Here is a 56095-nt window from a genome sequence, read left to right on the forward strand (position 1 = left end):
CCTCATGCTCACAACGAGCGCCTACTCGTGCTACTCGAGCTGCCGGCAGTACCGAGAGGACATCGGCGTCGCGCTCACGGAGACCGGGCTGGCGGGGCGCCTCGAGGTCGACAAGGTGAGGCAGTACTTCGACCACCCGGGCTTCGTCGAGCCGTTCGTCGAGGGCACGACGGCGGGACTTGCCCAGGTGCGGGAAGCGCTGGATGCGGCGGACGGCTCGCGCGACGGGGAGATCCGGGTGCTCTTCGCAACCCACTCGATCCCCACGCGGGACGCCGAGGCCGCAGGCCGCTCGGGCAGCGAGCCGCGCGAGTTCGAGGGCGGATCCGCGTACGTGGCGCAGCACCTCGCGAATGCGAGGGCCGTCATGGCCGCGGTCGCCCCGGATGTGGCCTGGGATCTCGTGTACCAGTCGCGCTCTGGCGCGCCGCACATCCCGTGGCTCGAGCCGGACATCAACGATCACCTCGAGGCGATCGCTGGCGGCGAGGACGGCGCGCCCATCGTCAAGGGTGTCGTCATCGTTCCGCTGGGCTTCGTGAGCGACCACATGGAGGTCGCGTGGGACCTCGACACCGAGGCTCTCGAGACGTGCGAGAAGCTCGGCATCCAGGCCGTGCGCGTCCCCACGCCGGGCGTTCATGGCAAGTTCGTCGCCGGCCTCGTGGACCTCATCCGCGAGCGGACGTCCGATGACACCGTTGCCGACCGCCCGCACGTGACCGATCTCGGCCCGTGGTACGACGTGTGCCGGCCGGGGTGCTGCGAGAACTTCCGGGGGGCGAAGCCTGTTATCGCCGAGGCAGGAGTAGAACTCGCCGGGGCGTCCGCCGGGCAGGACGAGTCCTGACCATGTCCGTACGCATCGGGACCCGCGGAAGCGCGCTTGCCCTCACTCAGACACAGCAGACCGCCGACCTGCTGGCCGCCGTGGGCGGGTTCGAGACCGAACTCGTTCGCATCAAGACCGAAGGCGATGTCCGCACCGGTTCCCTCGCCCAGCTCGGCGGGACGGGCGTGTTCGTGGCGGCCCTGCGCGAGGCGCTCCTTGCCGACCGCTGCGACGTCGCGATCCACTCGCTCAAGGACCTTCCGACAGGCGGGACGCCAGGCCTCGCTCTTGGCGCGATCCCCGCGCGGGCCGACGTGCGGGACGTGCTGTGCGCACGGGACGGGCTCACTTTGGCCCAGCTGCCGGCGGGCGCCAAGGTCGGCACCGGCTCGCCCCGCCGTGCCGCCCAGCTTCGCGCCGCGCGGCCCGACCTCGAAGTCCTCGACATCCGGGGCAACGTCGACACCAGGCTCGGCCGTGTCCCGGGTCTGCCCGGGAATGCTCCTGAAGCCCCCGGCGACCTCGACGCCGTCGTCCTCGCCGCAGCCGGCCTGACGCGCTTGGGGCGCACCGACGTCGTGAGCGAGTACTTCGAACCCGACGTCATGCTCCCGGCCCCGGGCCAGGGGGCGCTCGCCGTGGAATGCCGCTTCGAGGACGCGCCCGTGCGTGAGAACGGCGTCCTCGTTCCGGACGCCGTGCAGGGAGTGCTCGCCCAGGCGCTGGCCGCGATCGACGACGCCGACACCCGCCTTGCCGTGAGCGCGGAGCGAGCGCTGCTCGCGAGGCTCGAGGCGGGCTGTGCCGCGCCCGTCGGTGCGCTGGCCCGCCGCAAGGGGAGCCTGCTGTACCTCGACGCCGTCGTGTGCTCACCCGATGGCAGGCAGAGCGTCCGGCTCAACAAGGCGAGCGATGGCCTGACCGACGTCGGCGCGCACCTGCTCGGCATCGAGCTCGCCGAGGAACTGCTGGAGCGCGGTGTCGCAGATTTCGCGGAGCTGGGCGCCTGAGCATGGCTCACGATTCATCGCGGGGTGCGGGCGAGCTCTGGGGAAGGCGTGTCCTCCTGACCCGCAGCCCCGATCGCGCGGGCGCCATGGAGTCGGCTCTGGCCGAGGCCGGTGCGGAACCGCTGCTGCTGCCGCTCATCGACTTTGAGCGCACTTCCGACGGCGACGCGCTCGCCGAGGCGTTGGGGCGGCTTAGGGCGGGGGAGTATGCGTGGCTCATCGTCAGCAGCATCACGACCGTGCGGGCCCTCAAGGACTACTCTGCGCAAGGGGGCTTCAGCCTGGCAGACCTCGTGCCGGAGGGCGTCCGCGTCGCGACGATCGGACCCTCTTCACGTCGGGTTCTCGAAGCAGAGGGGCTGGGGGTCGACCTCGCGCCCGAAGGCAGGCAGTCCGCCGAAGGACTCCTCGAGGAATGGGCCTATGCCGACGATGGCGGCGCGGCCGGATCAGATGGCGTAAGCGCGGTCCGGGTGCTGCTCCCGCAGAGCGACCTCGCCGCCTCCACGCTGGCGGATGGCCTCGCGGCGCGAGGCTGGGCCGTCGACACCGTGACGGCCTACTGCACCGTCGACTATCCCGCAGACCCGCAGCGCCGCCTCACCGCCGAGCTCGCCGTGGGCACCGAGCCGGCCAACGCCGTCGTCCTCACGCCCGCCGAAGCGTGCGCCCAGCTCGCTGAGGGCACCATCGACGCCGTTGTGGCCGCGTCGCCCAGTGCCGCGCGGCGCATCGAAGAGGTGCTGCGACCCCTCGAGGAAACGCGTCTCATCGCCATCGGGCAGCCGACGGCAGAGGAGCTGCGCTCGCTTGGCCTCGTGGTCGCCGCCACCGCCCCGAAGCCCACCCCCGCAGGGATCGTGGACGCGATCATCCACGCACTCTCCCAGCAGCCCCGGAAGGACAATTCATGAGTTTCCCCCATCACCGCCCCCGCCGACTGCGCCAGACCCCCGCACTGCGCCGGCTTGTCGCCGAAACCCGGGTCCACCCTGCTGAGCTCATCCTTCCCGCGTTCATCCGCGAGGGGATCACCGAACCGGCACCGCTGCAGTCCATGCCCGGCGTCGTCCAGCACTCGACCGATACGCTCAAGCGCGCTGCCGTCGAGGCCGCCGAACTCGGCCTGGGTGGCATCATGCTGTTCGGTGTGCCCGAAGTCCGGGATCCCTCTGGCTCGGCGTCCCTCGATCCGGAGGGAGTGCTGAACGCCGCCATCCGCAGCGTGCGTGCGGAGGTCGGCGACGATCTTGTGGTCATGAGCGACGTGTGCCTCGACGAGTTCACCGATCACGGGCACTGCGGAGTGCTCGACGACCAGGGACGTGTCGACAACGACGCGACCCTCGAGATCTACGCCCAGATGGCCGTGGCCCAAGCCGAAGCCGGTGCTCACGTGCTCGGGCCGAGCGGCATGATGGATGGGCAGGTCGCCGTCATCCGCCAGGCGCTCGACGCCGCGGGGCATCAGGACGTCTCGATCGTCGCCTACGCGGCGAAGTACGCCTCGGCTTTCTACGGACCCTTCCGCGAGGCTGTCGACTCTCAGCTGAAGGGCGATCGCCGCACGTACCAGATGGACTCAGCGAATCGCCGCGAGGCGATCCTCGAGGTGGAACTGGATCTCGAGGAGGGCGCGGACATGATCATGGTCAAGCCGGCCATGAGCTACCTCGACATCCTTCGGGACGTCGCGGACATGAGCCCGGTCCCCGTGGCGGCATACCAGATTTCGGGCGAGTACGCGATGATCGAGGCGGCTGCCGCGAACGGGTGGATCGACCGGAAGGCCGCGATCCTCGAGTCGGTGCTGGGGATCCGCCGCGCGGGGGCCAACATGGTGCTCACGTATTGGGCCCCCGAGATCGCCCGGTGGCTTCGCGAGGGCTAGCTTCGGGAATGCCGGAGGCGGGGAGGCGGTTTCAATGCGTATGCATGGAGCAAGCGAAGAGGTCCCCGTCCTTCTCGGCGTCAACACCTTCGGTGACGTAGGGCTCGGCCCGGACGGTGAGCCCAAGCCGCACGCCCAGGTGATCCGCGACGTCGTCGAGGAGGGGAAGCTCGCCGACCAAGTCGGGCTCCACGCCTTCGGCGTCGGTGAGCACCACCGAAAGGACTTCGCCGTCGCGGCGCCCGAGGTCCTCTTGGCCGCGGTCGCAGCCCAGACGCAGAACATCCGGCTCGCCTCGGCCGTCACGGTGCTCTCCTCCGACGACCCGGTGCGGGTGTTCCAACGCTTCTCGACGCTCGACGCGATCTCCCGCGGCCGCGCCGAAGTCATCCTTGGACGCGGCTCGTTCATCGAGTCCTTCCCGCTCTTCGGGTTCGACCTCGAGGACTACGAGGTGCTCTTCGAGGAGAAGCTCGAACTCTTCGACCGTGTGCGGTCACAGAAGCCCATCAACTGGGAGGGCCGCACGCGCCGACCCATCCGCGGGCTCACCGCCTATCCTCACCTCGAGGACGGACTCCTCGACACGTGGATCGGCGTCGGGGGAACTCCCCAGTCGGTCGTGCGGGCGGCGCACTACGGCTACCCCGTGAGTTTCGCGATCATCGGCGGCGAGCCCGCGCGATTCGCCCCTTTCGTCGACCTCTACAAGCGCTCCCTCGAGAAGTTCGGCAAGCCGTACACTCAGCTCGCGACCCATTCGCCTGGGCACGTCGCGGACACGGATGAACAGGCCCGAGAGGAGCTGTTCCCGCACTGGCTCGCGATGCGCAACCAGCTCGGTGTGGAACGTGGCTGGGGCCCGGGTAGCCGCACTGAATTCAACGCTCAGGCGTCGCGGTCGGGCGCGCTCTACGTGGGTTCGCCGGAGACGGTCGCACGGAAGATCGCCGAGACGCACCGTGTTCTGGGGACCGAGCGCTTCGACCTGAAGTACTCGAACGGAACCCTGCCCCACGGCGCGATGATGAAGAGCATCGAGCTCCTCGGAACGAAGGTCGCGCCGCTCGTTGCCGACATGCTCGCGTAGGGCTCGTCCCAGTTCGCGCTCCAGCCCCTTTCTTCGCAAGTCTGGGCCGTGTCGTCGCCGCCGCGCGCGGTTTCGGACCGATTGGGAAATCACAACCGGGCGAGAAGGGCGGGGCGCGGCAGCCTGACGGGTCGGATGGAAGAATGGAGCCCATGACCACCTCCGAGGACCTTTACAGCCGCGCCCGCTCGCTCATGCCCGGAGGGGTGAACTCGCCTGTCCGCGCCTTCGGTTCCGTGGGCGGAACACCGCGCTTCATCGTGTCCGCCAAGGGCGCCTACGTGACCGACGCCGACGGGCGGGAGTACGCGGACCTCGTATGCTCGTGGGGGCCCGCGCTGCTGGGCCACGCGGTGCCGGAGGTTCTCGCTGCGGTGCATGCCGCCGTCGATCGCGGTCTTTCCTTCGGTGCGTCGACGCCGGACGAGGCTGCGCTAGCCGAACTCGTCATCGGCCGAGTGCCCGCGGTCGAGAGGCTTCGCATGGTCTCGACCGGCACCGAGGCGACGATGACGGCAATCCGGCTCTCGAGAGGCTTCACGGGTCGGGACCTCGTCGTGAAGTTCGCTGGCTGCTATCACGGACACGTCGACGGCCTCCTCGCCTCGGCGGGCTCCGGCGTCGCCACGCTAGCCCTTCCGGGCTCGGCTGGGGTCACGGCCGCGACCGCTGCGGAGACCCTCGTGCTCCCGTACAACGACCTCGCCGCCGTCGAGGCCGCCTTCGCCGAGCACGGTCCGCGGATCGCCGCCGTCATCACCGAGTCCGCCCCCGCGAACATGGGCGTGGTGGCACCGGGGGAGGGCTTCAACGCCGGGCTTCGCCGGATCACCCAAGAGCACGGCGCTTTGTTCATCGTGGACGAGGTGCTCACGGGCTTCCGCGTCGGCCCGGCCGGCTACTGGGGAATCACCGGGCAGGCGGAGGGCTGGGCGCCGGATCTGTTCACTTTCGGCAAGGTGATCGGCGGCGGCATGCCGGTTGCTGCACTTGGCGGACGCGCGGAGGTGATGGACTACCTCGCGCCCCTCGGCCCGGTGTACCAGGCCGGTACGCTCTCTGGTAACCCTGTGGCCATGGCCGCTGGTGTCGCGACGCTCTCCCTCGCGACCGACGATGTCTACGCGCACATCGACGCCCGCTCGGCCGAACTCTCCTCGGCCCTCTCGGACGCACTCTTCGCCGAGGGCGTGGACCATTCCATCCAGCGCGCGGGGAACCTGTTCTCGGTCGCGTTCGGGACCTCGGAACGAGGCGTCCACAACTACGCAGACGCCCAAGCCCAGGAGGTGTTCCGCTACGGGCCGTTCTTCCACTCGATGCTCGAGTCCGGTGTGTACCTGCCGCCGAGCGTCTTCGAAGCGTGGTTCCTTTCCGCTGCGCACGACGACGCCGCAATGCAGCGGATCTTCGACGCTCTTCCGGCAGCCGCGAAGGCAGCTGCGGCCGCGACCCCGGTTACGGAGTCAGGGAGCGCCTCAGGGAGCGCCGCCGGTGGCGGCGAATCACCGGCGCAGTCGGACCCCTCGCTCACGGCCAACTGACCACTCCCTGAAGAAGATCTGCCCACTCGTCGCCCTCCGACGAGTGGCCAGAGCTCGCTCGACGAGTGGCCAGATCTCGCTCGACGAGTGGCCAGATCTCGCTCGACGAGTGGCCCGCTGTCACACCCCTCGTGTGAGAACGGGCACCTGTTCGACAAGCAGCGCAATGCCGATTCCGAGCATGATGACCCCGCTCGCCAGCGTCACGAGTTGGGCGCGGCGAGGTGCGGCGCGGAGCAGTCGTCGCGCGGCAACGGCCACCAGCGCATAGACGACGACGGTGATCACCACGTGGATGAGCCCGAGCATGGCGGTCTGGACCGGCACCGGCAGGGGGGAACCTGTCTGGACGAACTGCGGCATGACCGCCATGTAGAGCAGAAGGGCCTTGGGATTGATCCCGCTTGTGCCTGCGCCCCGGAGGAAGTCGCCAAAAGCCCCGCTCCGCCCCGGCAGGGCTGCGCCGTCGGCGTGGTAGCCGGCCCCTCGCCAGCCGCGCGCCGTCGTCATCCCGAGCCACAGGAGGTACAGCGCGCCGGCAATCGAGAGCCACGCGACGAGCGAGGGCCGGGCCGCGAGCAGTACCCCGAGACCTGTCGCGACGATCGCCGTGAGGCCCAGATACCCAGTGCACAGGCCTGCCACGGAGGGGGCAGGTGACCCTCCGCGGATCCCCGCCGCGATGGTGTAAGCCCAGTCCGCGCCAGGCGTGAGCGCAAGCGTGAGGGACACTGCGGCGAAGCCGAGGAACGGGGCGAAATTCATATCGCAAGACTAGGGACTTTGGGTTGAGAGGTGCTCACCTCTTCTCGCTGGACTCGACGAGCCAAGAGGTAGATTCTTCTCATGATTGACCGGATTGATCGAAATATCTTGCGCGTGCTTCAGGATGACGGACGGATGACCGCTACTGCCCTTGCTTCCGAAGTCGGGTTGACACTGGCGCCGTGCCACCGGCGGCTCAAGGACCTTGAGTCGAGCGGCGTCATCCGTGGATACCACGCCGAGGTCGACCCTGCGAAAGTGGGCCTCGGCTTCGGCACCATGGTGTTCGCGACGCTTCGAGAGACCTCCCGCGAGGCCATCCAGGCGTTTGAGGAGGCTGTCGTCTCAGAGCCGCAGGTGGTCGAGGCATACCGGCTGTTCGGCGACCCCGACTACCTCCTCAAGTGCGTTGCCGAGGACCTGCCCGGGTACCAGAGGCTCTATGACGAGCGGCTCGCGGCCCTCCCGGGCCTTGCAAAGCTCACGTCCACCATCGTCATGCGAGACCTGAAGGGCGCAGGGGGACTTCCGCTTTAGGCCGCCCGAGGCGACGTCCTGAAGGCACACGACGGCGACACTAGTGGTGAGTGCCGCCGTCGTCCTTTGAGAGGAAGCCGCCAAGGGGCGCGCTGACCCGTCGCCGCCCCAACAGGCGTTGCCATGAGGTCAGAGAACGTCGCTCAGGAAGCGCTGGAGCCTCTCCGTGCGGGGCGAGCCGAAGATCTGTTCCGGCGCGCCCGTCTCGACGACGACGCCGCCGTCCATGAAGGTGACAGTGTCGGAGACGTTCCGGGAGAAGCCCATCTCGTGGGTCACGACCACCATGGTCATGCCGCCCTTTGCGAGATCGGCCATGAGCGCGAGGACACCCTTCACGAGCTCCGGGTCGAGCGCGGAGGTGGCCTCGTCGAAGAACATGACCTCGGGCTTCATGGCGAGCGCGCGCGCAATCGCCACACGCTGCTGCTGGCCACCTGAAAGGTTGCCTGGGCGCGCGTCGGCCTTGTGCTTGAGGCCCACGAGGTCGAGCTGCGCGAGAGCCTCGGCCCTCGCCTGGTCCTTCGGCAGCTTGCGCAGCTTCCGAAGTGCGAACGAGACGTTCTCAGCCACCGTCTTGTGCGGGAACAGGTTGAACTGCTGGAAGACCATTCCGATCCGCCGGCGCAGCTGGTCCGGGTTGTCCTTGAGCACAGAATTGCCGTCGAGGAGGATGTCCCCTTCGTCCGGCTCGATGAGCCGGTTCATGACGCGGAGGAGCGTTGACTTCCCCGAGCCGGACGGACCGATCACCGAGGCGGTACGGCCCTTCTCGACCCGCAGATCGATGCCTCGCAGGACGTGGTTCGACCCGAACGAGAGGTGGATTCCCTTCGCCTCGAGGGAGCCGGATGCGAAATGCGACTCAGACATGTGCTGCCCCCTTGCCTATCGGCGCCGCAAGCTCGTCGGGCTCAGCCTTCTGGGGCTTTCCCGTCCGAAGCCGGCGATCGAACCAGTTCACGAAGTGCGTCAATGGGATGGTCATCGCGAGATAGAAGAGCGCAGCGGCCACGTACGGGGACAGGTTGCCCGTGTTGGCGGCCGTGTCCTGGCCGATCTGGAAGAGCTCGCGTTCGCCGGATGTCAGCCCGAGGGTGAAGACGAGCGACGAGTCCTTGATGAGCGCGATGAGCTGGTTCACGAGGGCGGGAAGCACGCGGCGGACGCCCTGCGGAACGACGATCATGCGCATGGAAGGGCCATAGCCGAACCCGAGGGCCCGCGAGGCCTCGAGCTGTCCCTTGTCGACACTCTGGATGCCCGAACGGAAAATCTCCCCAATGTAGGCGGAGGACATCAGGGACAACGCGGCGATGCCCATGGGGTAGGGACTCGTGATCCCCGTGAGCTGCCGGAAGATCGGGCCGAAGCCCAGTCCGATCGCGAGGATGGTGAGGACCGCCGGGAGTCCACGGAACACGTCCGTGTACACCCGGGCGGCCCACCGCGCCGCAGGATTGCGCGAGATGCCCATGAGCGCGAGCACCATGCCGATGAAGCAGCCGATGACCGCGGATACGACCGCGAGCACGAGCGTGTTCAGGAGGCCGACTGTGAACATCGTCGGGAGGACATCACCGATGACCTTCCAGTCGAAGAAGGTCTCGCCGAGCTTGCTCAGATCCATATGGCGCCCGTCCTCTACTTGGTTGCCGGAACCTGGACGGCCTTGCTGCCCGGCTTCCAGCCGTCAGGAGTCTGCTCCTTGATGGTCGGGCGGTCCGGGTACCACTGGGCCGTGAGCTTGGACCAGGTGCCGTCGGCGATCACGGCGTCGAGCGCGGAGTTCAGCGCATTCGTGAGGGCCGTGTTGTCCTTCGCGACCGCGTAGGCCGTGAAGTTCTGGGTGTTGACCTTCTTCTGGGCGATAGTCGTGCCGTCACCTGGCTTGACCGCACCCTCAGCCTGCTGGGACGGAGCCACCCAGGCATCGATCTGGCCGCTCTTCACGTTGGCGTAGACCGTGTTGTAGTCCGGGAAGCGGACCGGGTCGAGCTTGAGGGTGTTGGTCACGAAGTCGTCCTGGACCGTCCCCTGGACCACGCCGATGCGCACGCCCTGCTTGAGGTCGTCGAAGGACTTCACCGAAGCGCCCTGCTTGGTGACGATCGCCATGTACCCGAAGTCATAGCCATTCGTGAAGCCGACGGTCTGGCGGCGGGCGTCCGTGGTGGAGATCGAGGACGAGCCCATGTCGAACTGCTTGTTCGCGACCTGGGCGAGCAGGCTCTGGAACTTCGTCGAGGCGAATTCGACCTTGAGCCCGAGCTTTGCGGCCATGGCCTTGAGGAGCTCGTTGTCGTAGCCCGTGAAGTTGCCCTTGTTGTCGATGAAGATGTTCGGCGGCGCGTCCGAGAGGGTGCCGACCTTGATCACGCCGGGGGTGATGAGGCCGAGCTTCGACGTGTCGATCTTGTCGAGCGGCGTCACCGAGGCAGTGGTGTACTTGTCGGTGGACTGCTGGTCCGAACCCTTGAGGGCATCGGTGGGTGAGCTGGACGCGCTCGTCCCGCCGCCGCACGCGGCGAGCGTCAGGGCGAGAACTGCCGCCATCGGGGCGGCCGCGAGCCACTTGGGGGCCTTGAACTTCATGGGCCTTCGCTTTCGTTGGGGGAATGCAGGACGCGCGGGACGCCGTCTATAGCAGGGTCACGGGCGTGTCAGAGCTGCATACCATTATGTGCAGAGGCTGTGAAACATTCTTTTTCGGAACTTGTTCCGCAACATTCGCACTTTGAGCGAAGGATCTTCGAAAAATCCCGATGAGGAGGATTGACTGGTCCGGGGCTTTCCCCCACCTCCTGAACAGATGCAGGCTGCGTTGCTCCGTATGGGCCTGAAATAGGCTTGTGAGATCTGTCTCAGATGCCGGACAAAGCCCGTTCCGTCTGTCAGTTCCTCGGGCGCGACCGGAGGCTAGAAGCCGCCTCGCGTTGCATCTATCGGGGCTAGGACGGGCCAGTCGCCTTCGACGACGGCGGCGGGCTTGGTCCGCCGAAGGTAGGCCTGGAAATCTGCTGCTTGGGCGAGGGACCAGTCCACTTGGCTGAGGTGCAGAGCGGCTGCCGGCTTGTCGAGTTCGGGAAACCTGAGGGCCATCGCGTCCAGCAGTTGGACTGCGGCGAGGGCGTCTGCGGCCGAGGTGTGGGCGTCATCGAGCACGACTCCGTACTGTTCGCAGAGCGCTCCGAGCGTACGCTTGCCCTTCCGATAACGTTCGACCTGCTTGTTGATGACGTACGGATCGAGGACAGGAAAGCGCGTGAGCTGCGGCAAGCCGTGGCGTGCGCACTCGGCGGCCATGACTGTGAAGTCGTAGACCGCGTTGAATGCGACGACGGGCACCTCGTCGTCGAACAGCTTCTGGAGCACCCCGGAGATCTCCGGCACGACCTCGGCCGCCGGGCGGCCTTCAGCTCGAGCTCGTTCAGTCGTCACACCGTGCACCTGGGCAGCCTCGGCCGGGATCTCGACGCCCGGGTCGGCGAGCCACTCGTGCGCCGACTCGACGGCCCCATCCGGTCGGAGCACGACGATGCTGGCCGTGACGATGCGCGCCGCGCGGGCGTTGCGCCCCGTTGTCTCGAGGTCGAAAGCGGCACGTGATCTGCTCTTCCAGGTCATGCCCCACACGGTAACGGGAGGGCCCGACATTCCCGGTTGAGGCACGCCGAGCACCTAGGCTGGGGAGTATGCGGGACGAGTTTGTGGAGGCGGTGCTTGCCGTCGTCGAACTCGTTCCACCGGGCGCCGTGCTCGCCTATGGCGACGTTGCGGAGCTCTTGGGCGCGGGTGGTCCGCGCCAAGTGGGGAGCGTCCTGTCCCACTTCGGCGCTCAGGTCGCGTGGTGGCGTGTCATCAAGGCAAACGGAGGGCCGCCAGAAGGCCACGAGGTCGAAGCGCTCGCCCATTACATCGAGGAGTCCACACCGCTTCGAGGCACGTCAGGGCGCGGGAGCTGGCGCGTCGATATGCAGCAGGCGCGGTGGGCGCCGGACGACGGCGAGCTTGACTTGGTGGATTCAGTCGCCGAAGTGCTGTGGGAGCGTGTCCACGGGAAAGCGCCAGGAATGTCGGACCCGGATGATGGACTCCTTCCATGACGTTGCGACTTCTCCCGCCTCTGAGCCCGGCCGAGTCTCGCGCGTGGTCGCCTTCGCACGATCAGCAGGCTGTACTGGACGTGCGCCAGGGGTCGGGGCCTTTGCTCGTCTGGGGAGCTCCGGGGACCGGGAAGAGCCGGGTCCTCGTCGAGGCAGCCGCCCTGCGGGTCGAGAGGGACGGGGTCGATCCCGGTCAGGTTCTGCTTCTCGCGCCGTCGCGTGCTGCCTCCGCCCGTTTGCGTGACAGCTTTACGGCTCGACTCAACCGAAGCCTCAGTTCGCCCCCTGCCCGCACCTGGCAGTCCTACGCCTTCGACCTCATTCGGCGGGCCCGTGCTGAGGGTCGTCTCGACTGGCTGCCCAGGACGCCCAGGCTGCTATCCGGCGCCGAGCAGGACCTGATCGTCAAGGAGCTGCTCGAAGGCCACAGGTCCATGGGCAGCGGACCCCGGTGGCCGAGGTCGGTGCAGGGCGCACTTGCCACTCGGGGCTTTCGGCACGAGGTCCGCGAGCTGTTCGACAGGGTCACCGAGTACGGTACGACGGCGCGCGAGCTCGCCGAACTCGGGCGTCGCGTCGAGCGTCCCGAGTGGGAGGCTGCAGCGGAGCTCTACCGCGAGTACCGGGATGTACTGGAACTCCGTATGCCGGAGGCCTTCGATCCCGCGGGCATCATCACATCGGCGCGGCAGATCCTGCTTGATGACCCGGATCTGCTCGACGCCGAGCGCAAACGGCTTTCCCTGCTCGTCGTCGATGATGTCCAAGAGTCGAATCCCGCGGTGCTCGAGCTCCTTGCGGTGCTCGGCAGTGGGCGTGACGTCATCGCGGCGGCCGCCCCCGACGTCGTCGTCCAAGGTTTTCGCGGAGCCCGACCCGACCTCGTACCGAAGCTGCGCGACCTCCTGGGCAGCGTCGTGGAGGTAGCTCTCAGTACCTCGCATCGGCTCACTCCCACCGTCGCAGCGGCATGGCAGAACGTTGCAGGCCGAATCTCCGCGGTTCCTGGAGGACAAGCAGCGCGTCGCCTCGACCATGCAGCACTCATCGAACCAGCCAGCGGGGTCGAGGCGCACGTCATGCCCTCAGCGCTCCACGAGCTTCGCTACCTCGCCCACAGGATTCAGGAAGCCCGGCTGCTCGGCGGTGTGGGCTATGGGGAGATGGCGGTCATGGTGCGCTCCGGCGTAAAGCTGGCTCAAGTCCAGCGCTTCCTGGCCACGCAGGGCATTCCGGTGAAGGTGCCTGTGGCCGAAACGGCGGTGCGGGACGAAGCGGCAGTCCGCCCGCTGCTGACCGCCTACCGCGTAATCCTCGATCCGACCGAGCTCACGGCCGAAACAGCCGTCGAGCTCCTCGGATCCCGGATCGGCGGGGCGTCGGCCCTCGAGCTGCGCCGCCTGCGCCAATCGTTGCGCCAGCTTGAGCTTTCGTCCGGCGGCGGTCGCGCGAGCGACGCGCTCCTGGTCGAGGCGCTCGAGGCGCCGGGATCCCTTGCCGAGCTCGGAGTAGAGGGGCAGGCCGCGCGGCGCATCGCCCGGATGCTCGAGCGGGGACGAGCGGCAGCGTCTGAGGCAGGCGCGACAGCCGAGACGGTGCTCTGGGCATTGTGGGACGCGGCAGGGCTCTCGCAGCGCTGGTACACCGTTGCCCTCGGGGGTGGCCCCGTCGGTCTCCGAGCAGATCGGGATCTGGACGCCCTCATGGCGCTCTTCCACACGGCAGAGCGGTACGTCGACCGCCTTCCCGGCGCTTCGCCGGCACAGTTCCTCGACTATCTCGTCGAGCAGGAGATCCCCATGGACACTCTTGCGCCGAGAGCGCAGGCGGATGACGCCGTCGAGGTCCTCACCCCGGCGAGTGCTGCTGGTCGAGAGTGGCGCTTCGTAGTCGTCGCGGGTCTGCAGGACGGTGTGTGGCCCAACAACCGTCTGCGGGGGGAGCTGCTGGGAAGTGCCACCTTTACCGATTGCCTCGAGCTCGGGCCGCTGGATGCGATGCTCGTGACTCCGAGGACCCGCCTGCTCGACATCCGTTACGACGAGCTGCGGATGTTCTCAGCCGCGGTCTCGAGGGCCTCCGAACGGCTCGTCTGCACCGGAGTGCGGTCAGAGGACGAGATCCCCTCGCCGTTTCTCGACCTCATCGACCCCCTTTCGGACCGAGTCTCCCTGCGGCCGTACACTGACGTTCCCCGTACGCTCGGCCTGCGCCCGCTCGTGGCCGAGCTCCGGCAGACGGCGGAAGCCGGCAGCCGCGATGCTGGGCAAGCCGCTGAACTCCTGGCCCGACTCGCTCGTGCGGGCGTCACAGGTGCCCACCCAGAGGATTGGTACGGGCTGGCGCCGCTCACGAGCAGCGAGCCGGTCGTTCCCCAGGATCAACCCATCCGCGTCTCGCCATCCAAGGTAGAGATTGCGACGAAGAACCCGCTCGACTGGTTCGTTTCCGCCGCCGGTGGGGAGGCCGCAACCGATTTCGCGCGGAGTCTGGGTACTCTCGTGCACTCGATTGCCCAAGAGCGGCCGACCGGAACTGCGGAGGACTATGTGGCCGACCTTGAACGCCGCTGGCCCACCCTCGGCCAGCCCAACATGTGGGAAGGACGCCGAGAACACTCGCGGGCGACAGCGATGCTCAAGAAGCTCGCACAATACGTGAGGTCGAGCCAGCGTGGTCTCGTCGACGTCGAGGCCGACTTCGAGGCGCCGCTCGCGCGGCTCAGCAGCTCGCTTGTTGCAGAGCGCACCGTGATTCGGGGCCAAGTCGACAGACTCGAACGGGACGAGGAAGGCAGGCTCGTCGTCGTCGACCTCAAGACAGGTCGCAGCAAGCCGCGGGCGGCGGACGTTCCGCGGCACGCCCAGCTCGCGACCTATCAGGTCGCGATCGCGGCCGGCGCCTTCAGCGAGGGGAGTGAGAGCGGGACGGGCGGGGCAGAGCTCGTGCAACTGGGAGACACTGCCCAGAACGTCTCGATTCAACAGCAGCCTCCGATCGAGGAGCCGGGATGGGCCGTCGAGCTGATAGAGCGGGCGGCAGAGTCAATGTCCGGAGCAACGTTTGAAACACGCCACGAGCCAGGGGCCGGACGGGGCCACGGATGTAGGCTCCCAGAAATCTGCCCACTGTGCTCGCGGGGAAGGCAGGTGACGGAATGACGATCGGTGTCGATGACTTCCTCGCGGACGGCGCCGAGCCCGCCGCGGATTCAGCGAGCGCCGTTCCGCGGTTCTCGCCGGAAGAGCTTGCAGACTTGCTGGGCCAGCATCGGCCGACCGAGCAGCAGGCACAGATCATCTCGTCGCCACTGACCCCTCGGCTTGTGGTGGCTGGAGCCGGCTCCGGCAAGACCGCGACGATGGCGGACCGGGTCGTGTGGCTCGTCGCCAACGGACTTCTCCGGCCTGACGAGATCCTCGGCGTGACGTTCACGCGCAAGGCCGCAGGCGAACTGTCCGCGAGGGTTCGCGCGCACCTCGCCAAGCTGGCTCGCGCCGCACGTCAGCACGGCCTCGAGCTCGCGCCCGAGGCACTCGAGGCCGAGGCGATGGAACCGACTGTCTCGACCTACCATTCGTTTGCCAACACCGTTGTGCAGGACCATGGCCTGCGGATCGGGATCGAACGCGATGCTGTCCTGCTGGGGGCTGCCCAGTCCTGGCAGCTTGCCTCGGCGGTCGTCGAGGCATACGACGGCGAGATCTGGGACGGCTTCCCCGCCAAGAGCACTCTCGTCGGGGCCGTCATGAAGCTCGCGGCCGAATGCGCCGAGCACCTCCAAGAGCCCGAGGACGTGGAGGTGTGGCTCGCCAAGGAAGCTTCCCGGCTTGCGGCCCTCCCGCTCGCTTCCACAGGAGGGCGCGGGCCGGGCGCCGCGGCCGCGAAGCTGGTTTCGACTCTGCGGTCACGAGCGGCTGTGGCTGAGCTCGTCGTACGATTCGCCGAGGCGAAGCGACGCCGAGGGGCGCTCGACTACGGCGACCTGGTGGCCCTCGCGGCACGGATCGCGCGCGATGTCCCGGAGGCCGGGGGACTTCTGAGGGACCGTTTCCGGACAGTGCTCCTCGACGAGTTCCAAGACACTTCCCACGCCCAGACCGTGCTTTTCTCCAAGCTCTTCGGCAATGGGCACGCCGTCATGGCAGTCGGCGATCCGAACCAGTCGATCTACGGATTCCGTGGTGCATCAGCGGGCCAGCTCTCGGCCTTTCCCGAGACCTTCCCGGAAGTCTTGCCCGACGGGCAGCGGAAGCGAGCAGCGGTCAGTCACCTGACGACGGCATGGCGCAACAGCGTCTCGGTGCTCGCCACGGCGAACATCGCCGCGGAGCCACTTCGCAGCGCCGTTCCGTACGCGCCGAAGGCCGCCCGCGCTGAGGTGCGCAGTCTCGACCCGAGCCCCGTCGCAACGCCGGGACGCGTCGTGGTAGCGCGATTCCGCGACGAACTCGAGGAGGCGGCAGCTGTGGCCGATCAGCTTGCGAGGTTCGGGCGGCCGACCGAGGCTGATGGCCAATCTGGGAGGGGCCGGAGCCAGCCCACGATGGCGGTTCTGTGCAGGAAGAGAGCGCAGTTCGCCCCCATACAGCGTGAGTTGGAGCGCCGGGGGCTGCCCTATGAGGTGGTCGGACTGGGTGGCCTGCTCGACACCCCGGAGGTGATCGATGTGGTCAGCACGCTGCGCGTCATCGCCGATCCTGGCCGGTCGGACTCTCTGATGCGGCTCCTAGCCGGTGCCCGCTGGAGGATCGGCCCGGCGGATCTCATGGCCCTTGCCGACTGGTCCCGGCATCTCGCTGCACGACGTGCGCGCGCGGCACGAGTCCCAGACGAGGAACTCGACGCACCCGGCACCGTCGAGGAAGCGCTTGTCGAGGGGGACCTCGCGGATGCTGCCAGCCTCGTGGAGGCCATCGATCGTCTGCCCCGTGAGGACTGGGTTTCGGGAGCGGGTCGCTCCCTCAGCACAGTGGGACGCGGTCGCCTTGCACGTCTCCGGGACGAACTCGGGACCCTTCGGACTCTGAGCTCCGACGATCTGGGAACCCTGATCGCCCAGGTTGAGCGGTCCCTCCTGCTCGATATCGAACTCGCTGCGCGGCCCGGAGTTTCCCTCCATCAGGCGCGGCGCAATCTTGATGCCTTCCAGGAGGCCGCGGCCGCGTTCCTCGCTCAGTCGGCCTCCTCGGAACTGCTCGCCTTCCTCGCATGGCTCGATGCCGCCGCACAGGAAGAGTCCGGGCTCGATATGGCCCCGAGCGAGCCCGTTCCCGGTGCAATCCAGCTTCTTACCGTGCACGCGTCGAAGGGTCTCGAGTGGGACGCAGTCGTCGTGGCGGGCCTCAACCACGGTGCCTTCCCTAGTGGCGGGAATGATCGCTGGACTAGCGGCGCGGAAGCCCTCCCTTGGCCGTTACGAGGTGACCGGTACGAGCTTCCCCAATGGGACTCAGACCATCCGGATCTGAAAGGCTGCCTCGACGCAGAGAAGGCGTTCGCTGAGGACGCATGCCAGCACGCGGAGCGTGAGGAGCGAAGACTCGCGTACGTCGCCTTCACCCGCGCGAAGGAGCTTCTCGTCGTCACGGGCTCGGCGTGGTCGGCGAGCCGGACGAAGCCCGCTGGTCCGTCCGTCTTCCTGAGCGAACTGCGCGACGCCGCCGAAGACCATGGGTTCAACGTCCTCGCCTGGGCGGAGGACGGCGACCTACCCGATGAGAATCCGCTTCATGCTGAGCCCGAGGTGGCGGTGTGGCCGTACGATCCCCTCGAAGGCCCGCTCGACGCCGCAACAGGGATGCGGCGCAGCCTGGCCCCTGGGCGGCGGGCACCCCTCGAGCAGGCAGCGGCGGCCGTGCTTGCCGCGCTTCACAACGCCCCTCAAGCTGACGATGACGACGGCGGTGCTGCCGCCTTTACGCGGACACCGCGCGTGGCCCGATGGCTCCGGGAAGCAGACCTCCTCCTCGCCGAGAGGGAGAGGGAAGTCGACGACGACGGCGTCCGGCTTCCGGAGCATCTTTCGGCGTCCTCGCTCGTGGCGCTGGGCGAAGACCCGGATGCGGTCGTGCGGCAGCTTCGCCGACCCGTGCCACGGCGTCCGGGCATGGCGGCGCGCCGCGGGACGGCCTTCCACGCTTGGATTGAGGAGTACTTCGCGCAGAGCGCCATGCTCGACTTGGAGGGGCTCGACCACGCCGACGAGTTTGTCGACGAGGCATACGACCTGCAGTCGTTCGTGGACGTCTTCCGCCGCTCTGAGTGGGTCCATCGAAGCCCCGCGTTCGTCGAGGTGCCCATAGAGACGCGGGTGGGGCCCGTCGTCGTCCGCGGACGGGTCGATGCGGTCTTCCGTGACGCCGACGGCACCTGGGATTTGGTCGACTGGAAGACCGGCCGGGCCCCGAGCGGGAAGGAAGCCGATGCCCGCGCCGTGCAGCTAGCGATCTACCGTCTCGCCTGGTCCCGACTCCAGGGCGTTCCCCTCGAGCGCGTCACCGCTGCGTTCTTCTACCTCGCGGACGGCCGGGTCGTGAGGCCCGAGAAGCTCGCGAGCCAGGAGGAACTCGAGCGGCTCATCGCGTCCGCTCTGACCTGATCTCCCGCTCGGCGTCGGCTGCCTCGATGTCATCCGGCCGCTCGCCTGAGTCGTCGCCCGAGTCGTCCCCTGAGTGCACAAGAGGGATGGCATCGGTCGGCGGCTCGGGCTCGGTCTCCCGGTCGGAAGGCTCGACCGAAGGGCGGTCGGAAGGGGCCTGGATGATCGGTACGGCTGAGGTGACGGCTTCGGGATCCGCTGCAGGGAAGGTCGCCTTCGGTGCACCGGTCGGCACCGCGGCCTCCGACGCCGCATGGTCTTCGGCTTCCTGCTCCTCGATGTCGGCCGCCAACTGTCGGAGCATGTCCTCGCCGTCGGCAGCGGCGACAGCATCGTGGAGCGCGAGGGCCTTCACGAGGTACTGGGCGAGGGCAAACTCTGCCGCGAGCGCGGCGCGGCGCAGAAGGTGGGGGTCTACAGGTTCCTTGCGCGCCTCGTGGTAGGCGCCGACGACCGCATCCACGAATTCCGGCTCGTTCGAGGCGACGAGCCAAGCCAGATCGTCAGCCGGATCGCCCACGCGGAGGTCGGTCCAACCCGTCACCGCTGTGACCCGTCCGTCGTCGACAAGGAGGTTGTCCTCGTGGAGGTCACCGTGGACGACCGACGGATTGAACCTCCACATGCTCACGTCTTCGAGCGCGTTCTCCCAGCGTCTCAGGAGCACGGGCGGGATCTTTCCTGTGGTGGCGGCTTGGTCGAGCTCGTTGAGCCGACGTTGCCGGAACTCGTTGGCCGTGTAGGCCGGGAGATCGGCCCGGTCTACGAGCGCTGCAGGGAGCGCGTGGATAGCTGCGAGTGCGGCGCCGATGTCCTTCACGAGCCGCGGGCCCCCGGCCGCCAGCTCGCCGAGTTCGCGTACGGTCCCCGCAAGGTGGGTGTAGACGCACGTCATGAGTTCGCCCATCCGGACTGTTCCCGCCACGGCTGGCATCTGGAACGGCAGTTCTGCCCGCACGGCGGGACCGAAGGCCCGCAGGACGAGCATCTCGGTCTCGAGGCGGGCGCTCGCTTCGGTGCCCCGGGGGGAACGGACACGCCAACGTCGGCGGTCGGCGCCCTGGATGAGAGCCGAATCGAAGTCCGTTGCGTCATCGGGTGACGCGCCGACCGCCACGGGCTCGAGGCCGGGTACAGCAGCGGTCGCGAGGGCAGCCAGCTCCATGGGGGTACGTCTCACCCTGTTTACGGTAGCCCGCGGAAGGGGTCGGATCACGGCCCCTTGCGGCGTGTCCCGCGACGGGTTCGTCCACATGCGGCCATCCTCGGCATGCGACTGTCGGTGAGGCTCAGTACGGTAGGACTATGACCTCCGGCTCTGCCTCCTTCAATTCGAGCTCGAACACCAACCCGGGCTCCGCGTCTTCCGTGGATTCCACGCCGCGCCGACTCTACGGCAGGGGCGGGGTGAATGGGGAGGGCCCTCTCGCCGGAGCGCTCTCTCCGATGCTTCTGCCAGTTGTGCCCGCTGCCCTCGACCGCCGGAGCGAAGACCGGGCCAATTCGGCTTTCCTCGCTTCGGTCGTTCGAGAGCGGGGGACAGTCGCCTTGTTGCTCGCTCAGCACCGGGCGGCGATGGAGGGGGAGCGGCTGCTTCTCCTGCCCGCAGCTGAGCTACCTCAGGAATGGCTCGAGGGACTTGTCGTGTATCTCGGGCGCGTGCCCGAGGACGCGCGGTTGGCTGAGGATGGGGGGACGGCGCTCCAAGCCGGTTCCGACATCGTCCTCGTCGTCCTCCCAGAGCCCGTCGAACCGATTGCTGGCGTTATGTCCGAACCGGCAACTGCGGGTGCGGGGATGCTCCCACAGGATGCGCAATGGCTGGGCTTCCGGGAGGTCGGCGCCGCTATGCATCCCTTCGAGGCCGGTCTTCTGCTCGAGGCCAACGCAATCGCCAACTGGCACAGGACTCACCCGCGGTGTCCACGCTGCGGAGCACCGACCGACATTGTTTCGAGCGGCTGGGTGCGGGTCTGCAGCCAAGACGGCTCCGAGCACTTCCCGCGCACCGACCCAGCCATCATCGTCACTGTCGTCGGCCCCGACGGCCGGGTTCTGCTCGGCCGTGGAGCGCGGATGCACTCCACAATGTTCTCGACGCTCGCGGGGTTCGTCGAACCGGGGGAGTCCCTCGAGCAGGCCGTCATCCGCGAGATTGGCGAAGAAGTCGGAGTGCGGGTCTCTGCCTGCCAGTACCTCGGCTCGCAGCCGTGGCCATTCCCCGCTTCGCTCATGCTCGGTTTCACGGCGCGTACTGAGGACACGGTGGCGAGGCCGGATGGCGAGGAGGTAGTCAGGGCGCGCTGGTTCGAGCGGGAAGAGCTCCAAGATGCTGTTGCGAGCGGCGAAGTCACTCTCCCGACGCGCGCGTCCATTTCACGGGCCCTCATCGAGCACTGGTACGGAGGCCCGATTGAGGATCGTGCCCCCGAGCAGGCGCGAGCATGACGACGGAAGTCCAGTCGCTTGAGGACCGGCTCTTGGGCGGTCTCGACGACGAGCAGCGCACGGTCGCAACCACCCTCCAGGGCCCGCTCTGCGTCCTCGCGGGAGCGGGCACCGGCAAGACGCGGGCCATCACGCACAGGATCGCCTACGGTGTCCATGCCGGCGTGTACCAGCCGCAACGCCTGCTCGCCGTGACGTTCACGTCCAGGGCTGCTGCCGAGATGCGGAGCCGTCTGCGCGATCTCGGCGTCGGCGGGGTGCAGGCTCGGACGTTTCACGCTGCCGCGCTCCGGCAGCTCCAGTACTTCTGGCCGCAGGCGGTCGGTGGCCAGCTCCCGGGCCTGCTTGAGCACAAGGCGCAGGCCATTGCTGAGGCGGCCAGACGGCTCCGGCTGACCGTTGACCGTGCGGCGATTCGCGACCTTGCCTCCGAACTCGAATGGGCCAAGGTCTCGATGCTCACTCCCTCCACCTATCTCCAGGGAGCTGCTGGCCGTGGCGAGCCGGGAGGTCTCCAGCCCACGACCGTGGCCCGTCTCTTCCAGGCGTACGAGGACGTCAAGATCGACAGGAACCTGATCGATTTCGAAGACGTCCTCCTCATCACGGTCGGGATTCTGCAGGAGGATCCGAAGGTCGCGGCCGAGGTCCGCGAGCAGTACCGGCACTTCGTGGTCGACGAGTACCAGGACGTCTCGCCGCTCCAGCAGCGTCTGCTCGAGCTGTGGCTCGGAGGCCGCGAGGAACTCTGCGTCGTCGGGGACGCGAGCCAGACCATCTATTCCTTCACCGGGGCAACATCGGCCCACCTTCTCGAATTCGGTCAACGCTTTCCGGACGCGACCGTGGTGAAACTCGTGCGAGACTACCGCTCCACTCCCCAAGTAGTCGATCTCGCGAACCGTCTCCTGGGAGCACGCCGAAGCGGTGGACCGGCCGCAGATCGGCTGTGGGCCGAGCCACTCCAGCTCCTGGCCCAGAGGCCCGCAGGGCCGGCCCCCGAGTTCGCCGAGTGCTCCGATGACGAGGCCGAGGCGGCCGCTGTTGCCCAGCGAATCGGCCAGCTCGTGGCGACTGGCACCGAGCCGAAGGACATCGCCGTGCTGTTCCGCACCAACGGGCAGTCGGAGGCCTTCGAGCAAGCACTCACGGCCGCTGGCATCGGCTACCAGCTGCGCGGTGGCGAGCGGTTCTTCAACCGGCGGGAGGTCCGTGACGCCCTTCTCCAGCTCCGGGGGGCGGCGAGGACCCAGCCGACCGGCGTTCCACTCGGCCAAACCGTCCGAGACGTCCTCTCCTCGCTCGGCTACGCCGACACAGCGCCGTCTGGAAGCGGGGCCACGAGGGAACGCTGGGAGTCGCTCTCGGCACTCGTCGCGCTCGCAGACGAGCTCTCGGCCGGCCGGGGAGAATCCTTCGGCCTGCCGGAGTTCGTCATCGAGCTGCATGAGAGGTCAGCCGCCCAGCACGCCCCCGCCGTGCAGGGGGTCACGCTCGCCTCCCTGCACGCTGCCAAGGGTCTCGAGTGGGACGCTGTGTTCCTCGTTGGCCTGAGTGAGGGGCTCGTCCCGATTTCCTTCGCCGACACCCCGGCTACCGTCGACGAGGAGCGCCGCTTGCTCTACGTCGGGATCACGAGGGCCCGAGAGTTCCTCCACCTTTCGTGGTCACTCTCACGGACCCCCGGGGGCAGAGCGCACCGCCGCCCGTCACGCTTTCTTGACGGGCTGCGGCCAGGCAGCCTGCGTACGACGGCGTCCGCGACGGGAGGCGCTTCGGCTCGCCGGCGGCGGGAGTACCGGGGCCCGGCGGTGTGCCGAGTGTGCGGAGCCGTGCTCGAATCGGGTGCGGAACGCAAGGTCGGTCGCTGCGCCGCCTGCCCGCCGTCGTACGACGAAGCCACGTTCGAATCATTGCGGGCGTGGCGCCTTGAGCAGGCACGGGAGGCGGACGTCCCAGCGTTCGTCGTGTTCACCGATGCGACGCTCACGGCCATCGCCGAGGCGAAGCCCGAGAGTCTGGGCGATCTCGCCAAAGTCGCCGGCGTCGGCAAGGCGAAACTCGAACGGTATGGCGACGCCGTCCTGGAGCTGCTCCGTGGCGCCTGACAGCTCGCAGCCCAACGGCTCCCCGCCCGTCGAGGTGCGCCGTTCGGCCCGGCGCCGCAAGACGGTGAGCGCGTTCTGGGAGGGCGGAACCGCCATCGTCGCGATCCCCGCACGATTCACAAAGGTCGAGGAGAAACTCTGGGTTGAGCGGATGGTCGAGCGTCTCGAGCGGGACAGGTCTCGCCGGAGCGGCCCTCGCAGCGACCAGGAACTCATGGTGCGGGCTGCGGAGCTCTCGGGGAGGTTCTTGGAGGGTCGCGCACGGCCGGAGACCGTGCGGTGGGTCACGAACCAGTCGACTCGGTGGGGTTCGTGCACGCCGGGAGAGCGGAGTATCCGCCTGTCGCACCAGCTTCAAGGGATGCCGCAGTGGGTTGTTGACTACGTGCTCGTCCACGAGCTCGCGCATCTTCTCGTCGCGGGCCACACGCCCAGATTCTGGGCCCTCGTCGAGCGCTACCCGCGGATGGCGGAAGCAAAGGCGTTCCTCGCGGGCGTCTCCTTCGCTGCCTCGCGGGGCCTTACGCCGGAGGGCCCTCCGGCCTAGAATCTGGCCCATGAGCCAGCTTCCAGCCGGGTATGCGAAGTATCTCGAGGGCCGCAGCGCCGACTTCATCGAGACCGTCCGACCAGTGCTCCTGCAGTCCGCAGCGGACGGACTGTACGGGGTCAGGATCGTCGACAATGAGCCTCACGCGCTGCAGGCGCTCGTAGATGACCGGATCCCGTTCGGGACGATCGTGGAGGATGTCGACTAGACACGCCTCGGGCCACCTCCAGCCCTGGGCGGTCCGAAGGCTCTGGGCCGTCCGAAGGCCCTCGAACCGTCCGAAGGCGCCGGCGCCCCCGGCAGCCCCCAAGCAGGGCGAGCCTAGCCGACAGCTCGAGCCTCATTTGCCTGCGTGCGGCTCCCCGCCGTCCCCGCCGTCGTCTCCGCCGGGACGTCCGTCGCCGGTCGCGCCCTCAGGTCCGTCCTCTGATGGTTTCGCCTCCGGGGTCCCCGCCTCGTTCGCCTCGCTGGAGGCGGCGTCCTCGGCGTCTGCCCCGGACTCTTCGCCGCCTTCCGGGGTAGCGGCCTCGCTCGGGTGGTCAAATCCGCCCGCGAGCAGCTTCTCGAGTGCCGCGTCGACCTCGGTCTCCTGAGCCTCTGCGGCGGAGCGCCGCGAGCTGAAGCCGTTGGGATCGTCGAGATCCTCCGCGGTCGGGAGAAGATCCGGGTGCTTCCAGATGGCGTCCCGGCCCGTCACGCCGCGTTCCTGCTTGAGGGACGCCCACAGCTGGGCGGCGTCGCGCAGGCGCCGGGGGCGCAGCTCGAGGCCAACGAGCGACGCGAATGCGTGCTCTGCCGGGCCACCCGTGGCCCGCCGCCGCCGGACGGCCTCGCGGAGGGCGGGCGAGGAAGGCAGGACGTTCTCGGTCGCCGCTGCGGTGAGTTCGTCCACCCAGCCCTCGACGAGGGCCAATGCGGTTTCGAGCTTCGCGAGCGCCGCCTCCTGTCGCGGCGTCCGCTCGGGCGTGAAGACGCCGCCCTGAAGCGCTTCCTGGAGGGATTCCGGATTCCGCGGGTCGACTTCGCGGGCGACCTCTTCGATTCGGGAGACGTCAATGTGGATGCCTCGCGCGTAGTCTTCGACCGCGCCGAGCAGGTGGGCGCGGAGCCAGGGGACGTGCATGAAAAGCCGGGCGTGTGCCGCCTCGCGGACCGCGAGGTACAGCCGCACGTCGCCCTCCGGCAGCCCCAGGCCTTCGCCGAACTTCGCGACGTTCGCGGGAAGGAGTGCCATTTCGAGGTCGACGAGTGGGACCCCGATGTCGGAAGCGCTCACGACTTCGCCGGAGAGCGCGCCGATGGCCGCCCCGAGCTGCATGCCGAAGATCGCGCCGCCCATGTTCTGGAGCATCGAGGTCGCGCCCCCGAGCATGCCCTTCATCTCTTCGGGGAGCTGTTCGCTGATGGCGGTCGAGAGGGCTGTGGCGACGCTGTTGGCGACCGGCTCGGTCAGCCGACGCCAAGTGGCCATCGTCGCTTCAATCCATTCGGCACGCGACCAGCCGCGGCCGATTAGGCCCGTGGAGGGGAAATCCGTCACATTGTCGAGCCACAGCTCGGCGAGGCGCAGCGCCTCGTCGACGTCACGGTTCTGCAGAGCCGAGACCGAGGGGTCGGAGGTCGTCGCGGCGGTACGGCGCGCGTGCTCGTGCGCGAGCTGCCAGTTCACGGGTCCGTCCCCGGCCGAGGACATCATCATGGACTGGACCTGCTGGAACATCTGTTGGAGGACGGCGGGGTCGCTTGGGAGACCTGCCGCCTTGGCGATCTCGGCTGGGTCGACCCCTTCGAGGCCTTCCCCGCCCATGAGCTTGGCGAAGAGTTCGGCGAGGGGATCCTGGGGTTCCTCGCCGTTGCCCTGTGGCTTGTCCGGAGTGGTCATGATGCCGCCGATCACTTGGGAGGGAACGATCAACCTCACGGTACCGCGTGCGGACACGGCTGTCTCCGCGCACGAGTGCCTTTCGCTCTGGGCACAGCGTAGGGTCCCAGTGCGGCGTGGAGTCCCGATGCGGCGTGGCGTGCCGGGGCTCCCGCGCCCCCGGGGCGCACTACGCTGGAGGAAGCGAATCCCTGAGCACAAGCGGCGATCCCGCCGCGGAAAGGCGCCGCGTGAGCAGCAGCGTCCCCCCGACCGCCGGCATCCCAGCGGACGACGGCGGCGCGCGGCCTCCTGAGGACGGCTCGCCGGGGGAGCCCCACGGCGCCGTGCGGGACGGCTCAGGCGACGACGCCGTCGTCGGGCGTTCCCGGCGCACCGGACGGGGCCTCGTCGGGGCGGTCGCCGCGGTCGCGGCCCTCGTTCTCGGCGGCATCGTGTGGGCCGCGCCGGTCCCGTATGTGGTCGAGCTGCCCGGACCTGTCTACAACACGCTGGGGTCCGACAACGGCAAGGACATCATCGCGATCCAGGGCCGCCAGACGTACCCGGCGCAAGGCGCGCTCAACGTGACGACGGTGTATGTCGAAGGCGGCCCGAACTCGAACGTGAGCCTCCTGGGGCTCATCCGCTCCGCGCTGGACCCCTCGCAGTCGATCCTGCCGGTAGACGCCGTCTACCCTCCGGGCGTGACGAGCCAGACGGTCTCCCAGCAGAATGCCGCAGATATGCAGAATTCGCAGGACGACGCCGTCGCCGCCGCGCTCAAGACGCTCTCAATCCCGTTTCAACAGCAGCTCAAGATCGCCTCGCTCGTCCAGAACTCGGCTTCCGCCGGAAAGCTCCAGCCGCAGGACACGATTCTGAGTGTCGGCGGGCAGAAGGTCGCTTCTCTCACGGCCATCCAGCAGCTTGTGGCGTCTTCCAAGGGCAAGCCGCTCGACGTCGTCTTCCAACGCAACGGGACGCAGCACACCGTCTCGATCACGCCCCGCGATTCGGGAGGAGGCCATTACCTGCTCGGGTTCACGGTCGCCTACTCGTTCTCGTTCCCGTTCAGGGTGGACGTCGCGTTGGACAGGGTGGGCGGACCGAGCGCCGGCATGATGTTCGCACTCGGCATCATCGACAAGCTGACGCCCGGAAACCTCACGAATGGAAAGCAGATTGCCGGGACCGGAACGATCAGTCCCGACGGTTCCGTCGGAGAGATCGGCGGCATCGTCCAGAAGATGGAGGGCGCGCGGTCGCAGGGGGCCACCCTCTTCCTGGCGCCTGCGGGGAACTGCGGTGAGGTCGTGGGGCACATACCCAGTGGACTGTCCGTCGTGAAGGTCGGGACCCTCGATGCCGCGCGTCATGCGATCCAGGCGTATGCACAAGGGACGGACCCCGCGACGCTGCCGCAGTGCACGAAGTAGCTCCTAGGAAGCAATCCGTCCCATGAACCCCTCGCCCGTCTCCGAATCGTTACCGGTCACCACGGAGCGGGCGGGAACTACGTATCGGGGCAGGGCGTGCTTGACTTAGGCGAGGGTGCACTGCGCCCGGACGCTCGGCGCAGGCTGACTGTTGCGCCGTGATGAGACCGAGCATTTGATGAAGGGGTAAACGTGACAGCCCGTCCAGAAGGCACCACCCCGCGGCCCCTGAGGAAGAGGCGCGGACCCCTCATCCCCACGATCATCATCGCGGTGGTGCTCGTGGTCGGCTTCGTGCTCTTCACTCAGGTCTGGACTGATGTCCTGTGGTTCCAACAGCTCGGGTACCTCGGGGTGTTCATTACCGAGAACCTCTCGCGGACGCTCGTCTTCCTCGTCGGTGCGCTGGGCATGGGCCTGGGCGTCTACGCGGCGATCCGGCTCGCCTACCGCGCGCGTCCCGTCTACGCGCCCGACGGCGGACCGCAGGACAACATGAGCCGCTACCAAGCGCAGCTCGAGCCAGTGCGCCGCGTGGTCATGGTCGGCGTGCCGATCGTCTTTGCCCTCTTCGCGGGTGCAGCGGCTGGAAGCCAATGGCAGAAGGTCGTGCTGTTCTTCAACCAGGTGCCGTTCGGGCAGAAGGACCCCCAGTTCGGGCTGGACTTCAGCTTCTACCTCTTCACGCTTCCTTTCATCGGGACGCTCGTGGGTTACATCCTGAGCATCGTCATCATCGCGGGCATCGCAGGGCTCCTCACTCACTACCTCTACGGCTCTATCCGGATCAGCGACCGCGGTCTCTACACCTCGCGTGCGGCACAGCTGCACCTCGCGATCAGCGGAGGCCTCCTGCTGCTTCTCATCGCGATCAACTTCTGGATCGACCGTTACGGCACCCTGCAGAATGCCGGCACCCGGTGGGCTGGCGCGATGTACACGGACGTCAACGCGGTCATTCCGACCCAGGCCATACTCGCGATCGCTGCTGGCATCGTCGCGATCCTGTTCTTCATCGCCGCTGCGATTGGGCGCTGGAGGCTTCCGCTCATCGGGACGGCCATGCTTGTCATCACGGGCATCTTCGCCGGCGGGATCTACCCGTGGGTCATCCAGCAGTTCCAGGTGACGCCTTCGGAGAAGACGCTCGAGGGCCCCTACATTGAGCGGAACATCTCGCTGACGCGCGAAGCCTACGGCTTGGACAACGTTCAGGTCACTCCCTACAACGCGACCACCAATGCGGCGCCCGGCGCTCTCCAGCCCGACGCGCAGACCACTCAGAACATCCGGCTTCTCGATCCGACGCTTGTGTCGTCGACCTTCCAGCAGCTCGAACAGTACCGCCCGTACTATCAGTTCTCGCCGACGCTCAACGTCGACCGCTACAGCGTCAATGGCAGGAGCCAGGACACCGTGATCGCCGTCCGCGAGCTGAATCTGAACGGACTCAGCCCGGACCAGCAGTCGTGGTACAACACGCACGTCGTCTACACCCACGGCTATGGCGTGGTCGCGGCCTACGGCAACACGGCGACTTCTGACGGCAAGCCCGTCTTCCTCCAGTCGGGGATTCCGACGACGGGTGCGCTCGGCACCGAGAGCTCATACCAGCCGCGCATCTACTTCGGGCAGTATTCGCCCGATTACTCCGTTGTGGGAGGGCCTTCGGGCTCACAGCCCCGTGAGCAGGACAAGCCGCAGGGCAACTCTGGTGACACTCTCTACACGTACACGGGCAACGGCGGCCCCAACGTGGGCAACTGGTTCAACCGTCTCATCTACTCGGTGAAGTTCCAGAGCACGGACCTCCTGTTCTCGGACGCCGTCAACTCCCAGTCGCAGATCCTCTACAACCGAAATCCCCTCCAGCGAGTCCAGCAGGTCGCGCCTTATCTGACGCTCGACGGGACCGCGTATCCGGCAGTGGTCGACGGTCGTGTGAAGTGGATCGTGGACGGCTACACGACGAGCCAGTACTTCCCGTACTCACAACAGCAGCAGCTCCAGCAGGTGACGTCCGACTCGCAGACGGCCGCCGGCCGCAACGGTGCCCTCCCGCCGTCGAGCGTCAACTACATCCGCAACTCGGTCAAGGCAACCGTCGATGCCTTCGACGGTTCCGTCACGCTGTATGCGTGGGACGATCAGGATCCCATCCTCAGGACCTGGGAGAAGGTCTTCCCTTCCAGTGTGAAGCCGATCTCGGATATGTCGGGCTCGCTCATGAGCCACGTGCGGTACCCGGAGGACCTCTTCAAGGTCCAGCGAGAACTGCTGACCACCTATCACGTGACGGACCCGGCGAGCTTCTACCAGAACGACGACGTCTGGAGCGTTCCGGACGATCCGACGAGCGCGTCGCAGAACGGCGGCAAGCAGCCGCCCTATTACATGTCGCTGCAGATGCCGGGGCAGAAGGCACCCGCCTTCCAGTTGACCTCGAGCTTTATCCCTCAGACGGTACAGGCAGGCAAATCGCGCGATGTCATGTACGGCTTCCTTGCTGCCGACTCCGATGCGGGCAGCAAGGCAGGGGTCAAGGGGCCGGACTACGGGAAGCTGCAATTGCTGAGACTCCCGACCGATACGAATGTGCCGGGGCCGGGCCAGGTACAGTCGCGCTTCGACTCCGACCCCTCGGTATCGACTTCCCTCAATCTGCTCAGACAGGGAGCCTCGAAGGTCCAAAACGGCAATTTGCTCACTCTCCCGGTGGGAGGGGGTCTGCTGTACGTCGAACCGGTCTATGTCCAGTCGACGGGATCGACGTCCTATCCGACGCTCCAGCGAGTTCTCGTCGCGTTCGGCGACAAGGTCGGCTTCGCGCCGACGCTCGACGAAGCCCTCAAGAGCCTCTTTGGGGGGAACGCGGGAGCTTCAGCTGGGGACGCTGGGAACAATTCGAGCGCGCCACCGCAATCGCCCCCTAATTCGTCCACAGCGGCGAGCAGCGCGAATTCCCAGCTCAACCAGGCGCTTCAGGATGCAAAGAAGGCCTTGAGCGATAGCCAAACAGCCCTTCAGAACGGCAACTTCGCCGACTACGGTGCCGCACAGCAGAGGTTGAGCGATGCCGTCACCCGCGCGCTCGCGGCCGAGGCCAGCCTGCAGGCTGCCCAGGGGCAGGGCTCGTCGACCGCTCCTTCGACGTCTTCGCCGAGTCCCTCGTCCAGCTCATCGGCGAGTCCTTCGCCAAGCCCGAGCCGCTGATCGCAGCCACTCCCCGCCGATTTGGCGCTGGCGTTCACCGATTGGTAACGTAGGGACCGCGGCGCGGGGTGGAGCAGTTCGGTAGCTCGCTGGGCTCATAACCCAGAGGTCGCAGGTTCAAATCCTGTCCCCGCAACGAAGAAGGGCCGGAAACTTACGGGTTTCCGGCCCTTCCTGCGTAGGTGGAACTTGATACGGTCATCGTTTAGTCATCGGAAACCCCTCGTCCCCGGCACCAGCGGAGCGGGCCGCTGCCGCTGGCTCGGGTTGTTTCGGGGTGGTAGCGGATTCCGTGGTCTCGGCGGCGCACCTGTGCGGTATGAGCGCTGTATCCAAGCCGGTCCGGTCGGTCCCGGGGCTGGAGCCGATGATCGACGTGGTGACCCTCGCGGCCTATCTGGGGGTGCCGGTCTCGACGATCTACGACTGGCGTACGAACCGGAAGGGGCCGCCGGCCTACCGCTTCGGCAAGCACGTCATGTTCGCTGTCTCCGATGTGAAGGCGTGGGTGGAACAGCAGCGCGACCCGGCCGTGTCGGGCGGGAGCTGACCGGTCGTGGCTAGGCCGCGTCGGCCGATTGGCACCTTCGGCGAGTTCGGGTTCATCACTGCGGCCTCCGGCAGGGTGCGGGCGCGTACCCGGTTCCGGGACTGGGACGGCGCGACCCGCCTTGTGCAGGCTTCGGGGTGCACGCAGAGCGCTGCCGAGCGGGCGCTGAAGGAGAAGCTGTCCGCGCGCGCGGTCTACCAGTGCGGCAGCGGCGAGCTGAGTGCGGATAGCACCTTCAGGCAGCTCGCCGACTACTGGCTGGCCGACGTGGAGCTGAATCCGGATCTGGCCGGGGGCACCAAGGGGCTCTATCGGTGGAACATGACCCACCTCGTGCTCCCGCACTTCGCGGACCTGACGCTGCGGGAGATCGGCGTGGCCCGCTGCGATGCGTTCATCAAGCAGCAGCGGCGGATCAGCTACAGCCGCGCCAAGCAGGCCCGCAATGTGCTCCGCCAGGCATTCGGGCTCGCGGTGCGGCACGAGGTCCTGCCACGCAGCCCGATGGAGTCCATCGCCCGGCTGCGCCAACCCCGGCCCGACCCGAGCGCGCTGAGCGCGGCAGAGGTCGACGCGGTGCGGACCGCGATCCTGTGCTGGGAGAGGGGCCTGAGTCCCTGCGGCCCGAAACCCGACGGCCAGCTCGGCGCGATCGTCGAGATCATGCTGGGCACCTCCGCCCGGATCGGGGAGGTCCTGGCCATTCGCTGCCGCGATATCGACCTGACCTCGCCCGTGCCCTCGATCCGAATCGCCGGCACCCTCGTGACGCCGCGCGGCTCCGGGGGTCCGCCCACGCGGCAGGACCACCCGAAGACACACAAGTCGCGCCGCACGATCGCGCTGCCCTCGTTCACCGCGGAGGCCGTACGCACTCGCCTGGCCGCGGTGAAGGACCCTTCGCCTGACGGGCTGCTGTTCGCCAGCCGCAACGGGACCGCGCTGACGGCGGCCAACGTGCGCCGGCAGCTGCGGCATGTGCTCGAGCTGGCCGGCATCGAGGGAGTCACCCCGCATATGTTCCGGCGCACCGCGGCCACCGCCATCAGCGACAGCGCCGGTGTCGATCTCGCCGCTGAGCTGCTCGGGCACGTCGACCCCCGCATCACCGTCCAGCACTACATCCGCCGCAACGAGATGGTGAACCCCGCCACCGCGGCAATCCTCGACGCCACCTTCGCGAGGCAGGGCACACCGTGAGCGGGCCGGAGGCGGGGATGACGCGATCACGTCGGAGCGCACATCTGGTCCCTTCATGCCCGCACGGCGTAGCATGGTCGCGTCGCCGTCGCGCTCCGGGCTCCCCGAACGGGGCGGCACAGGACCCGGCTGCTGCAGACGCTTCCGGCGGTGCGGCCGCCGCGTCGGCTTTCCGGGTTGCGGGGCGTTTTCGCAGGTCACACGATGGGGCCACCGTGGCGCCACCGTCGCTTCCGCGGAGAGGAGGGGTGTGAGCGACGACCCCGAGCGGGAACACTTGAACTCCTCGGTGCCCCCCTCGCGCCCGAAACCACTGGTGCGCGTTGTGCCGCAGAAAATCAACGATCCTCGACACGTAAGCTGTCGATAACAACGTCGAGATGCCCCGACATCCACGACTCTTAGCGCCTGGGTTAGCACTTATGGCGGGACTGTCTGATCAAATCGTCGGTGTAACTGGGTTATTTGTTGGTCAGCGGCGGCCGATGGGGAGCCGGCGTCGAAGGCCGGATTTCGAAGGCGTTCAAGGCTCCCTTCCGCCGTTGGGTCCATCGGGGCCGGCCCTTTGCCCGTCGGGTCGAGGGCCATGACGGCGAGGTAGACGCACTTGAGCGCCGCCTGCTCGTTCGGGAAGTGGCCTCGGGCCTTCACCGCCTTGCGGATGCGAGCATTGACCGATGGCGTTCGGTGCACACCACACGGCGGATTTCGACGTCGAGCGGCGAACGGCGAGAGGACCGCGGCCGCCAGCGCCGCGATCGCGCGCTGGTACCCCAGGGTGGAGGAGTAGTCCACACCGGTCAGGCACATCCTCTGAGTCTTCCACCAGGGGGCCTCGCCGCCTCCCCGCCGGCAAGCCCATGCGGGCCCCGATGGGAGCGCGCCCGCTCGCGCAGGCCTTCCAGCACCATGACCCGAGCCCGCCGCGCGAGCATCCGGGCGTGGCGGGCCCGGGCGGGCGCCGGCGCTGACACCGCGGCCACAGGCATCGCCCCTCATGCCCAAGCATGCGACGGCAGACGCGCGCCGATGCCCAGCGCACGGGGAACGCGGCACGCGGTCGCCCCGGCAGGGAACCTCGACGGTCGGACCCCGCAGCTCCCCGCGACGGTGCCGCCGACCAGCAGGCATATCGGTGCCCCCGGCCGTGGGCAGCCGCGGGGTCGGCCGATTCCCCGAGGCAGGTGCCGTCCCGGTCCCCCGTCGGGGACCGAGTGTCTGACGAACGGTGTTTGAGTCCGGCGTTCTTCTAGTTGTCGGGCCGTTCGAGGCGGCCGTCAAAGGTGATCGCGAACGCGTTCAAGGGTGCTTTCCACCTGGCCACTCAGCGTGCCCTGCCGCGCCCGGTGGGGTCAAGGGACCGGGTGACCAGGTACAGGCACTCAGTGCCGCTGCGTCGTTGGGGAAGTGGCCTCGGGCCCTCACCGCGCGCCGGTAGCGGGCGTTGAGGGACTCGATCGTTATCTCCAGTCCTCCGAACCCTGTCCTCGACGTCTGTCAGGGGCGTTCTGGCTGTTTTGAGCGCCGTCGTGGACGTGGTTATCTCCGGTGTGTCCATCACGGAACAGGCTGGAGGGCCAATGTTGGTGCAGAGGGTGATCATGCCCGGGTAGGATGTGGCAGGATCAGGCGAAGCCCTCGGGGTCTTGGAGCCCGGCCTCGCGAGCCAGGCCGGCGAGCTGGTCCCGGGTCCGGGCGAGGTAGTCCATGCTCGCCCGGACCAGGGGGTGGTCTGGGCCCATCTCGATCAGCACGTGCAGGAACGAGCTGACCTCCGCGGTCCCGCGCCGGAACCAGTCCTCGAAGACGTCGAACACGGCCAGCAGGGCCGGGGCGTCCTCGCCGCGGTGCCGGGCGACGGCGGCCTCGATCGCCGCGCTGCGCTCCTCGTACCAGCGCCCCAGATACGCCAGGGCGAGGTCGTCCTTGGCGTGGAAGTGCTTGTAGAAGGTCGCCTTGGCCACGCCCGAGGCCTCCACGAGCTCGTCGACGCCGACGTCGCGGATGCCCCCGAGGGCGAACAGGCCGAAGGAGGCGTCCAGGATCCGCTGCCGGGCCGTGACGGCCTTCCCCCGGCCTGGCATCTCCGTCGCTTCCTCCATACCGACTCCCTACCCGCCCGAGGGCGTCCTGACCCAAAGTGGCCAACCAGTGGGTCCCCTGAGAGCACCCCGGCAGCCTTCCTCGGCGCAGTTCCCCCCACTTGGGGGAAGGGGAGGACCAAGGGGCATTCCGGCTCGAGTCGCGCCGCAGTGTTCGGCGGCCGCAGGGCGAGTGCTGTCGACGACGCCCGCCGGTGGCGCAAGGCATGTTCCGGCGACGGCCCTCCCCAGGCGCCCCTTGGGATCGCGGGCTGGCACCGTTCTCCGGCCGGGGATCATCGAGGTGGGTTCGGCCTCAGCCGCCCGGGCCGAGGGCCGACGCGGCGGCGTCGGAGCAGCCATCGTGCGATCCGGGATTGCGGTGGCCGGGTGGAGGAGACTGGGGCAGCGGTGGGACTGCATTGGGGGGAGGCGGCCCACCGCTGCCCGGCTTCCTCGGGCGCGACCTGTGCCCCGGCGTTGCCGGGCCCGGCTCCGCGGAGGCCGCCCCGCCGATTCTCCGCCTCGGCGGGCTGCATTAAGGTTAGGGCCTGTGCCCAGCGGCGGGCAACGGGGCCAGAGCCGGCTCGCGCGGGTCCCACCCGTGTGGCGGCGTGGCCGCCTCCTTTGGCCTGCCCGAACGCAGGTCCGGGATCGAGCAGCCCACGGCTGCCGTCTCCCGGCTGGGGGTGCCCGGGGGCCCTGGCAGGCCGGTCGGGCCCGGCGAACACTGCCGGGTGGTTCGTCGCAGCGGCCCGACGGCGGTTCCTGCGTGCCGGTGGACAGGCAGTTGAGCAAGCCAGCGCCCTGGGGTCGTGCCCCGGGACGGCTGCGGTCTCGGCTGCAGATCGCGCCGCGCGTGCGCGGAGGTTCGGGGGCTCAGTGCCCGGCGAGGTCGTCTGCCACGGGGTGCAGGTCCTGGGCCCAGCCGGAGGATCGGTTGGGCTGCGGGGAAGCGGCCTCGAAGTCCCGCAGTGCCTCTGCGATGTCCTCCAGGGCCGCGGAGAGGTTGGCCCTGGCCGTCGTGTAGGCCTCGTCCGAGAGGGGGTCCGCGGATGCGGAACGGAGCAATCTCGATTCCGGCCCTGATGACCAGCGGCGCTTCGAGCTCATCCATACACCGGGCCCCCGGTGCGCTGGGCGGGGCGCTCGTAGGGGGCGAGCCTGTAGCCGACGAACTCCTGGTCGAAGGTGACGATGCCGGAGTCCACCGCTTCGAGCTTGGCCCGGACCAGCGCAGCCAGCGCCCGCCAGCGCTGGCGCGCGCCCTCCTGGGCGCTCTTCGCGGGCTGCCCGGTGCTGGGCGGCCGCAGGGGCTCCTCCGAGGCGCGGGGCAGGGACAGGACGATCCGGTAGTGGCGGCTCCCCGAGGCGAACGCGATCGCGGCCCTTCCGTCCTCGCTGGCGCACCGGACGTCGGTAGCGCCGGAGCGGGCGAGCAGGTCCTGGATCTCGGCCTGGGACGCCGCGGCGGTGATGGAGGAGCCGCGGACGTAGTTGGTGCTCATTGGTTGCAGGGCTCCTGTCTGACCGGGACCCCGGTCCGGCTTCCGCACTCGTGGCCCGGAGGCCGGGCGAGTTCCAGCGGGCCTGGCCGGCAAGGGCTCCCGCGTCCGCGGCCCCGAGATGCGCGGCTGGCGCGTGCGGGGAGGCTGGGGAGTGGGAGGCTGGGGAGTGGGAGGCTGGGGAGTGGGATGACGGGGACGCCGTTCGAATCGGCTGCCGCGCCCGCGGGCGCGTCCAGCCTGCCGGAAGCCAGGGGCAAATCGCCGATCGCTTCCGACCACTCTACGCCCCGGCACCCCGGGCAAATTCGGAAGGGGCCCGGATGCCCCCGGCAATACCTGACGGGTCCAGTCGGCGAAGCCGGAATTTGATGCGATCGCGACGGAGGCCTTTTCCTCTCGCCCGGTCAGAACCTAGATCTGGAAGAGGAGCTCGGCGCCTCGGCGGTCGAGTTCCATGTAGCCGAGCTCGGCTACGTCCAGATCGATCCCCGCGGAGCCGAACTGCTGTTCCAGATCATCACCGAGCGCGAAGAACGGGCAAGCATCGGCATCGCGACCAACCTTCCCTTCAGCGAATGGGGGTCCGTCTTCCCCGACCCAAGGCTCGCCGCCATCGTCGACCGCGTCACCTTCAACGCCCACATCCTCGAAACCGGCACCGACTCCTACCGCCTCCGAACCAGCAGGACCTCGAGCCGACGCAAATCCACCCCAGCATCGGCCTCATCCTGATCACCGCCCTTCAAGCGGGGCCACAATTGGCGCCGACAGACGGGGCCAGATCACTTGACGAAACCCAGCGGTCCTTGCCCCGGCTGCGCTCGAGGCCACCGCGGCGGCCCTGCACGAGGCGGAAGCCGCCCACGCCGCATCGCTGCGGGTCTTCAGCCTCGCAGCCGAACGGGCCCGTTTCGAGCCCGACCGCGCCCGACGGCAATACGACGCGGTCGAGCCGGAGAACCGGCTGGTCGCCCGGACCCTCGAACGCGCACTGGAGGCCAAGCTCGCCGTGCAGCGCCAGGCGGAGCGCGACCTCACGGCCCAGCAGGCCCGCCGGCCGGTCGAGCTCACCGACCAGGAGATGGCCTGGCTGACCCACGCCGGCGCCGACGTCAGGGCGATCTTCGAAGCCCCCAGCACCGCTTCCGCGACCGCAAGCAGCTCCTGCGCGCTGTCCTGGCCGAGGTCGTGGTCACCGTCGACGACGCCAAGCGCACCGCAGCCCTGAGGATCACCTGGCAGGGCGGAGCGGTGACCGAGACGACGATGACGATGAACCACTCCGGCGGCCACGCACGGGCCACCGACGAGGACACCGTCGACCTGGTGCGCAGGCTGGCCGAGGGCTACGACGACACCACGATCGCCGGGATCCTCGCACGCCAGCGCAGGCTCACCTCGACAGGGCTGCCGTTCACACGGAGCAGGATCACATCGCTGCGGGCCGCTCGCGGCATTCCGGCGTCCGCCCGACCCAGAATGTCGGCCCCGCCGGTGAAGATGTGAAGGTGGCCACGATCACCGAAGCCGAGAAGATCCTCGGGGTCGGGAGGGCAACCCTCTACCGGGGGATCCGGGAGGGCTTCCTGATCGGCGAGCAGCTCACGCCCGGCGCACCTAGGCGGATCCGCATCGACAAGGCCGTCAGGGACCGGCTCTCGCCCGAAGTACCCGAGGGATGGCTCAAACTCGCCGACGCCGCCCGGGCGCTCGGAATCGCCAGCCAGACCGTGTTGCACAAGGTCCAACGCGGCGAGCTACAAGACGTCCACGTCGACCAAGGACGGCGAAAAGGCCTACGAATCAACGTCAAAGGCCACCAGATTGGAGTGTTTGATCAACCGTGAGAGAGGAATGCGCAGTATTCACCACATCCGGAGTCTCCTATGAGGCAGAGCGGGCCGCCGCGGCGGATCCATTCTCCTTGGGCGAGCGTGTGGACCGCGGCGGGCCATGTTGGAGTCCGGATGTGCGTTCTCGTACTGCGCCAGCACGGCCGAGCCCACGGCCGAGCCCTCCCGGGCGTCCTCGGCCGGCAAGTCTCCGACATGGACCGGGACGGCCACGCCGGACCTCTTCGCGAAAATAGTGAATGCGACCACGGTGATACCGCCCGCGCCAGCCGGTCCCAACCGAACCCGCCACTGCGACGTCCCGGCCGAGCAGCCCGATCGGTTCGGCCTCCCAAGGCGCGCGCCGACCCTTCTCACCGGGCGCCCGGACCATTCTCTCCTTTTGCAGTCGCGTACAGGGCCGCTTGGGTGCGGCGTTCGAAGCCGAGCTTGGACAGGAGGGAGGAGGCGTAGTTCTTCACGGTCTTCTCCGCCAGGAACATTTCCGTCCCGATCTGCCGGTTGGTCATGCCCTGCCCGATCAGTTCCAGCACCCGCCGCTCCTGGCGGCTCAGGCCCTCGAACCGGGGATCCGGCGCCTCCCCGACGGGCCCGTCCAGGGCCTTCTGCACCTCGCCGGGGGCGAAAAGGCTCTCCCCGGCCGCGACGCGGCGGATGAGGCCGGCGAGATCCAGGCTCCGGACCTGCTTGAGCACGTACCCCGAGGCCCCGGCCAGGACGGCCGCGCCCCGGGCCGGGCCGTCCTCGTACCCTGTGAGGATCAGACAGCGGATGCGCGGGTCAACCGAGCGCACGCCGCGGCAGACCTCGATCCCGTCCCCGTCCCCCAACCGGGCGTCCAGCACCGCCACGTGCGGGCGCAGGGCCGGGATCCTGCGGGTCGCCTCTGCCGCGGAGCCGCTCTCCCCCACCACGAGCATGCCCTCGTCCTCGAGCAGCTCCCGCAGGCCCCGCCTGACGAGCTCATGGTCATCCAGGACGTACACCCGGATCCCCCCGCCTTCTTCCACAGCGTCGCGCATCGCATCCGCCTCCCGCTAGCACCCCGACCACAGGGCGGCGGGGGCCGGACGCAGCAGCAGCGGCGCCGGGCGCGACGAGCACCGCGGGTGCGGTGCGGACTCGAAGGCTGTCCGTTCGGGGGTCTGACACAAAAGGGGGGAAGACGGTAATGGGAAAGTCTGCCGGGGTCCTCCCGATGGACCGCTTCTCGGCCCTGCCACAACAGTACGCAGGGTCCGCCCCGGGCGTCCACAGCCGCGCAGACGTTGTCCTCCGCCGAAGGGAACGCAGAGGCCGGCACCAGGACAGTCCTGGCGCGCCACGAACTACCCGAATTCGTTCGAGAGCGGAGGGGCAGGCCTGTGCGCCCGATCCCACAGGGGGCTTGGGAATGTACAGCTTTTCGAGACATTGCCTCTGGTGTCGCCAGCGGGCCTAAGACTCTCCCCTGGCGGCGGCCAGATGGTTTCCGTCGGCCGCGGAAGCGGGGGATTCTGGGGCCCACTGGGCGGGGGGAGGGCTCTGGCGTCCGCGGTGTGGCCGAGCATGAGACGTGTCGGTTTGGGCTGTCTCCGCCTGATCCCTGGCATTGAGGAGGTGGAACCGCTGGACCAGATGTCTCACCGCTGTCTGCCTCATGTCTGCCTCGGCGTGCGGCTCGCGTGTACCCGGGTCGTCGGCAACGTGGAGCACGACGGTGTCCTCGCGAAGACCCTCGCCCCCATCGCGCTCTCGGCCCTGTTGGGAATCCGGTCGTACAAGCGCCCTTCCGGGGCACCGTCACTCAAGCGCCTGGGGTCGGCTCCGGTTCGGTCCGCTCAACGCCGATGTCTTTGATAATCGTCTTCTTGGCATCGTTGAAGTGCCCGCCGACGATCTTCTCCGCGATATGGCGGGCGTCGGATTCGTTGTCGTAGCCCGAGCTGCCATCGATGGCAATGATCCGGCCGTCGTCCGCCTCCAAACGCCATGCCCACTTGCCGTCATTGCGTGGGTAGAGGATGCACTTTGCCACCCAAGTTCCTCCTCGTCAGCTAGGTCTGTCGCTGGAGCCGACTTGAAGCCGGAATCCGCCGGGCAATCGGCCTCGCCTAGCCTTGGCCTCAATCTCCCGTTTGAGATTCGGGGGCAGCTCATGGAGGCGCCCCATGCATAGTTCCTGCTCATGGCCCAGAGTAAGCCCAGCAGCCTCGCGTGCGCACGGGGCCGGATGTCAGCGCTCTTGAGGAATGGCGCTCTTTCGCTCTTGAGGAAGTGAGCAGCCGTTTGGTTTCAGTCTGACCTGTTCTCTGCCCTGACTGAAGGCAGGGTTTGTCGATCGCCACGGAATTCCCCGGCGCCGTTGCCACGGTTTTCCCCAGTGCCTGATGCGATGGTAGTGTCAGCGGCCATGAGATTCTCCCCATTGGCGGCCAGATAGTTCCCCGCTGACGGCCAGTTCTTTCTCCCCGTCCACGGCCAGTTGTTCTCCCCGGGTGCGGGATTCCTTCCGCCGGTCGTGGTGATGATCGCGGATGAAGAGCAACGAGGAGATCATGGAGATTCTTGAGGCGTATGACCTCACCGGCAGCTACCGTGCCGCGGCGGAGCTCGCGGGGTGTGACCATCACACGGTGGCCAGGTATGTGAAGCTGCGGGCTGCCGGAGGGCCGGATCGCGAGAAGGGGCAGCGGGCCAGGCCGATCGACGGGTTCCTGCCGAAGATCGAAGAACTCGTCGAGCGCTCGGGAGGCCGGGTCCGGGCGGATGTGGTCCATGAGCGGCTGGTCGCGATGGGGTTCGCCGGCGCGGAGAGGACCACGAGGCGCACGGTCGCGGAGGCCAAGGCGCAGTTCGCGGCGGGGCGGCGGCGCGTGTTCCGCCCCTGGATCGTCGAGCCTGGGCTGTGGCTGCAGTGGGACTACGGATGGGGGCCGAGGATCGGGGGCCGGGCGACGCTGCTGTGGTGCGCGTGGCTGGCGTGGTCGCGGTTCCGCGTCGTGATCCCGATCTGGGACAAGAGCCTGCCGACGGTCGTGGCGTGCATGGATGCCACGCTGCGCAGGATGGGCGGGGTCCCGGCGTTCGCGCTGACCGACAACGAGCGCACCGTGACCGCCGACCACATCGCCAGGGTCGCGGTGCGCAACCCGCAGATCGTGGAGATGGGCCGCCACTACGGGATGACCGTGCGCACCTGCGTTCCCGCCGACCCGCAGTCCAAGGGCGGCTCGGAGTCCACGGTGCGGATCTCGAAGGCGGATCTGGTGCCCACGGCGGCGAACCTGCTCGAGGAGTACCGCACCTTCGGGCAGTTGGAGAAGGCGTGCCACGATTTCTGCGACGAGGTCAACGCCCGCCCGCACCGGGAGACACGGCAGGCGCCGGCGGCGATGCTCGCTGCGGAGCGGGAGCGGCTGCATCTGCTTCCGAAGGCGCCGTTCACGGTGGTGTTCGGGACCACCCGCCGGGTGAACTGGGACGCGACCGTGTCGATGAACGGGGTCCGGTACTCGGTCCCGCACGAGCTGGCCAACACCAGGGTCTGGGTGCGCGAGGCGGGCGAGGAGGTCATCGTCACCTCCGTGGCCGAGCGCGGGGAGGCCCGCGAGGTGGCCCGGCATGCGACCGGGCGTCCCGGGACCCCAGTCCTGGACGACGCGCACTACCCGCCCCGGGCGGATGAGGCCGCGGACCGGCAGCCCAGGGCGACCACCCCGGAGGAGGCAGCGTTCCTGATGCTCGGCGCGGGTGCCAAGGCGTGGCTGGTCGAGGCCGCCGCCGCGGGAGCCAGGCGGATCCGCGCGAAGATGGCCGAGGCCGTCGCGTTCGCCAAGCTCTACGGCACCGACCAGGTCGACCGGGCCCTGGGCACGGCCGCGACGACGGGCAGGTTCGCCGACAGGGACCTGGTCTCGATCCTGGGCTACCAGGCCGGGCTCGCCCACGTGGAGCCCTCCCGGGCCTCCGAGGCCCATTCCCTCCAGCCGGGCACGGGCGGCTGGGGCCGCCTCGATGGCTCAGAGCCCGCCGCCGCCGACATGACGGGCGAGGAGGAGGGCCGGTGACGATCACAACGATGCAGACCGTGGTCGCCCGCGCCCACGGCGACCCGCTGGCCGAGGCCCTGGAGCTGACCCGCCGGCTGAAGCTGCCCCACATGCGCAAGGCGCTCACGGACCTGATCCCCACCGCGAAGGCCCAGCGCTGGGACCCGGCCGAGCTCGTGCGGGTCCTGCTCGCGGAGGAAGTCGCCGGCCGCGACCGCGCCAACCTGATCACCCGCCGCAAATCCGCCGGCTTCCCGGCAGGGAAGACCTTCGGCGACTGGGACGAGGAGCTCTCCCCGATCCCGCGCCCGACCCAGGAAGCACTCAAGTCCCTCGAATGGGTCCGCCGGCGGGAGAATCTCGCGATCTACGGGCCGTCGGGGACTGGGAAGTCGCACTTCTGCGAGGCGCTCGGCCACGCGGCAGTCGAGGCCGGCATGATCGTGTCCTGGTTCGGGATCGAGGATCTCGGCGCCCTGGTGCGCAAGCACCGCGCCGACGACTCCATCGCCCGGGCCCTGACCAGGGTCGTGCGCAGCGATCTGATCATCGTGGACGACATAGGCCTGCTCCCGGTCTCCCCAGACGCCGCCGAGGGGTTCTACCGCCTCGTGGACGCCGCCTACGAGCGCCGGGCGATGGCGGTCAGCTCGAACCTCGCCCCGGCCGGATTCGACGAGATCATGCCCAAGACCATCGCGACCGCGACGGTGGACAGGTTCATGCACCACGCCCACCGGGTCGAGACCAAGGGCGAGTCCTACCGCCTCGCCCAAGCCGCCTCCGGCAAGGGGGTGACGCCCTTCCGCTGACCCGACAGACTGAACCGCACCGGGTTTGATGGAGAGATCGATGACCCGGAAGGATTTCTCTCATGTCAGCACCGCGGAAGTACCCGGCCGAACTGAAGGAGCGCGCGACGCGCATGGCCTTGGAGGCCCGCGCCGATCCCGCGACCAGGGTCGGGGCGTACAAGCGGATCGGGGAACAGCTGGGGATCCATCCCGAGGCGCTGCGGACGTGGGTGCGCGAGACGGAGGTCGACGAGGGGCTGCGACCGGGGACGACCAGCACTGACGCTGCCCGGATCGCCGAGTTCGAGCGGGAGAACCGCGAGCTGCGCCGGGCGAACACGATCCTGAAGCAGGCCTCGGCTTTCTTCGCGGCGGAGCTCGACCGCCCGTCGAGGTGATGTGCGCCTTCGTCGAGGAGCACCGCGACGAGCACGGGGTCGAGCCGATCTGCCGCGTCCTGCAGATCGCCCCGAGCACCTACTACGCCCACCGCACCCGCCAGCCCTCCGCGAGGGCGCTGAGGGATGCCGGGCTGGCCGAGAAGATCCGCACCGTGCATGAGGAGAACTACGGCGTCTACGGGGTCCGCAAGGTCCATGCTGCCCTGAACCGTGAGGGCATCCCGGTGGCGCGCTGCACCGTCGAGCGGCTCATGCGCGCCGAGGGCCTGCGCGGGATCAGCCGCGCCAAGGGCCCGCGCACGACACGTCCGGCCCCCGAGACGGCCCGCCCCGCCGACCTGGTCGAGCGCCGGTTCACCGCGGAGGCGCCGAACCGGCTCTGGGTCGCGGACATAACGTATGTGCGCACCTTCGCCGGCTGGGTCTACGCGGCGTTCGTCCTGGACGTCTTCGCCCGCCGGATCGTGGGCTGGCAGGTCTCCACCAGCCTCTACACCGAACTAGCCCTCGACGCCCTGCAGATGGGCATCTGGGCCCGCACCAGGGACGGGGCCGACCTGGCCGGTCTGGTCCACCACTCCGACCGCGGGGTCCAGTACCGGGCCATCCGCTACACCGAGCGCCTCGCCGAGGCCGACGCGGTCGCCTCCGTCGGCTCGCGTGGGGACAGCTACGACAATGCCATGGCCGAGGCCCTGAACTCCCTGTTCAAGGCCGAGCTGGTCCGCAACAGAGGCCCCTGGCGCGACATCAACCACCTCGAGATCGCCGTGGCCGAATGGGTCGACTGGTACAACCACCGGCGCCTCCACGGCGAGCTCGGCCACGTCCCCCCCGCCGAATACGAAGCGGCCCATGCCGCACCAGCCCAACAGCCAGAACCCACGAAAACCAACTAAAAAGTACTCCATCAAACACGGGGCTTGACAGACAGTCCAAACCCGAACCGGGGAATCAACTGGCCATACGTGGGGAGGAAAGATGGCCGCCACCGGGGAGAACAACTGGCCGTCCACGGGGAAAACCAACTGGCCGTTGACATGGTAGCCGTGTCTTGAATCGCTGGCGCCTCTGCTCGGGGAGGAATCTCGATTGGTGAAGCTGCGGGAGCGGGAGCCTTGCTTCTGCTGATGCCTGATCGCGTCAATGTGCTTGGCGAATCGGCAGCGCGTGGCCAGGGCAATGCGGCCGCTGATTTCGCCGGGGTCCTGGTGGGAGGCGCCTCGGCGGTCGCCCCTGTCTTGGGTCTTTGGGTCAGGTGCGCTCGGGCGGGTAGGGAGTCGGTGTGGAGGAAGCAGCGGGGAGGGTGGGTCTGGGGAGGGCCGTCTCCGCGCGGCAGCGGATTCTGGACGCCTCCTTCGGCCTGTTCGCCCTCAGAGGGATCCGCGACGTCGGGGTCGACGAGCTCGTGGAGGCCTCGGGCGTGGCCAAGGCGACCTTCTACAAGCACTTCCACGCCAAGGATGACCTCGCCCTGGCGTTACTGGGGCGCTGGTACGAGGAGCGCAGCGCCGCGATCGAGGCCGCCGTCGCCCGGCACCGGGGCGAGGAGATGCCAGCGCTGCTGGCCGTGTTCGACGTCTTCGAGGACTGGTTCCGGCACGGGACAGTGGAGGTCAGCTCGTTCCTGCACGTGCTGATCGAGATGGGTCCCGACCACCCGCTGGGCCGGGCGAGCATGGACTACCTCGCCCGCACCCGCGACCAGCTGGCGGCCCTGGCGCGCGAGGCGGGCCTGGAGGACCCGGAGGGTTTCGCCTGGTCCTGCCATATCCTGCTCAAGGGCGCGATCGTCGCCGCGGCCGAGGGCGACACCCACGCGGCCGAGCGCGCCCGCCGCATGGCCGCGCTCCTGGCGGAGGACTCCCGCCCGCAGCCCTGAGCCATCGCTTCGGGAGCTCGGGGTCAGGTGGCGGCGGGGCGCCGGCGTGCCCGGTAGGAGCCGGTCTGGGTGGTGATCTGGTGTGCGTTGTTCACGAGCCGGTCCAGGAGGGATTCGCCGCGACGACCTGGTTCGGGAACAGTGGGTACCACTCCTCGGGGGCACGGTTGGTGGTGACGATGATGGAGCGGGCGGGGCGCTCGTTGACGATCTCGTAGAGGTCGTCGCCCTGGGCCGGGGTGAACTCGCGCATCGCGAAGTCGTCAAGGATCAGCAGGTCGGGCTTGGTGTAGGCGCGCAGGCGGTGGGCCCAGCTCCCGTCCGCGTGGCCGCCGGCGAGGTCGGCCAGGACCCGGGAGGTGGGCGCGAAGCGGAAGGTGTGCCCTGCCCGGATGGCCTGGTGTCCGAAGGCTGTGGCGATGTGGGTCTTGCCGGTGCCCGAGGGCCGAGAAGCACCACGTTCTCCGCCTCGGAGAGGAACCCTCCTCCGGCCAGGTGAAGGATGGCGTCGCGCCTGAGCGCGGGCTGGTGGTCGAAGACGTAGTCCTCGATGGTCTTGCGGGCGGGGAACCCGGCGGCGCGGATCCGAAGCTCGGAGCCGGAGGCCTCCCGGGCGGCGACCTCCCGGTCCAGGACCGCGGCGAGGTACTCCTCGTGCGTCCAGCCGGCGTCGCGGGCCTGGTCTGCCAGCCGGGCCGCGGCCTTCTGGATCCGGGGGGCCTTCAGCGCCCTGGCGAGGTGGTCGATGCGCTTGATCGCCTCGGTGCTCACGGGATCGGCTCCTCGTCGATCGCGATGCCGAAGAAGGCGTCGTACTCGGCCAGGTCGCGCAGGATCCCGGCGTCCTCGATGGCCCTGGGCCGGGGCTGCTGGAACGCCGTGCGCAGCCGAGCCGCGCTGCGCACGTGCTCGGGGTCGGTGACGCGCCCGTTCCGGCCCCAGCTGCGCCGGTGGTGGGCGACGGGCATCCCGTCGAGCTGCGCCCTCACGCGCTCGAGGTCCGCGTGGACCTCCACGAGCCGGTCGATCGCGATCGGGTCGATGGAGTAGTCGTTGCCCAGCACGGTCGTGTAGTAGTCCCGGGCGACGCGGATGCGCTGGCGGAACCCCACCGGCGGGTCCAGTGCCGGGAGCGGGAGCATCGAGCGCCGGTCGCGCTCGAGCAGGTCGGCCGGGCGGGCGCCCAAGGCCCGGACGGTGTGCTGGTTCGCCCGCACCAGCCACTCGCCCAGCTGGCGTTGAAGTCCTCCGGATCCTGGAACCGGCGCCCGGGCAGGAACGAGGTCTCCAGGAACCGGTTCGCCCGCTCGACGATGCCCTTGGACTCCGGGTCGAACGGCTTCAGCTGCACGATCCTGGTCGCCAGGCTCCCGCAGAAGCCGGCCACCCCCTCGGCGAGGCTGTTCCGGCGCCCGATCCCGGCCTCGTTGTCCCAGACCAGCCGCCGCGGCACCGCGCCCAGCTGCCCCGAGAGCAGAGACCACATCCCGGCCAGCAGGTCCGCGGTCCTGCGGGAGGGAAGCATCCTGGCCGTGATGAACCGCGAGTACGAGGCCACGACCACCAGCACCGGGAACGACTCCCATCCTCCCGTCCCGGAGGGCACCCGGTGCGGCGGGAACCACAGATCGCACTGGGCCTGGTCCCCGGGCGCATGCTCGAGCCGGTCGGCCGGGTCCTTCGGGGCGTACTCGGGCCGCAGCAGCGCCACCCGCTTCCGGAACCAGGACTCCGAGCCCGGCCAGCCCAGCCGCTCGGCGATCACCGAGGCCGGCATCGAGGGGAACTCGCCAGGATCGCCCGCACCCGGGCCTCGTACCCATCGAACGCCGACGGCCGCGGAGGCTGCCGGTACACCGGCGGTCCCTCCGACCTCAGGGCGCGGGCGACGGTGTTCCTCGACAGGCCCAGCTGCCTCGCGATCTGAGCCTGCGGCACCCCCTCCGCCAGATGGAGCTGCCGGATCCGAGCCCAATCCTCCACAGTGATCACCCGTCCAATCGTGGATCGAGGTGCTCAATTCCTCAGGAGCGATCCTGCTCAATTCCTCACGAGCGCCGAGACCGGACGGGTGGAGACCGCCGAATAGCCGGGGCGTGTTTAGACGGGTTGAAATGGACCCCCTGGCCCCCGTCGCTACAGGGTCAGTTTCACTCCGTCGTCGACAGGGGCCGTAGAATTGGAGGATGGACTACGCCAGCTCGCCCCGTGCCCCATGGGTCGGCGGGCGGGGGCACCCCATCACCGAACTCGCCTGGGCCCTGGGCGAGGAGGTCTACCGGCATCCGGAGGAGCACGGATACGGCGAGTGCGACGCCGAGACGATGCGCCAGTTGCGTCGCGTTCACGACGTCCCCGGCGCCCTGGTCCGGGTCTATCGGGCGCTCCCGCCCGGCCTCGGTCAGATCAACCACGGTGACTGGGTCACACTTTCGGAGGACTACGCACGCCAGCACGCCATGCGCGATGATAGCGCGGCCAACGACTGGCCCATCGTTTACGCCGATGTCCCGGCCCACACAGTCCTCACCGATGGGAAGGACCTGGACGAGTACGGCTACGGCGGGCCCTCGCTCACCGGCCTCGAAGGCAGCAGAGCGCCGAGCCCGAGCCGACACCGGCGGCCGCCGCGGGCAGGGGGACCCACCGCGAAATAGGCCATCCCCTGATGCCTCGCGGCCGAGGACCCGGTCACGTCCGAGGGCGCTGGCGGCGATGTCTTCGTCGGCTCGCTCCGGCTGTTGCAGGCCGCCGTCCCAGCAGGCGGCCCCATGCTGCTCGGTTCGGGGTATGCGACAGTGCTCATTGCGCGTGGCCGAGCTGGCGCCGGGCGGATGGGATGGTTTGGGAGGTCCGGACCCGGGAAATGCGGAAGGCTCCCTAGGCCAGGGAGACCGCGCAGACGAAGCCGGCGAGGGCCTCGGGTTCCAAGGGGATGGGGTCGGCCGCGGCTCCCCCGATCTCGGAGAGCCAGGCGATGAGGTCCGGCTGCTGTTCGAACGTCAGATGAGTCCCGTCGACCGCGTCCCCCTCATCAATGCCTCGACGTGCGCGCGACGGCATACGGCAGCCCCCCACGGCCCGTTCTCCGTCCACCCGCCCAGGCGCAGGACCGAGGCGGCTCTGACGAAGAGGAACGTCAACACCAGCCCCGCGGAGGCGATCCTCCGCGGACGGCGGTTGGTCGGTGCTTTCGCCAGAGCAAGCGGCTCCCACGTACAGGCCAACCTCCCGCGCACGGGCAAACTCGAGAGACGCTGTTGGACGACTACCTGTGCTCTTGGACAAAGGGGCATTCGAAGACCGAGCCGAGGCCGTGGCCGACGGCGTTGAGGTAGCGGATGATGATTCCGTAGGAGACCAGCAGCGATGTGGCCGTATAGGGGATCCCCTGCTGCGCGCAGTGCGCCCGGACCAGGGCCTCCGCGTGCCGGAGCGCGGGGCGGGGCATGGTCGGGAAGAGGTGGTGCTCGATCTGGCGGTTGAGCCCGCCCATGAGCAGGTCCATGAGACGCCCTCCGCGGATGTTGCGGGAGGCGAGGACCTGCCGGGTGAGGAAGTCCGCCTTCGAGGACGTCGGGAAGATCCTCATGCCCTTGTGGTTGGGGGCGAAAGTGGCGCCCATGTAGAGGCCGAAGACTCCCTGCTGGACCCCGACGAACGCCGCGGCGATTCCCGGCGGGAGCAGCCAGAAGGCCAGGGCGGGCACTGCGCAGGTGCGCGCTGCGAGGATGGCGATCTCGATTCGCCTGCGCTCGACCGGGGCCCGGCGGAAGAGGACCCTGAACGAGTCGACCTGCAGCGCGAAGCCCAGGAACGGCAGGACCGGGAAGAGCAGGTAGCCCTGGTGCCGGGTAATGAACCCGAGCCAGCTGGGCCGTGCTGCGGCGGCGGCGTCGTGGAAGGCGATCGTCCCGGGCTTGATGTCCGGGTCCTTGCCGATCACGTTGGGGGTGGAATGGTGCTTCGAGTGCTTCTGCTGCCACATCGCGTAGCTGATCCCGGTCAGGGCGTTGCCCACAATCCGGGCGGACCATTCGTTGGCAGCCCACGAGGAGAAGACCTGCCGGTGCGCGGCCTCGTGGGCCAGGAACCCGAACTGCGTCATCAAGATCCCCAGACCCGCGGCGATCAGCAGCTGGAACCACGAGGCACCGATGAGCGCGAACCCTGTCCACGCCGCGGCCCAGGCCAGCACCAGGACGACGAAGAGGGCAGTGTAGTAGCCCCGCCGCCGCTCCAGGAGCCCGGCGGCGCGCACTTCCCTCTGCAGGGCCAAATAGCTGTCGACCACGCGGTTCGGGCGCGCGGCCCGTTCTTCTCGCTCGCTGTCTTGGGTCATGATTCCTCGAACCTCCGCAGGGGAGGTGGGCGAGAACCAGATTTCGCGGACTCTCCCCTTTCCCTCAGGCTACGCCTCCGCCCTCCCGGTGCCCACAGCCCGCCGAGCCCCCTTCCGGACGGGGCCAGTTTGCTTGTGGATGGGACAATGGGGCGAGGAGCGGCAACAGACGCCGAAAGGGCGCTCTGGGTGGTTCCGGAGATTAAGGAGGGGATCCCGATGGGCCCCATCGCCTTGACAGTCCTGATCGTGGTCGTCGTGGCGTTGCTGATCGCGGCGAGGATGTCGATTCGCATCGTGCGCCAGTTCGAGCAGGGCGTCCTGTTCCGGCTCGGAAGAGTCGTGGGGGTGCGGCTGCCCGGATTCCGGCTTATCATCCCGGTCGTGGACCGCCTGCCCCTGGTGAGCCTGCGGATCGTGACGATGCCGATCCAGTCCCAGGGCATCATCACCCAGGACAACGTCAGCGTCGATGTCTCCGCCGTGGCCTACTACCGGGTCGTGGACGCGGTGAAGTCCGTTGTCGCGATCGAGAACGTAGCGGCCGCCATCGACCAGATCGCCCAGACCACCCTGCGCAAGGTCGTCGGCCGGCACACCCTGGACCAGACCCTCTCGGAGACCGAGCGGATCAACCGGGACATCCGCCAGATCCTGGACGTACTGACGATCGAGTGGGGCGTGGAGGTGACCCTGGTGGAGCTGAAGGACATCCAGCTTCCCGAGAGCATGAAGCGGGCGATGGCCCGCCAGGCCGAGGCCGAGCGGGAGAAGAGGGCCAAGATCATCGCGGCCGAGGGGGAGGCGATCTCCGCCGCCGCGCTGGGCGAGGCCTCGGACACCATGATGGCCCACCCCTTAGCCCTGCAGCTGCGCAACCTGCAGAGCCTGGTGGAGATCGGCGTCGACAAGAACACCACGGTCGTCTTCCCCGCCCCGCTGATGAGCACGATCGGTGAGCTCTCCGCGTTCCTGGCCCGGGAGAACCAGGCCGCCTCCTCCACCGACGGCAGGGCCCCGGTCAAAGCGGCCTGACCTGCCGGGCGCGGTTCGCAGCGCCTCGTGTGGAGCACCGGCGTGGGCTATCGTCGGGTCATGGTGGCCGCCGCCGCGGAACGCGTCCTCACCTCGTACCATTGGCTGGGGATCCCGATCGCCCTGGCCGGGGCGCTGCTGCTCTCCCTGGGGACCCTGTTCCAGCACCGGGGCGTCCACGACAGCGCCGCCGCCCCCGCCCGGCGCGGCGGCACAGGCGGAGCCGGGGGCATGGGGGGCGGGCGGCTCCAGCGCCTGGTGCGCCGGCCCGCGTGGCTGGCGGGGACGGGCATGCTCGCCGGGGCGGTCGTCCTGCAGCTGACGGCCCTGCGCTTCTCCCCGCTGATCGTGGTCCAGCCCATCGGGGCCTTCGCCCTGGTCGTGACCTCCCTCGCGACCGCGCTGATGGCCCGGGCGGCGCCCGGGCGCAGGACCGTGGTCTCGGTCCTGCTGTGCGTGGCGGGGGTCGGGGCGTTCGTGACCGTGGCGGCCCTCTCGGCCCGGGATGCCCCGATCAGCGATTATCACCTGGTGGCCGTCCTGGTCCTCCTCGGCACCGTCCTGGCCCTCCTTGGCGTCGGGTTCGCCCTCTGGCGCCGCAGGTGGAACGCGATCGCCTACACCGTCGGGGCCGGGGTGCAGTTCGGGTTCGTCGCCGCGCTGGCCAAGACCGTCATCGCCAGGATCCTCCAGGGCGACTTCGAATGGCTTTCCCTGGCCTGCCTGGCAGGCCTTGGCGCCGCGGCCGGCTTCGGCGTGTACATGGTCCAGAACGCCCACACCAGGGGAAGCTCCGAGCTCGTCGTGGCCGGGCTGACCGTGGTGGACCCGCTGGTCGCCGTCACCATCGGCATCACCGTCCTGGGCGAGGCGGATGCCGCACCGCCGGAGGCGTTCGCAGGGTTCATCCTCGCCGGCGCAATCGCGGTCGCCGGGGTGATCTCCCTGGCCACCGTGCACGCCAGAGGGGCCCACGGGCAGCAGCCGACCCCGCAGGGCTGAGGCGGCGGTGGGGCGAGGCTGCGGCCTTGGAGTCCCCTCGCGTGCCCTGCCGTCCAGCCCGGCCACAGGCCTAGTCTGGGCCTGGGCTGGAACCACGCCTGGTGAAATCTCCGCGATGCGGTGACAGCCTGTAGGACCGGTGGCGTCTTTTCCGCCTTCCACTCCCAAGACTGGAAGAGTTGAGCGACGGGGGACATCGTGAGCGGGGCGGGGCCGGCGCCCGCTCACGAGTCGCCGACACCCGCATGCCGAAGCTTGCGGCAGCATCCGGGGCATCATGGGGCGGATGCTGCCCGTTCAGGGAAAACCCTTCCCTCCTTGGGCGAATCGCCGCCCACCACACCCCTCGTCGCCGGGCAGCTGTGCGCGAGATGCTCCTCGCCCCCGCCGTGAAGCGATGATCCCGCTGCCCGCCCTCGAACCCCGGCGAGGCCTCCCCGCCTCACTGTCGGAGGCACGGCGCTTCCGTCATGCGGAAACGATGTAGACTGGCGGCTACGGGAGCCGATGCGCCTTCTGCCTCCACCTTTCGGAGGGAAGGCGGAGGCAGCCCCCCGCCGACACGTCTCCAGCGAAACCTCCAGCCGTGAATCCTCCGGCACTCCTTGCCGCGAGCGACCGCCCCGCATCCTCCCGCGGGGCCATCCAGAGAACGACTGAAGGACGTGGAACCACCATGGACACCATCACCGAGTCTGCCCCCCGCCTGCCCGAGCAGGCCATAGCCCTCAACGCGATCGTCGCCAGCGCCCTGCCCTGGAACCTGGGTACCGCCAGGGGCCCTTCGAAGTACACCGTCATGGTCGCCCTGAGCAGGCGGGCCGAGCCGTACGAGATCGACCTGATCCAGGACCCCTCCACCGTGCGGCGGCTGCGCAACGCGGGCTACGAGGGCGTCTACATCGCCATCGCCGGCCGGCGCCTGCTGGTGGAGAACACCAACCTCGAACAGCTCAGGGCGGGCCTGGCGCGCGAGCTCGCCCGCCTTTTCCGGGACGTCTCCATCGCGGCCCTGTCCCAGCACGGCCAGCGGCGCTCGGAGCTCGAGGCCCTGGTCCTGCTCGAACGGGACCGGAGGGAGGCGGTGGAGGCCCTCGCGGCAGGAGTCCGCTTCACCTGCTGACACCTGCCCCCGAACAGTTCCTGGAAGAGCAGGATTGCCGCATGCCGGCAGAAACCGACCCGCGGGCCCGCTCGCCCCGGCGGTCAGGCCCGTGCTGCCGCGACGGCCACCGACGAGGTCCCCGCCCCGTCGACGAGGACCCGCGCGAGCGCTGGGACAACGAGGGCGGCCACGACCGCAGACGCCCTGCGGGGGCGCCCAGGGCAGCGAGCCGCTGAACGCCCGGCCAGCTGTCCCCGACATCCCAGTTGGCCGTGTTCTGAGTCGTCGACATCGTTGACGGTGAAGAAGGCCCGGGATCATGGTCAGCTGCCGTGCCGCGTGACGACGACGTGGCGGGTCGAAGGCATGCGGCCTCCCGCCGTGGGAGCCCTCCCGCCGAGGACCCCGGCAGGGCACGGCAGGGCCTGCCGGGCCCGATGCGGGGGACGCGAATCTGCTCCAGTGCGGCGGCCATCATGGTCGTGTCGTTCACGTTCCTGGCTGTGAGGACCCCGGCGAGCATCCTGCCCCTGCCGCAGCTTGGTCGTCAGGCCGCCGCGGGAGCGCCCGACCGCGTGGTCAGGCGGCTGCTGCCCCAGTTTCATGTAGTTCGACGGGGCCCTCTGTGTCGGGGGCGAGGTTCGCGCCGTGCTGGTGCACGCGCACGATCGTGGAGTCGAACGAGGCGATTCCAGTCCAGGTCCGCGGCGGCGTCGCCGCGTGCCTGGATGTCCCAGTTCCCGAACCGCTCCGGCACGTCCCGCCATGGGGCACCCGTACGGAACTTCCACGCCACGCCCTCCACCACCAGCCGCCGCTCGGCCACCGGACGCCCATTGCCCTTCCAGCCAGGGAACAGCGGCCCGATCGCAGCCCACACCTCATCGGAGACAACATCACGCTCGCCCATGCGCCCAGCCAAGCGCAGAACCAGCCCCACAATGTTTAGCAACACGCCCTAGCGGTCCCTGAGGGCTTCGGCGACCTCCTCCAGGCTCAGCCCGAAGCGCCTGGCCGGGTCGCCTGCCACCACCGAGTCCGTGCGAGGGTCCATGAGCCAATACGTCGGCTGCCCCTCCGCGGTCCCGGAGCGCTCCAGGCGGAGCCCCTTCTGTTCCGCCAGCCGCTGCATCCGGCGCTCGGCGTTCCCGTGGCGCGCCTCCGCGCCTCGCTCATCCTCGGTGCTCATGGCCGTGCCTCCTGCCGTGTGGGCCGGGCCTAGGGGCCCGGCGGGTCGATCGCGCCAGGGAGACTGCGAAGCCCGGGGGGCTGTTCCTCCTGGTAGGGGTTCTCCGTCTCGCGGAACTTTGCCAGCACATCGGAAATGGGCCTCGACTCGCACTCCCTGCACACATCCACAGCGCCCCGGCCCCAGATGCTGTCATAGACCCTGGTCAGTCCCTCCTTCGCGGTCTCGGCGCCGCAGAGGTCACAGGTGTTCGTGTAGACCGTCCTGCTCGTCCTGGCCATAAGAGGAGGGCTCCCTTCATCTGTGCCGAGCGTACGCCCTGCACCTGCCCCTGGGTAGCGGGCTGCGCACCGGCCGCCAGACGCTCCCCCAAGGGGCCCTCCTCCGGCCCGTCACCTGGATCGCGACCCCGGCCATCGAGAGGAGGGCGCGAGTGATGCTTGCGGTCGGGAGCCCGCGCGGCGCCGCGCAGGGGACGATGTCTTCCAGCCGGCAGAACGACCGGCGTCGGTCGTGCGTGGCAAGGACCGTAGCTGATGGCTGATACATCACCTCCACGGCGTGTCCGATTCGGCAGCGTCTGCACCGCGATCGGCACGAGGGCCCGGGGTCCTACCGGTTCCTGCCTGCGAGGCAAGCGCACGTCGGGGAACCAGGGCCGGTCACTGCCTCTCAGCGGGCCCCGGCTGGGAGGGAATCGTGCAGGTTCATGACGCGTTGGTCCCGCCAAGACAGTCAAAGCCACGCCGCCCCGCGGGAGGCGTTCGCGGGGGTCATCCCCGCCCCGGTCGCCGCGATCTCCCCGGCCGCCGTGCGCACCGGAGGGGCCCACTGGCACCGGCCCGGCCCTGGGCCGGTGTCCTCGGTGCGGTGAGGGGGGCGGCACCGGTTCCGATGGAAGGAGCCCCGTCGCATCCCCTGCCCTCCGGCCGGTTTCGGGCGTAGCCTGATGCCAGGGGATCGGGCCCCAGGAGCCGCAGACCGGCCCGGGCGCCGACCCGCCAGAAGGGGGGGCGTCATGGCCTCTGTACCGGTCAGTCCCGCGGGCCCGGAAGGACCGGAAGGCCCGCCTGAAGCCACAGCCCGGGGCGGGGCAGCACCCGGGTCCATGCCGGCCCCCTCCCCGGCCCGCGCGAAGAATCCCCCAACCACCAGGGCCGCGATGGTGTGGGCCGCCGCCGTGGTCGCCCTGCTGGCCCTGGTGCTGCTGATCGTCTTCATCCTGCAGAACCAGCAGCCCGCAAGGGTCCTGTTCCTGGGCCTGGAGGGCACCGTCGCCCTAGGCGTGGCGCTGCTGATCGCCGCCGTCGGCGGCGGGATCCTGGTCGCCGCGGCCGGCGCGGCCCGGATCGTCCAGCTCAGGTCCAACGCCCGCAGGGCACGCAAGGCCGGCACCAAGCCGTAGTTCCACCCCGGCGCCGGCACCGGCGCCACAGTCCAGGAAGAACCATGCACACCATCCCAGAACACGCCGAGGGCCTCCCCGCCGCATCGGGCGACGCCGCGGGCCCGGGGGATCCCCTCCGGGTAACCGGCATCGTCCTCAGCTCGCTTCCCTCTGACACCCTCACCCCCGAGGGCCCCCAGCGGTACACCGTCACCGCGTCCCTCTCCCGACGCCCGGATCCCCTGGAGATCGAATCTATCCACGACGAAGCCACCCAGCGGCATCTGGAGGAGGCCGGCTTCGGCCAGGCGGGCCTGCGGCTCGCGGACCGCCGGCTGCTGATCACCGGCACCAACCTCCAGGAGCTCAGGAACGGCCTGGCGCGCGTCGTCGGGACCATCGTGCGCACCGCCACCCTGGCGGCCCTGGCGCAGAAGGAGCTCGCCCGCCAAGCGCGGGCGGACCTGGACGAGGCCGAGCGCGAGCGGATCCTGCGCGTGGCCGAGGCGGCGGCCGCCATCGACTTCGGCCCCTGAGGAGGGAAACCATGGACGAAACCCGCAGCGCGAAGGGCCCGCGGCAGCCCGGAACCGACCAGATTCCCCAGCCCGCCCCCGAGCAGGCCCCCGGCGCCGAGACCGAGGCCGAGGACGAGGCCTGGGACAACGAGGGCGGACACGCCCCCTCCGCCCCCCGCGGGGGCGGGACCCCCGCCGCCCAGGAGCACAGCGGCCGAGGTTGACACGCCGTGGCGCAGCAGAAGCCTTCGACAGGATCCTGCTGGTCTACAACCCCTCCAGCCCGGACGCGGCCCGTCTGGCCAAGGAGCTGCGCGCCGAGCTGGGTGCGCGCCTGCCCGCTGTGCCGCTGGGCCTGTACCCCACGGCCTTCCCCGGCCACGGCCGGGCCCTGGCACGGGCCGCCGGAGGCAGCCGCCCGCTGCTGGTCTCCATCAGCGGAGACGGCGGGTACAACGACGTCGTCAACGGCGCCATGGACGCCGGCGGGACGGCGGTGTGCGCCGTCATGGGCGCCGGCAACGCCAACGACCACCGCCGCAGCACCCGCACCCTGCCCCTCGCCGAGGCGATCGTCCGCGGCGAAGTCCGCCGCATGGACCTCCTCCGCCTCACCGTCGGGGAGGGCCCCCGGGCGTGGTCCCGCCACGCCCACTCCTACGTGGGCTTCGGGCTCACCCCCCTCATGGCCATCGGCATCGAGGAAGGCGTCAAGGGCCGCTTCGCCGAACTGCTCTCCGTGGCCCGGGCACTGCCCGCCCTGGCGCCGATCGAGATCACCCGCCCCGACGGGGCCAGGGCCGTCCTGGACAGCCTGATCCTGGCCAACATCGCCCGGATCGCCAAGTACGGCCGGCTCAGCGAAGCAGGCTACCCGGAGGACGGGAGATTCGAAGTCCTCCTCCTGCCCCACGCGGCCAAGTGGCGCATCGGGCTCATGGCCCTGCGGGCCGTCACCGTCGGGCTCCGGGCCCAAGAGAGCGTCCCAAGCTACAGCTTCACCAGCACCGAGGCCATCCCCCTGCAGATCGACGGGGAGCTCATGGACGTCGGAGCCGGCACCCCCGTCCTCGTCGAATCCGCGCACCAGGCCCTGGCGACCCTGGGCTAGTGCCGCTGAGCGGTCCGCGGGCACCGTCGTCGCTCCCCATCAACCCCGCCGCTGCCGCTGCCTGCCGCGTCGTGCCCTCGGCACGGCCGCACTCGGTGCGTCCGCGCCCCA

General features: G+C 69.0%; 49 protein-coding genes, 1 tRNA gene, 6 pseudogenes and 1 other annotated feature (1 of these 57 cut by a window edge). Of the genes and pseudogenes, 35 read left to right on the plus strand and 21 right to left on the minus strand.

The genetic code is table 11. The features are described from left to right. The 6 genes and pseudogenes from L0M17_RS06095 to hemL form a co-directional block, all read left to right on the plus strand. Positions 1–850, plus strand: the 3' portion of a protein-coding gene (locus tag L0M17_RS06095; RefSeq protein ID WP_241056331.1) for a ferrochelatase. 320 nt of this gene lie to the left of the window's left edge; the window shows 850 of its 1170 coding nt (coding positions 321–1170); its start codon lies off the left edge, out of view; the stop codon is at positions 848–850. A 2-nt stretch (positions 851–852) separates the two neighbouring features. Next, the gene (hemC, locus tag L0M17_RS06100; protein ID WP_241052904.1) at positions 853–1842 is read left to right on the plus strand and encodes a hydroxymethylbilane synthase; all 990 of its coding nucleotides are present in this window, start codon (positions 853–855) and stop codon (positions 1840–1842) included. 2 nt (positions 1843–1844) lie between these two features. After that, complete coding sequence (locus L0M17_RS06105; RefSeq protein ID WP_241052905.1) at positions 1845–2756, plus strand: uroporphyrinogen-III synthase; 912 nt, start codon at positions 1845–1847, stop codon at positions 2754–2756. Beyond that, a complete protein-coding gene (gene hemB, locus L0M17_RS06110; protein WP_241052907.1) occupies positions 2753–3733 on the plus strand; it encodes a porphobilinogen synthase in 981 nt (326 codons plus the stop codon). Before L0M17_RS06105 ends, hemB begins: the two co-directional genes overlap by 4 nt. Positions 3734–3767: 34 nt before the next feature. After that, positions 3768–4823 carry an LLM class flavin-dependent oxidoreductase gene (locus L0M17_RS06115; protein WP_241052909.1) on the plus strand — a complete coding sequence of 352 codons (1056 nt, stop codon included), beginning with the start codon at positions 3768–3770 and terminating at the stop codon, positions 4821–4823. 143 nt (positions 4824–4966) lie between these two features. Beyond that, positions 4967–6274: pseudogene (hemL, locus tag L0M17_RS06120) on the plus strand (glutamate-1-semialdehyde 2,1-aminomutase); the annotation flags it as partial. A gap of 213 nt (positions 6275–6487) precedes the next feature. On the opposite strand, the gene L0M17_RS06125 reads toward hemL, so the two are convergent. After that, positions 6488–7132 carry a LysE family translocator gene (locus L0M17_RS06125; RefSeq protein ID WP_241052911.1) on the minus strand — a complete coding sequence of 215 codons (645 nt, stop codon included), beginning with the start codon at positions 7130–7132 and terminating at the stop codon, positions 6488–6490. Between the two features lie 81 nt (positions 7133–7213). On the opposite strand from L0M17_RS06125, the gene L0M17_RS06130 reads away from it, so the two are divergent. Continuing rightward, positions 7214–7669, plus strand: coding sequence for an Lrp/AsnC family transcriptional regulator (locus L0M17_RS06130; protein WP_241052913.1), 456 nt, complete (start codon positions 7214–7216; stop codon positions 7667–7669). A 129-nt stretch (positions 7670–7798) separates the two neighbouring features. On the opposite strand, the gene L0M17_RS06135 is transcribed toward L0M17_RS06130, so the two are convergent. The 4 genes from L0M17_RS06135 to L0M17_RS06150 all read right to left on the minus strand — a co-directional run bounded on the left by L0M17_RS06135 (position 7799) and on the right by L0M17_RS06150 (position 11296). Further along, positions 7799–8542: an amino acid ABC transporter ATP-binding protein gene (locus L0M17_RS06135; protein WP_241052915.1), complete on the minus strand. Its 744-nt coding sequence runs from the start codon at positions 8540–8542 to the stop codon at positions 7799–7801. Continuing rightward, positions 8535–9299 (minus strand): amino acid ABC transporter permease, encoded by a 765-nt coding sequence (locus L0M17_RS06140; RefSeq protein WP_241052918.1) that lies wholly within the window; start codon positions 9297–9299, stop codon positions 8535–8537. Before L0M17_RS06140 ends, L0M17_RS06135 begins: the two co-directional genes overlap by 8 nt. Before the next feature lie 14 nt (positions 9300–9313). Beyond that, entirely contained in the window at positions 9314–10264 is a 951-nt protein-coding gene (locus tag L0M17_RS06145) for an ABC transporter substrate-binding protein (RefSeq protein ID WP_241052919.1), read from the minus strand. 324 nt (positions 10265–10588) lie between these two features. After that, positions 10589–11296 (minus strand): 3'-5' exonuclease, encoded by a 708-nt coding sequence (locus L0M17_RS06150; protein ID WP_241052922.1) that lies wholly within the window; start codon positions 11294–11296, stop codon positions 10589–10591. Positions 11297–11364: 68 nt separating this feature from the next. Between L0M17_RS06150 and L0M17_RS06155 the strand changes: the two genes are divergently transcribed. From L0M17_RS06155 to L0M17_RS06165, 3 genes are read left to right on the plus strand one after another with little or no spacing between them, the layout of a single operon-like run. Next, positions 11365–11775, plus strand: coding sequence for an MGMT family protein (locus L0M17_RS06155; protein WP_241052925.1), 411 nt, complete (start codon positions 11365–11367; stop codon positions 11773–11775). After that, complete coding sequence (locus tag L0M17_RS06160) at positions 11772–14936, plus strand: ATP-dependent helicase (RefSeq protein WP_241052927.1); 3165 nt, start codon at positions 11772–11774, stop codon at positions 14934–14936. Before L0M17_RS06155 ends, L0M17_RS06160 begins: the two co-directional genes overlap by 4 nt. Then, positions 14933–18376 (plus strand): ATP-dependent helicase, encoded by a 3444-nt coding sequence (locus tag L0M17_RS06165; RefSeq protein WP_241052929.1) that lies wholly within the window; start codon positions 14933–14935, stop codon positions 18374–18376. The genes L0M17_RS06160 and L0M17_RS06165 overlap by 4 nt, the downstream gene beginning before the upstream one ends. Here L0M17_RS06165 and L0M17_RS06170 read toward each other — a convergent pair. After that, positions 18354–19556, minus strand: a complete 1203-nt coding sequence (locus L0M17_RS06170) for a phosphotransferase (protein WP_241052932.1) — start codon at positions 19554–19556, stop codon at positions 18354–18356. The two genes, L0M17_RS06165 and L0M17_RS06170, sit on opposite strands and share 23 nt — an antisense overlap. A gap of 125 nt (positions 19557–19681) precedes the next feature. Here L0M17_RS06170 and nudC point away from each other — a divergent pair, with 125 nt between their 5' ends. The 4 genes from nudC to L0M17_RS06190 are packed head-to-tail and all read left to right on the plus strand — an operon-like array spanning position 19682 to position 23690. Next, entirely contained in the window at positions 19682–20824 is a 1143-nt protein-coding gene (gene nudC, locus L0M17_RS06175; RefSeq protein WP_241052934.1) for an NAD(+) diphosphatase, read from the plus strand. Beyond that, a complete protein-coding gene (locus L0M17_RS06180) occupies positions 20821–22932 on the plus strand; it encodes an ATP-dependent DNA helicase UvrD2 (protein WP_241052936.1) in 2112 nt (703 codons plus the stop codon). Before nudC ends, L0M17_RS06180 begins: the two co-directional genes overlap by 4 nt. Next, entirely contained in the window at positions 22922–23479 is a 558-nt protein-coding gene (locus tag L0M17_RS06185) for a M48 metallopeptidase family protein (RefSeq protein WP_241052939.1), read from the plus strand. Before L0M17_RS06180 ends, L0M17_RS06185 begins: the two co-directional genes overlap by 11 nt. A 10-nt stretch (positions 23480–23489) precedes the next feature. Next, positions 23490–23690: a hypothetical protein gene (locus L0M17_RS06190; protein WP_241052944.1), complete on the plus strand. Its 201-nt coding sequence runs from the start codon at positions 23490–23492 to the stop codon at positions 23688–23690. Between the two features lie 132 nt (positions 23691–23822). On the opposite strand, the gene L0M17_RS06195 is transcribed toward L0M17_RS06190, so the two are convergent. Continuing rightward, entirely contained in the window at positions 23823–25364 is a 1542-nt protein-coding gene (locus L0M17_RS06195) for a zinc-dependent metalloprotease (RefSeq protein ID WP_241056332.1), read from the minus strand. A 230-nt stretch (positions 25365–25594) separates the two neighbouring features. Between L0M17_RS06195 and L0M17_RS22650 the strand changes: the two genes are divergently transcribed. From L0M17_RS22650 to L0M17_RS22655, 5 genes are all read left to right on the plus strand, one after another. Then, a complete protein-coding gene (locus L0M17_RS22650) occupies positions 25595–26782 on the plus strand; it encodes a YlbL family protein (RefSeq protein ID WP_241052949.1) in 1188 nt (395 codons plus the stop codon). Between the two features lie 192 nt (positions 26783–26974). Then, on the plus strand, positions 26975–29995 hold the full coding sequence (locus L0M17_RS06205) for a UPF0182 family membrane protein (protein ID WP_241052957.1): 3021 nt from the start codon (positions 26975–26977) through the stop codon (positions 29993–29995). A gap of 62 nt (positions 29996–30057) precedes the next feature. After that, positions 30058–30131, plus strand: a tRNA-Met gene (locus L0M17_RS06210). 183 nt (positions 30132–30314) lie between these two features. Then, positions 30315–30545 (plus strand): helix-turn-helix domain-containing protein, encoded by a 231-nt coding sequence (locus L0M17_RS06215; RefSeq protein ID WP_241052959.1) that lies wholly within the window; start codon positions 30315–30317, stop codon positions 30543–30545. A 6-nt stretch (positions 30546–30551) separates the two neighbouring features. Then, positions 30552–31745 carry a tyrosine-type recombinase/integrase gene (locus L0M17_RS22655; protein ID WP_241052961.1) on the plus strand — a complete coding sequence of 398 codons (1194 nt, stop codon included), beginning with the start codon at positions 30552–30554 and terminating at the stop codon, positions 31743–31745. A gap of 461 nt (positions 31746–32206) precedes the next feature. Here L0M17_RS22655 and L0M17_RS06225 read toward each other — a convergent pair. From L0M17_RS06225 to L0M17_RS06245, 5 genes and pseudogenes are all read right to left on the minus strand, one after another. Continuing rightward, a pseudogene (locus L0M17_RS06225) lies at positions 32207–32461 on the minus strand (transposase); the annotation flags it as partial. A 533-nt stretch (positions 32462–32994) separates the two neighbouring features. Continuing rightward, a pseudogene (locus tag L0M17_RS23045) lies at positions 32995–33203 on the minus strand (transposase); the annotation flags it as partial. Between the two features lie 167 nt (positions 33204–33370). Then, complete coding sequence (locus L0M17_RS06235) at positions 33371–33847, minus strand: TetR/AcrR family transcriptional regulator (RefSeq protein ID WP_241052964.1); 477 nt, start codon at positions 33845–33847, stop codon at positions 33371–33373. 858 nt (positions 33848–34705) lie between these two features. Continuing rightward, positions 34706–34897, minus strand: a complete 192-nt coding sequence (locus L0M17_RS06240; RefSeq protein WP_241052968.1) for a hypothetical protein — start codon at positions 34895–34897, stop codon at positions 34706–34708. 38 nt (positions 34898–34935) lie between these two features. Next, the gene (locus L0M17_RS06245; protein ID WP_241056527.1) at positions 34936–35334 is read right to left on the minus strand and encodes a hypothetical protein; all 399 of its coding nucleotides are present in this window, start codon (positions 35332–35334) and stop codon (positions 34936–34938) included. Between the two features lie 456 nt (positions 35335–35790). Between L0M17_RS06245 and L0M17_RS06255 the strand changes: the two are divergent. After that, a pseudogene (locus L0M17_RS06255) lies at positions 35791–36066 on the plus strand (ATP-binding protein); the annotation flags it as partial. Positions 36067–36076: 10 nt separating this feature from the next. Here L0M17_RS06255 and L0M17_RS06260 read toward each other — a convergent pair. Beyond that, complete coding sequence (locus L0M17_RS06260; protein WP_241052970.1) at positions 36077–36433, minus strand: hypothetical protein; 357 nt, start codon at positions 36431–36433, stop codon at positions 36077–36079. A gap of 89 nt (positions 36434–36522) precedes the next feature. Here L0M17_RS06260 and L0M17_RS06265 point away from each other — a divergent pair, with 89 nt between their 5' ends. Together L0M17_RS06265 and L0M17_RS06270 are read left to right on the plus strand one after the other, a co-directional pair. Beyond that, positions 36523–36840, plus strand: a complete 318-nt coding sequence (locus L0M17_RS06265) for a hypothetical protein (RefSeq protein ID WP_241052972.1) — start codon at positions 36523–36525, stop codon at positions 36838–36840. 2 nt (positions 36841–36842) lie between these two features. Beyond that, positions 36843–37181, plus strand: coding sequence for a MerR family transcriptional regulator (locus L0M17_RS06270; RefSeq protein WP_241052976.1), 339 nt, complete (start codon positions 36843–36845; stop codon positions 37179–37181). Positions 37182–37540: 359 nt separating this feature from the next. Here the strand turns inward: L0M17_RS06270 and L0M17_RS06280 are convergent, their stop codons facing one another. Next, on the minus strand, positions 37541–38209 hold the full coding sequence (locus tag L0M17_RS06280) for a response regulator (RefSeq protein ID WP_241052979.1): 669 nt from the start codon (positions 38207–38209) through the stop codon (positions 37541–37543). A 764-nt stretch (positions 38210–38973) separates the two neighbouring features. Then, positions 38974–39204, minus strand: a complete 231-nt coding sequence (locus L0M17_RS06285; RefSeq protein WP_241052981.1) for a DUF1508 domain-containing protein — start codon at positions 39202–39204, stop codon at positions 38974–38976. Positions 39205–39703: 499 nt separating this feature from the next. Between L0M17_RS06285 and istA (L0M17_RS06290) the strand changes: the two genes are divergently transcribed. The 4 genes from istA (L0M17_RS06290) to L0M17_RS06305 all read left to right on the plus strand — a co-directional run bounded on the left by istA (L0M17_RS06290) (position 39704) and on the right by L0M17_RS06305 (position 44295). After that, a complete protein-coding gene (istA, locus tag L0M17_RS06290; RefSeq protein WP_290427278.1) occupies positions 39704–41236 on the plus strand; it encodes an IS21 family transposase in 1533 nt (510 codons plus the stop codon). Next, positions 41233–42030, plus strand: coding sequence for an IS21-like element helper ATPase IstB (gene istB / locus L0M17_RS06295; RefSeq protein WP_308196793.1), 798 nt, complete (start codon positions 41233–41235; stop codon positions 42028–42030). The genes istA (L0M17_RS06290) and istB overlap by 4 nt, the downstream gene beginning before the upstream one ends. Before the next feature lie 62 nt (positions 42031–42092). After that, positions 42093–43312, plus strand: a protein-coding gene (locus tag L0M17_RS06300; RefSeq protein ID WP_241052982.1) for an IS3 family transposase whose coding sequence is annotated in 2 segments (ribosomal slippage) — positions 42093–42372 and positions 42372–43312 — 1221 coding nt in all. Because the reading frame shifts where the segments join, the coding sequence is not laid out codon by codon here. Next, positions 42371–42484: a sequence feature (AL1L pseudoknot), on the plus strand. (Overlaps the previous gene by 114 nt.) A 386-nt stretch (positions 43313–43698) precedes the next feature. Next, positions 43699–44295 carry a TetR/AcrR family transcriptional regulator gene (locus tag L0M17_RS06305; RefSeq protein ID WP_241052984.1) on the plus strand — a complete coding sequence of 199 codons (597 nt, stop codon included), beginning with the start codon at positions 43699–43701 and terminating at the stop codon, positions 44293–44295. Between the two features lie 91 nt (positions 44296–44386). Here L0M17_RS06305 and L0M17_RS22870 read toward each other — a convergent pair. After that, a pseudogene (locus tag L0M17_RS22870) lies at positions 44387–45066 on the minus strand (ATP-binding protein). Further along, positions 45063–46278: pseudogene (gene istA, locus L0M17_RS06320) on the minus strand (IS21 family transposase). The pseudogenes L0M17_RS22870 and istA (L0M17_RS06320) overlap by 4 nt, the downstream one beginning before the upstream one ends. A 203-nt stretch (positions 46279–46481) precedes the next feature. Between istA (L0M17_RS06320) and L0M17_RS06325 the strand changes: the two are divergent. Further along, positions 46482–46952 (plus strand): hypothetical protein, encoded by a 471-nt coding sequence (locus L0M17_RS06325; protein WP_241052987.1) that lies wholly within the window; start codon positions 46482–46484, stop codon positions 46950–46952. Positions 46953–47175: 223 nt separating this feature from the next. Here the strand turns inward: L0M17_RS06325 and L0M17_RS06330 are convergent, their stop codons facing one another. Both L0M17_RS06330 and L0M17_RS06335 read right to left on the minus strand, forming a co-directional pair. Then, positions 47176–47358 (minus strand): hypothetical protein, encoded by a 183-nt coding sequence (locus tag L0M17_RS06330; RefSeq protein WP_241052988.1) that lies wholly within the window; start codon positions 47356–47358, stop codon positions 47176–47178. Positions 47359–47563: 205 nt separating this feature from the next. Beyond that, positions 47564–48637 (minus strand): fatty acid desaturase family protein, encoded by a 1074-nt coding sequence (locus L0M17_RS06335; protein WP_241052991.1) that lies wholly within the window; start codon positions 48635–48637, stop codon positions 47564–47566. Between the two features lie 219 nt (positions 48638–48856). On the opposite strand from L0M17_RS06335, the gene L0M17_RS06340 reads away from it, so the two are divergent. From L0M17_RS06340 to L0M17_RS06350, 3 genes are all read left to right on the plus strand, one after another. Then, on the plus strand, positions 48857–49672 hold the full coding sequence (locus tag L0M17_RS06340) for a slipin family protein (protein WP_241056334.1): 816 nt from the start codon (positions 48857–48859) through the stop codon (positions 49670–49672). Positions 49673–49732: 60 nt separating this feature from the next. Further along, positions 49733–50674, plus strand: a complete 942-nt coding sequence (locus tag L0M17_RS06345; RefSeq protein WP_241052993.1) for a DMT family protein — start codon at positions 49733–49735, stop codon at positions 50672–50674. Between the two features lie 676 nt (positions 50675–51350). Then, positions 51351–51797, plus strand: coding sequence for a hypothetical protein (locus L0M17_RS06350; RefSeq protein WP_241052995.1), 447 nt, complete (start codon positions 51351–51353; stop codon positions 51795–51797). A gap of 583 nt (positions 51798–52380) precedes the next feature. Here L0M17_RS06350 and L0M17_RS22875 read toward each other — a convergent pair. Together L0M17_RS22875 and L0M17_RS06360 are read right to left on the minus strand one after the other, a co-directional pair. Continuing rightward, positions 52381–52689 carry a transposase gene (locus L0M17_RS22875; RefSeq protein WP_372497993.1) on the minus strand — a complete coding sequence of 103 codons (309 nt, stop codon included), beginning with the start codon at positions 52687–52689 and terminating at the stop codon, positions 52381–52383. A gap of 48 nt (positions 52690–52737) precedes the next feature. Then, positions 52738–52968 carry a hypothetical protein gene (locus L0M17_RS06360; RefSeq protein WP_241052996.1) on the minus strand — a complete coding sequence of 77 codons (231 nt, stop codon included), beginning with the start codon at positions 52966–52968 and terminating at the stop codon, positions 52738–52740. Positions 52969–53677: 709 nt separating this feature from the next. Between L0M17_RS06360 and L0M17_RS06365 the strand changes: the two genes are divergently transcribed. The 5 genes from L0M17_RS06365 to L0M17_RS06385 all read left to right on the plus strand — a co-directional run bounded on the left by L0M17_RS06365 (position 53678) and on the right by L0M17_RS06385 (position 55984). Beyond that, the gene (locus tag L0M17_RS06365; RefSeq protein WP_241052999.1) at positions 53678–53842 is read left to right on the plus strand and encodes a hypothetical protein; all 165 of its coding nucleotides are present in this window, start codon (positions 53678–53680) and stop codon (positions 53840–53842) included. A 234-nt stretch (positions 53843–54076) separates the two neighbouring features. Beyond that, entirely contained in the window at positions 54077–54373 is a 297-nt protein-coding gene (locus L0M17_RS06370) for a LapA family protein (RefSeq protein WP_308196822.1), read from the plus strand. Between the two features lie 44 nt (positions 54374–54417). After that, entirely contained in the window at positions 54418–54891 is a 474-nt protein-coding gene (locus L0M17_RS06375) for a hypothetical protein (protein ID WP_241053002.1), read from the plus strand. Positions 54892–54902: 11 nt separating this feature from the next. Next, a complete protein-coding gene (locus tag L0M17_RS06380; RefSeq protein ID WP_241053005.1) occupies positions 54903–55097 on the plus strand; it encodes a hypothetical protein in 195 nt (64 codons plus the stop codon). Then, positions 55094–55984 (plus strand): diacylglycerol/lipid kinase family protein, encoded by an 891-nt coding sequence (locus L0M17_RS06385; RefSeq protein ID WP_241053007.1) that lies wholly within the window; start codon positions 55094–55096, stop codon positions 55982–55984. The genes L0M17_RS06380 and L0M17_RS06385 overlap by 4 nt, the downstream gene beginning before the upstream one ends. Positions 55985–56095 lie beyond the last annotated feature (111 nt).

Origin of the sequence: Sinomonas terrae (assembly GCF_022539255.1) — a bacterium.
Classification (GTDB): Bacteria; Actinomycetota; Actinomycetes; order Actinomycetales; family Micrococcaceae; genus Sinomonas; species Sinomonas terrae.

Coding starts and splice junctions, on each gene's coding strand:
- hemC (WP_241052904.1), top strand. CDS start 853: ATGTCCGTACGCATCGGGACCCGCGGAAGCGCGCTTGCCCTCACTCAG.
- L0M17_RS06105 (WP_241052905.1), top strand. CDS start 1,845: ATGGCTCACGATTCATCGCGGGGTGCGGGCGAGCTCTGGGGAAGGCGT.
- hemB (WP_241052907.1), top strand. CDS start 2,753: ATGAGTTTCCCCCATCACCGCCCCCGCCGACTGCGCCAGACCCCCGCA.
- L0M17_RS06115 (WP_241052909.1), top strand. CDS start 3,768: ATGCGTATGCATGGAGCAAGCGAAGAGGTCCCCGTCCTTCTCGGCGTC.
- L0M17_RS06125 (WP_241052911.1), bottom strand. CDS start 7,132: ATGAATTTCGCCCCGTTCCTCGGCTTCGCCGCAGTGTCCCTCACGCTT.
- L0M17_RS06130 (WP_241052913.1), top strand. CDS start 7,214: ATGATTGACCGGATTGATCGAAATATCTTGCGCGTGCTTCAGGATGAC.
- L0M17_RS06135 (WP_241052915.1), bottom strand. CDS start 8,542: ATGTCTGAGTCGCATTTCGCATCCGGCTCCCTCGAGGCGAAGGGAATC.
- L0M17_RS06140 (WP_241052918.1), bottom strand. CDS start 9,299: ATGGATCTGAGCAAGCTCGGCGAGACCTTCTTCGACTGGAAGGTCATC.
- L0M17_RS06145 (WP_241052919.1), bottom strand. CDS start 10,264: ATGAAGTTCAAGGCCCCCAAGTGGCTCGCGGCCGCCCCGATGGCGGCA.
- L0M17_RS06150 (WP_241052922.1), bottom strand. CDS start 11,296: ATGACCTGGAAGAGCAGATCACGTGCCGCTTTCGACCTCGAGACAACG.
- L0M17_RS06155 (WP_241052925.1), top strand. CDS start 11,365: ATGCGGGACGAGTTTGTGGAGGCGGTGCTTGCCGTCGTCGAACTCGTT.
- L0M17_RS06160 (WP_241052927.1), top strand. CDS start 11,772: ATGACGTTGCGACTTCTCCCGCCTCTGAGCCCGGCCGAGTCTCGCGCG.
- L0M17_RS06165 (WP_241052929.1), top strand. CDS start 14,933: ATGACGATCGGTGTCGATGACTTCCTCGCGGACGGCGCCGAGCCCGCC.
- nudC (WP_241052934.1), top strand. CDS start 19,682: ATGACCTCCGGCTCTGCCTCCTTCAATTCGAGCTCGAACACCAACCCG.
- L0M17_RS06180 (WP_241052936.1), top strand. CDS start 20,821: ATGACGACGGAAGTCCAGTCGCTTGAGGACCGGCTCTTGGGCGGTCTC.
- L0M17_RS06190 (WP_241052944.1), top strand. CDS start 23,490: ATGAGCCAGCTTCCAGCCGGGTATGCGAAGTATCTCGAGGGCCGCAGC.
- L0M17_RS06195 (WP_241056332.1), bottom strand. CDS start 25,364: ATGACCACTCCGGACAAGCCACAGGGCAACGGCGAGGAACCCCAGGAT.
- L0M17_RS06215 (WP_241052959.1), top strand. CDS start 30,315: ATGAGCGCTGTATCCAAGCCGGTCCGGTCGGTCCCGGGGCTGGAGCCG.
- L0M17_RS06235 (WP_241052964.1), bottom strand. CDS start 33,847: ATGGAGGAAGCGACGGAGATGCCAGGCCGGGGGAAGGCCGTCACGGCC.
- L0M17_RS06245 (WP_241056527.1), bottom strand. CDS start 35,334: ATGAGCACCAACTACGTCCGCGGCTCCTCCATCACCGCCGCGGCGTCC.
- L0M17_RS06280 (WP_241052979.1), bottom strand. CDS start 38,209: ATGCGCGACGCTGTGGAAGAAGGCGGGGGGATCCGGGTGTACGTCCTG.
- istA (WP_290427278.1), top strand. CDS start 39,704: ATGAAGAGCAACGAGGAGATCATGGAGATTCTTGAGGCGTATGACCTC.
- L0M17_RS06325 (WP_241052987.1), top strand. CDS start 46,482: ATGGACTACGCCAGCTCGCCCCGTGCCCCATGGGTCGGCGGGCGGGGG.
- L0M17_RS06330 (WP_241052988.1), bottom strand. CDS start 47,358: ATGCCGTCGCGCGCACGTCGAGGCATTGATGAGGGGGACGCGGTCGAC.
- L0M17_RS06335 (WP_241052991.1), bottom strand. CDS start 48,637: ATGACCCAAGACAGCGAGCGAGAAGAACGGGCCGCGCGCCCGAACCGC.
- L0M17_RS06340 (WP_241056334.1), top strand. CDS start 48,857: ATGGGCCCCATCGCCTTGACAGTCCTGATCGTGGTCGTCGTGGCGTTG.
- L0M17_RS06345 (WP_241052993.1), top strand. CDS start 49,733: ATGGTGGCCGCCGCCGCGGAACGCGTCCTCACCTCGTACCATTGGCTG.
- L0M17_RS06350 (WP_241052995.1), top strand. CDS start 51,351: ATGGACACCATCACCGAGTCTGCCCCCCGCCTGCCCGAGCAGGCCATA.
- L0M17_RS22875 (WP_372497993.1), bottom strand. CDS start 52,689: ATGGGCGAGCGTGATGTTGTCTCCGATGAGGTGTGGGCTGCGATCGGG.
- L0M17_RS06360 (WP_241052996.1), bottom strand. CDS start 52,968: ATGAGCACCGAGGATGAGCGAGGCGCGGAGGCGCGCCACGGGAACGCC.
- L0M17_RS06365 (WP_241052999.1), top strand. CDS start 53,678: ATGACGCGTTGGTCCCGCCAAGACAGTCAAAGCCACGCCGCCCCGCGG.
- L0M17_RS06370 (WP_308196822.1), top strand. CDS start 54,077: ATGCCGGCCCCCTCCCCGGCCCGCGCGAAGAATCCCCCAACCACCAGG.
- L0M17_RS06375 (WP_241053002.1), top strand. CDS start 54,418: ATGCACACCATCCCAGAACACGCCGAGGGCCTCCCCGCCGCATCGGGC.
- L0M17_RS06380 (WP_241053005.1), top strand. CDS start 54,903: ATGGACGAAACCCGCAGCGCGAAGGGCCCGCGGCAGCCCGGAACCGAC.